This window comes from Hylemonella sp. GW821-FHT10B10, from assembly GCF_059415585.1.
The window spans coordinates 391,433-448,572 of record NZ_JBWKNN010000001.1; the positions used below are offsets into that span (position 1 = coordinate 391,433).

Annotated in this window: 48 protein-coding genes and 1 tRNA gene (2 of these 49 running past the window's edge); 26 read left to right on the forward strand and 23 right to left on the reverse strand. The window is 65.6% G+C overall.

What is annotated here, in order from left to right; genetic code table 11:
• The 7 genes from AC07NT_RS01915 to AC07NT_RS01945 form a co-directional block, all read left to right on the forward strand.
• Window positions 1-868: the 3' portion of a serine/threonine protein kinase gene (locus AC07NT_RS01915; RefSeq protein ID WP_498598119.1), read on the forward strand. It extends 143 nt beyond the left edge of the window; only the last 868 of its 1,011 coding nucleotides appear in the window; the start codon falls outside the window, past its left edge; it ends in the stop codon at window positions 866-868.
• Window positions 865-1,788 carry a PP2C family protein-serine/threonine phosphatase gene (locus tag AC07NT_RS01920; protein ID WP_498598118.1) on the forward strand — a complete coding sequence of 308 codons (924 nt, stop codon included), beginning with the start codon at window positions 865-867 and terminating at the stop codon, window positions 1,786-1,788. The genes AC07NT_RS01915 and AC07NT_RS01920 overlap by 4 nt, the downstream gene beginning before the upstream one ends.
• 46 nt (window positions 1,789-1,834) lie before the next feature.
• Entirely contained in the window at window positions 1,835-2,563 is a 729-nt protein-coding gene (rph, locus tag AC07NT_RS01925) for a ribonuclease PH (RefSeq protein ID WP_498598117.1), read from the forward strand.
• Window positions 2,563-3,165, forward strand: coding sequence for an RdgB/HAM1 family non-canonical purine NTP pyrophosphatase (rdgB, locus tag AC07NT_RS01930; RefSeq protein WP_498598116.1), 603 nt, complete (start codon window positions 2,563-2,565; stop codon window positions 3,163-3,165). Before rph ends, rdgB begins: the two co-directional genes overlap by 1 nt.
• 2 nt (window positions 3,166-3,167) lie before the next feature.
• Window positions 3,168-4,361: a radical SAM family heme chaperone HemW gene (gene hemW / locus AC07NT_RS01935; RefSeq protein ID WP_498598115.1), complete on the forward strand. Its 1,194-nt coding sequence runs from the start codon at window positions 3,168-3,170 to the stop codon at window positions 4,359-4,361.
• 57 nt (window positions 4,362-4,418) lie between these two features.
• Complete coding sequence (locus AC07NT_RS01940) at window positions 4,419-5,087, forward strand: CBS domain-containing protein (RefSeq protein WP_498598114.1); 669 nt, start codon at window positions 4,419-4,421, stop codon at window positions 5,085-5,087.
• A 120-nt stretch (window positions 5,088-5,207) separates the two neighbouring features.
• Entirely contained in the window at window positions 5,208-7,712 is a 2,505-nt protein-coding gene (locus AC07NT_RS01945; protein ID WP_498598113.1) for a bifunctional diguanylate cyclase/phosphodiesterase, read from the forward strand.
• A gap of 16 nt (window positions 7,713-7,728) precedes the next feature.
• On the opposite strand, the gene AC07NT_RS01950 is transcribed toward AC07NT_RS01945, so the two are convergent.
• From AC07NT_RS01950 to gcl, 5 genes are all read right to left on the reverse strand, one after another.
• A tRNA-Ser gene (locus tag AC07NT_RS01950) sits at window positions 7,729-7,816 on the reverse strand.
• Between the two features lie 28 nt (window positions 7,817-7,844).
• On the reverse strand, window positions 7,845-9,563 hold the full coding sequence (locus AC07NT_RS01955; protein WP_498598112.1) for a response regulator: 1,719 nt from the start codon (window positions 9,561-9,563) through the stop codon (window positions 7,845-7,847).
• A 120-nt stretch (window positions 9,564-9,683) separates the two neighbouring features.
• Entirely contained in the window at window positions 9,684-10,592 is a 909-nt protein-coding gene (glxR, locus tag AC07NT_RS01960) for a 2-hydroxy-3-oxopropionate reductase (RefSeq protein ID WP_498598111.1), read from the reverse strand.
• A 24-nt stretch (window positions 10,593-10,616) separates the two neighbouring features.
• Window positions 10,617-11,396 carry a hydroxypyruvate isomerase gene (gene hyi / locus AC07NT_RS01965; RefSeq protein WP_498598110.1) on the reverse strand — a complete coding sequence of 260 codons (780 nt, stop codon included), beginning with the start codon at window positions 11,394-11,396 and terminating at the stop codon, window positions 10,617-10,619.
• A 28-nt stretch (window positions 11,397-11,424) separates the two neighbouring features.
• Window positions 11,425-13,200, reverse strand: coding sequence for a glyoxylate carboligase (gene gcl / locus AC07NT_RS01970; RefSeq protein WP_498598109.1), 1,776 nt, complete (start codon window positions 13,198-13,200; stop codon window positions 11,425-11,427).
• Window positions 13,201-13,326: 126 nt separating this feature from the next.
• On the opposite strand from gcl, the gene AC07NT_RS01975 reads away from it, so the two are divergent.
• A complete protein-coding gene (locus tag AC07NT_RS01975; protein ID WP_498598108.1) occupies window positions 13,327-14,241 on the forward strand; it encodes a LysR family transcriptional regulator in 915 nt (304 codons plus the stop codon).
• 16 nt (window positions 14,242-14,257) lie between these two features.
• Here AC07NT_RS01975 and AC07NT_RS01980 read toward each other — a convergent pair whose 3' ends face one another.
• Both AC07NT_RS01980 and AC07NT_RS01985 read right to left on the reverse strand, forming a co-directional pair.
• Complete coding sequence (locus AC07NT_RS01980; RefSeq protein ID WP_498598107.1) at window positions 14,258-14,848, reverse strand: hypothetical protein; 591 nt, start codon at window positions 14,846-14,848, stop codon at window positions 14,258-14,260.
• Between the two features lie 171 nt (window positions 14,849-15,019).
• A complete protein-coding gene (locus tag AC07NT_RS01985; protein WP_498598106.1) occupies window positions 15,020-15,955 on the reverse strand; it encodes a LysR family transcriptional regulator in 936 nt (311 codons plus the stop codon).
• Between the two features lie 121 nt (window positions 15,956-16,076).
• On the opposite strand from AC07NT_RS01985, the gene AC07NT_RS01990 reads away from it, so the two are divergent.
• The 4 genes from AC07NT_RS01990 (at window position 16,077) to AC07NT_RS02005 (ending at window position 20,265) form a co-directional block, all read left to right on the forward strand.
• The gene (locus AC07NT_RS01990) at window positions 16,077-17,153 is read left to right on the forward strand and encodes a tartrate dehydrogenase (RefSeq protein ID WP_498598105.1); all 1,077 of its coding nucleotides are present in this window, start codon (window positions 16,077-16,079) and stop codon (window positions 17,151-17,153) included.
• A 101-nt stretch (window positions 17,154-17,254) separates the two neighbouring features.
• Window positions 17,255-18,190: a Bug family tripartite tricarboxylate transporter substrate binding protein gene (locus AC07NT_RS01995; RefSeq protein ID WP_498598513.1), complete on the forward strand. Its 936-nt coding sequence runs from the start codon at window positions 17,255-17,257 to the stop codon at window positions 18,188-18,190.
• A gap of 56 nt (window positions 18,191-18,246) precedes the next feature.
• Window positions 18,247-19,563 (forward strand): glycerate kinase type-2 family protein, encoded by a 1,317-nt coding sequence (locus tag AC07NT_RS02000; protein WP_498598104.1) that lies wholly within the window; start codon window positions 18,247-18,249, stop codon window positions 19,561-19,563.
• A 78-nt stretch (window positions 19,564-19,641) separates the two neighbouring features.
• Window positions 19,642-20,265 (forward strand): Crp/Fnr family transcriptional regulator, encoded by a 624-nt coding sequence (locus tag AC07NT_RS02005; RefSeq protein ID WP_498598103.1) that lies wholly within the window; start codon window positions 19,642-19,644, stop codon window positions 20,263-20,265.
• Between the two features lie 45 nt (window positions 20,266-20,310).
• Here AC07NT_RS02005 and AC07NT_RS02010 read toward each other — a convergent pair whose 3' ends face one another.
• From AC07NT_RS02010 to AC07NT_RS02040, 7 genes are all read right to left on the reverse strand, one after another.
• Window positions 20,311-20,757, reverse strand: coding sequence for an acyl-CoA thioesterase (locus AC07NT_RS02010; protein ID WP_498598102.1), 447 nt, complete (start codon window positions 20,755-20,757; stop codon window positions 20,311-20,313).
• Window positions 20,758-20,808: 51 nt separating this feature from the next.
• Window positions 20,809-21,801, reverse strand: a complete 993-nt coding sequence (locus tag AC07NT_RS02015) for a Bug family tripartite tricarboxylate transporter substrate binding protein (RefSeq protein ID WP_498598101.1) — start codon at window positions 21,799-21,801, stop codon at window positions 20,809-20,811.
• A 61-nt stretch (window positions 21,802-21,862) separates the two neighbouring features.
• The gene (locus AC07NT_RS02020; protein WP_498598100.1) at window positions 21,863-23,164 is read right to left on the reverse strand and encodes a TRAP transporter large permease; all 1,302 of its coding nucleotides are present in this window, start codon (window positions 23,162-23,164) and stop codon (window positions 21,863-21,865) included.
• Between the two features lie 10 nt (window positions 23,165-23,174).
• On the reverse strand, window positions 23,175-23,687 hold the full coding sequence (locus AC07NT_RS02025) for a TRAP transporter small permease (RefSeq protein ID WP_498598099.1): 513 nt from the start codon (window positions 23,685-23,687) through the stop codon (window positions 23,175-23,177).
• Between the two features lie 63 nt (window positions 23,688-23,750).
• A complete protein-coding gene (locus tag AC07NT_RS02030; RefSeq protein ID WP_498598098.1) occupies window positions 23,751-24,797 on the reverse strand; it encodes a TRAP transporter substrate-binding protein in 1,047 nt (348 codons plus the stop codon).
• 95 nt (window positions 24,798-24,892) lie between these two features.
• Entirely contained in the window at window positions 24,893-26,491 is a 1,599-nt protein-coding gene (locus tag AC07NT_RS02035) for an indolepyruvate oxidoreductase subunit beta family protein (RefSeq protein WP_498598097.1), read from the reverse strand.
• Window positions 26,488-28,641, reverse strand: coding sequence for a thiamine pyrophosphate-dependent enzyme (locus tag AC07NT_RS02040; RefSeq protein WP_498598096.1), 2,154 nt, complete (start codon window positions 28,639-28,641; stop codon window positions 26,488-26,490). Before AC07NT_RS02040 ends, AC07NT_RS02035 begins: the two co-directional genes overlap by 4 nt.
• Window positions 28,642-28,736: 95 nt before the next feature.
• On the opposite strand from AC07NT_RS02040, the gene AC07NT_RS02045 reads away from it, so the two are divergent.
• Complete coding sequence (locus AC07NT_RS02045) at window positions 28,737-29,645, forward strand: LysR family transcriptional regulator (protein ID WP_498598095.1); 909 nt, start codon at window positions 28,737-28,739, stop codon at window positions 29,643-29,645.
• A 42-nt stretch (window positions 29,646-29,687) separates the two neighbouring features.
• Entirely contained in the window at window positions 29,688-30,263 is a 576-nt protein-coding gene (gene dcd / locus AC07NT_RS02050) for a dCTP deaminase (protein WP_493032952.1), read from the forward strand.
• A 53-nt stretch (window positions 30,264-30,316) separates the two neighbouring features.
• Here the strand turns inward: dcd and AC07NT_RS02055 are convergent, their stop codons facing one another.
• Complete coding sequence (locus AC07NT_RS02055) at window positions 30,317-32,047, reverse strand: GGDEF domain-containing protein (protein WP_498598094.1); 1,731 nt, start codon at window positions 32,045-32,047, stop codon at window positions 30,317-30,319.
• A 197-nt stretch (window positions 32,048-32,244) separates the two neighbouring features.
• Here AC07NT_RS02055 and AC07NT_RS02060 point away from each other — a divergent pair, with 197 nt between their 5' ends.
• Complete coding sequence (locus AC07NT_RS02060; RefSeq protein ID WP_498598093.1) at window positions 32,245-33,729, forward strand: DEAD/DEAH box helicase; 1,485 nt, start codon at window positions 32,245-32,247, stop codon at window positions 33,727-33,729.
• On the opposite strand, the gene AC07NT_RS02065 is transcribed toward AC07NT_RS02060, so the two are convergent.
• Window positions 33,726-34,577 (reverse strand): symmetrical bis(5'-nucleosyl)-tetraphosphatase, encoded by an 852-nt coding sequence (locus AC07NT_RS02065; protein ID WP_498598092.1) that lies wholly within the window; start codon window positions 34,575-34,577, stop codon window positions 33,726-33,728. The genes AC07NT_RS02060 and AC07NT_RS02065 overlap by 4 nt on opposite strands.
• A 129-nt stretch (window positions 34,578-34,706) precedes the next feature.
• On the opposite strand from AC07NT_RS02065, the gene AC07NT_RS02070 reads away from it, so the two are divergent.
• Both AC07NT_RS02070 and AC07NT_RS02075 read left to right on the forward strand, forming a co-directional pair.
• Window positions 34,707-37,337: a CHASE2 domain-containing serine/threonine-protein kinase gene (locus AC07NT_RS02070; protein WP_498598091.1), complete on the forward strand. Its 2,631-nt coding sequence runs from the start codon at window positions 34,707-34,709 to the stop codon at window positions 37,335-37,337.
• A gap of 22 nt (window positions 37,338-37,359) precedes the next feature.
• Window positions 37,360-38,667: a hemolysin family protein gene (locus AC07NT_RS02075; RefSeq protein WP_498598090.1), complete on the forward strand. Its 1,308-nt coding sequence runs from the start codon at window positions 37,360-37,362 to the stop codon at window positions 38,665-38,667.
• 8 nt (window positions 38,668-38,675) lie between these two features.
• Here the strand turns inward: AC07NT_RS02075 and AC07NT_RS02080 are convergent, their stop codons facing one another.
• Together AC07NT_RS02080 and AC07NT_RS02085 are read right to left on the reverse strand one after the other, a co-directional pair.
• The gene (locus tag AC07NT_RS02080; protein ID WP_498598089.1) at window positions 38,676-40,280 is read right to left on the reverse strand and encodes a GGDEF domain-containing protein; all 1,605 of its coding nucleotides are present in this window, start codon (window positions 40,278-40,280) and stop codon (window positions 38,676-38,678) included.
• A gap of 113 nt (window positions 40,281-40,393) precedes the next feature.
• Window positions 40,394-41,161 (reverse strand): YdcF family protein, encoded by a 768-nt coding sequence (locus tag AC07NT_RS02085; protein WP_498598088.1) that lies wholly within the window; start codon window positions 41,159-41,161, stop codon window positions 40,394-40,396.
• Between the two features lie 135 nt (window positions 41,162-41,296).
• On the opposite strand from AC07NT_RS02085, the gene chrA reads away from it, so the two are divergent.
• The 6 genes from chrA (at window position 41,297) to AC07NT_RS02115 (ending at window position 47,608) form a co-directional block, all read left to right on the forward strand.
• On the forward strand, window positions 41,297-42,661 hold the full coding sequence (gene chrA, locus AC07NT_RS02090) for a chromate efflux transporter (protein ID WP_498598087.1): 1,365 nt from the start codon (window positions 41,297-41,299) through the stop codon (window positions 42,659-42,661).
• Window positions 42,662-42,758: 97 nt separating this feature from the next.
• Window positions 42,759-43,490, forward strand: a complete 732-nt coding sequence (locus AC07NT_RS02095) for a hypothetical protein (protein ID WP_498598086.1) — start codon at window positions 42,759-42,761, stop codon at window positions 43,488-43,490.
• Window positions 43,491-43,733: 243 nt separating this feature from the next.
• Window positions 43,734-44,297 (forward strand): alkyl hydroperoxide reductase subunit C, encoded by a 564-nt coding sequence (ahpC, locus tag AC07NT_RS02100; RefSeq protein ID WP_174251226.1) that lies wholly within the window; start codon window positions 43,734-43,736, stop codon window positions 44,295-44,297.
• Window positions 44,298-44,396: 99 nt separating this feature from the next.
• A complete protein-coding gene (ahpF, locus tag AC07NT_RS02105; protein ID WP_498598085.1) occupies window positions 44,397-45,974 on the forward strand; it encodes an alkyl hydroperoxide reductase subunit F in 1,578 nt (525 codons plus the stop codon).
• A gap of 123 nt (window positions 45,975-46,097) precedes the next feature.
• Window positions 46,098-46,673, forward strand: a complete 576-nt coding sequence (locus tag AC07NT_RS02110) for a LemA family protein (RefSeq protein ID WP_498598084.1) — start codon at window positions 46,098-46,100, stop codon at window positions 46,671-46,673.
• A gap of 23 nt (window positions 46,674-46,696) precedes the next feature.
• A complete protein-coding gene (locus AC07NT_RS02115; protein ID WP_498598083.1) occupies window positions 46,697-47,608 on the forward strand; it encodes a hypothetical protein in 912 nt (303 codons plus the stop codon).
• On the opposite strand, the gene AC07NT_RS02120 is transcribed toward AC07NT_RS02115, so the two are convergent.
• A complete protein-coding gene (locus AC07NT_RS02120; protein ID WP_498598082.1) occupies window positions 47,605-47,775 on the reverse strand; it encodes a hypothetical protein in 171 nt (56 codons plus the stop codon). The genes AC07NT_RS02115 and AC07NT_RS02120 overlap by 4 nt on opposite strands.
• Before the next feature lie 109 nt (window positions 47,776-47,884).
• On the opposite strand from AC07NT_RS02120, the gene AC07NT_RS02125 reads away from it, so the two are divergent.
• Genes AC07NT_RS02125 through AC07NT_RS02135 form a run of 3 tightly spaced genes read left to right on the forward strand, consistent with a single transcriptional unit; the run spans window position 47,885 to window position 51,574 of the window.
• Window positions 47,885-49,267 (forward strand): phosphomannomutase/phosphoglucomutase, encoded by a 1,383-nt coding sequence (locus tag AC07NT_RS02125; RefSeq protein WP_498598081.1) that lies wholly within the window; start codon window positions 47,885-47,887, stop codon window positions 49,265-49,267.
• 19 nt (window positions 49,268-49,286) lie between these two features.
• Window positions 49,287-50,300, forward strand: coding sequence for a lipopolysaccharide heptosyltransferase I (waaC, locus tag AC07NT_RS02130; RefSeq protein ID WP_498598080.1), 1,014 nt, complete (start codon window positions 49,287-49,289; stop codon window positions 50,298-50,300).
• Window positions 50,300-51,574 carry a 3-deoxy-D-manno-octulosonic acid transferase gene (locus AC07NT_RS02135; protein WP_498598079.1) on the forward strand — a complete coding sequence of 425 codons (1,275 nt, stop codon included), beginning with the start codon at window positions 50,300-50,302 and terminating at the stop codon, window positions 51,572-51,574. The genes waaC and AC07NT_RS02135 overlap by 1 nt, the downstream gene beginning before the upstream one ends.
• On the opposite strand, the gene AC07NT_RS02140 is transcribed toward AC07NT_RS02135, so the two are convergent.
• The 4 genes in view from AC07NT_RS02140 to AC07NT_RS02155 are tightly spaced (at most 53 nt apart) and all read right to left on the reverse strand, a layout consistent with a single transcriptional unit that may run on beyond the window.
• Window positions 51,562-52,944 (reverse strand): TolC family outer membrane protein, encoded by a 1,383-nt coding sequence (locus AC07NT_RS02140; RefSeq protein WP_498598078.1) that lies wholly within the window; start codon window positions 52,942-52,944, stop codon window positions 51,562-51,564. The genes AC07NT_RS02135 and AC07NT_RS02140 overlap by 13 nt on opposite strands.
• Before the next feature lie 53 nt (window positions 52,945-52,997).
• Complete coding sequence (locus AC07NT_RS02145) at window positions 52,998-53,342, reverse strand: rhodanese-like domain-containing protein (protein ID WP_498598077.1); 345 nt, start codon at window positions 53,340-53,342, stop codon at window positions 52,998-53,000.
• A 22-nt stretch (window positions 53,343-53,364) separates the two neighbouring features.
• Window positions 53,365-54,030, reverse strand: coding sequence for a protein-L-isoaspartate O-methyltransferase family protein (locus AC07NT_RS02150; RefSeq protein ID WP_498598076.1), 666 nt, complete (start codon window positions 54,028-54,030; stop codon window positions 53,365-53,367).
• A 53-nt stretch (window positions 54,031-54,083) separates the two neighbouring features.
• Window positions 54,084-57,140, reverse strand: the 3' portion of a protein-coding gene (locus AC07NT_RS02155; protein ID WP_498598075.1) for an efflux RND transporter permease subunit. 78 nt of this gene lie beyond the right edge of the window; the window shows 3,057 of its 3,135 coding nt (coding positions 79-3,135); the start codon falls outside the window, past its right edge — the gene reads right to left on this strand; its stop codon occupies window positions 54,084-54,086.

The window sequence follows — 57,140 nt, forward strand, 5'->3', positions numbered from 1 at the left end:
CCTGCCCGCTTCCCTGGTGGCACGCGCGCCCGGCGAGCTGCTGCCCCAGGTCAGTACCGAAAAACTCTCGCTCTACCGCCTGGGCCTCAAGAGCTTCTTCGAGGAAGGTCGTTCGCTGGCGCAGATTTCCCACCCCTCGGTGGTCAGTGTGCTGAACTTCTTCCGCGAGAACGAGACTGTCTACATGGTGATGAACTACCTGGAGGGGGCTTCCCTGCAGGACTTCATCATCACCGCGCGCGACCAGAAGCAGCAGAAGGTGTTCCGCGAATCCACCATCCGCTCGCTGTTCGACGAGATCCTGCGCGGTCTGCGCATCGTGCACCAGCACAAGATGCTGCACCTGGACATCAAGCCGGCCAATATCTTCATCACCGACGACAACCGCTCGGTGCTGATCGACTTCGGCGCCGCACGTGAGGTGTTGAGCAAGGAAGGCAATTTCATCCGCCCCATGTACACGCCCGGCTTTGCTGCACCCGAGATGTACCGGCGTGACGCCGCCATGGGCCCCTGGACCGACATCTATGCCATCGGCGCCTGTATCTACGCCGCCATGCAGGGCTATCCGCCCAATGAGGCGCCGCAGCGTCTCGAGAAAGACCGCCTGACCACGGCGCTGGCGCGCCTGCGCGGCGTCTATTCCGACAACCTGATCGAGGTGGTGGAATGGACCATGGCACTGGACCCCCTGTCGCGTCCGCAGTCGGTGTTTGCGCTGCAAAAGGAGCTCAGCCGCGAGGGTGAGCGCCGTTACACCAAGCTCAGCATGGCCGAGAAGATGCGCCTGCAGTTCGACACCATGGTGGCGGACACCAAGAAGAGCGTCAAAAGCGTGACCGGCGTGGTCGCCGCCAAACCCAAATGAAATTCTCCGTTTTCCAGGTCAGCCGCAGAGGTGGACGCGGCACCAACGAAGACCGCATGGGCTACTGCTACACGCGCGACGCCGCGCTGTTCCTGCTAGCCGATGGCATGGGTGGGCACCCGGAGGGTGAAGTGGCGGCCCAGCTGGCGCTGCAGGTCGTGTCGGCCGCCTTCCAGCAGGAAACCAAGACCGGCATCAAGGACGCGCGCGCCTTCCTGTCCTCGTCCATCCTGCTGGCGCACCGCCAGATCCTCAGCTACGCCGCCAGCAAGAACATGCTGGACACACCACGCACCACCTTTGTGGCGGCTCTGGTCCAGGGCGACAGCGTGTGCTGGGTGCATTGCGGTGACTCGCGCCTGTACATGGTGCGCGACGGCGAGATGCTGGCGCGCACCCGCGACCATTCCTACGCCGAACAGCGTCAGGACGAGGTGCCGCCCGGCGCCAAGACCGGTGAGAAGACCAACCGCAACGTGCTCTTCACCTGCCTGGGATCGCCCGCCAACCCGGTGTTCGATGTCATGGGGCCGATCAATCTGCAGCAGAGTGACCGCATCCTGCTGTGCTCGGACGGCCTGTGGAGCGCGCTGTCGGACGTCGAAATCACCTACGACCTCGGCCTCAAGCCGGTGGCACGCGCCGTGCCCGACCTGGTCGACAAGGCCTTGGAGAAGGCCGGCACCAACAGCGACAACGTGACCGTGATTGCCATGGAGTGGGAAACCCCCGATGGTTTCGAGGAAACCCGCGGCAGCGTCACCACCGACAGCATCAACGACGGCGTCTTCGCCTCCACCGTGCAGGCTGGTGGCGTGGACGGTGGTCTGGTCGAGGACCTGGACGACGAGGCCATCGAGCGTTCGATCGCCGAAATCAACGAAGCCATCCGTCGCACCGCCGCCCGACGCAACAGCTGAGCGGCCCGGTGCCGACGGCCGCGTCTACTTTTTCCGGATCCGAAACATGAGTACTTATTCCCGTAGCGGCGCGCGCGCCGCCGACCAGCTGCGCCCGGTGCGCATCACGCGCAACTACACCATCCACGCAGAAGGCTCGGTGCTGATCGAGTTCGGCAATACCAGGGTGCTCTGCACCGCTTCGGTGGAAGAACGCGTGCCGCCGCACAAGAAGGGCAGTGGCGAAGGCTGGGTGACGGCCGAATACGGCATGCTGCCGCGTGCCACCCACACCCGCAGCGACCGCGAGGCCGCGCGCGGCAAGCAGACCGGTCGCACGCAGGAAATCCAGCGCCTGATCGGCCGTTCCCTGCGCGCCGTGTTTGACCTGAAGAAGCTGGGCGAGCGCACCATCACACTGGACTGCGATGTGCTGCAGGCCGATGGCGGCACCCGCACCGCGGCCATCACCGGCGCCTTCGTTGCGGCGCAGGACGCGGTGAACAAGCTGATGGCCGCCGGCAAGCTGACCGAGACGCCCATCACCGGCCATGTTGCCGCCATCTCCGTGGGCATCGTGCAGGGCACACCACTGCTGGACCTGGAATACACCGAGGATTCGGCCTGCGACACCGACATGAACGTGGTGATGACGGGCGCCGGTCACTACATCGAGGTGCAGGGCACGGCCGAGGGCGCGGCCTTCAGCCGCCAGGAAATGGACAGCCTGCTGGCCCTGGCCGAGCAGGGCGTGAAGGAACTGGTGCGCCTGCAAGACGAGGCTTTGAAGTCCTGATGAAAAAGATGGTTCTCGCTTCCAACAACGCCGGCAAGCTGCGCGAGCTGCAGGCCATGCTGGCGCCTCTGGGCCTGGAGCTGGTGCGCCAGGGAGAGCTGAACATTCCCGAGGCCGAAGAGCCTTACCGCACCTTCCTGGAAAACGCGCTGACCAAGGCGCGCCATGCAGCGAAGTTGAGCGGCCTGCCGGCCATCGCCGACGACGCGGGCCTGTGCGTGGACGCCTTCGGCGGCCTGCCCGGTGTGGACACGGCGTATTACGCCACACAGCATGGTTACGCCAAGGGCGACGACAACAATGTCACGGCCTTGCTGGAGCAGATGAAGGGCGTGGACAACCGCCGTGCCGCCATGGTCAGCACCCTGGTGGCCCTGCGCTCGGCTGACGATCCGGAGCCTTTGGTAGCGGTCGGTCGCGTGAGCGGCGAGATCGCCCGCGAGCGGCGTGGCACGAACGGCTTCGGTTTCGACCCGGTGATGTACATCCCTGAATTCGGCAAGACCTTTGCCGAGCTGCCTACCGAGGTCAAGAACGCCAACAGCCACCGTGGCCGCGCTGCCCAGGCCATGGTCGAACTGATCCGCGAGCGTTGGCTGTAGCCATGCACGACATCCAGCATTACCTGCGCCCCGGCACGCTGCAACTCAGCAGCCTGCCGCCGCTTTCGCTCTACGTGCACCTGCCCTGGTGCCTGAAGAAGTGTCCCTATTGCGATTTCAATTCGCATGAGATGCGAGCGGCCGACATGCCCGAGCAGCGCTATATCGATGCCCTGGTGGCCGATCTGGAAAGTGCGCTTCCCCTGATCTGGGGCCGCAGCGTGCACAGCATCTTCCTGGGCGGGGGCACGCCTAGCCTGTTCGCGCCCGAGTCCATTTCACGCCTGCTGTCCGACATCCGTGCGCGCCTCAAGCTCGGGGCCGACTGCGAGATCACGCTGGAGGCCAACCCCGGCACTTTCGAGAAGGAGCGTTTCCGTGCCTTCCGCGATGCGGGCGTGACACGCCTGTCGGTGGGTGTGCAGAGCTTCAAGGACGAGCATCTGCAGCGCATCGGGCGTGTGCACGACAGCGCCCAGGCCATGGCCGCGCTGGAGGAAGCCGCCCGCAGCTTCGACACCTGGAACCTGGACCTCATGTACGCGCTGCCTGGCCAGAGCCTGGCCGACCTGCGGCAGGAGATCGACCAGGCCCTGGCCTTCGCGCCGCCGCACCTCTCGATCTACCACCTGACCATCGAGCCCAACACCTATTTCGCCAAGTACCCGCCCGAGGTCCCCGAGGACGACACGGCCTATGCCATGCTGGACCTGATCACCGAGCGCACGGGCCTGGCAGGCCTGCAGCGCTACGAGGTCTCGGCGTACGCGCGGCCCGGCCACCATTGCCGCCACAACCTGAACTACTGGCAGTACGGTGATTACCTGGGCATCGGCGCCGGAGCCCACGGCAAGATCAGCTTTGCGCACCGCATCGTGCGCCAGGTGCGCACGCGCGAGCCGCGCCTGTACATGGAGCGCGCCCTGGCCGGCAACGCCATCTCGCAGGAAGAGGAGATCAAGCGCACCGACCTGCCTTTCGAGTTCATGCTCAACGCCCTGCGCCTGCGCCAGGGTTTTGCCCTGGGTGAATTCAGCGAACGCACCGGCCTGGCCATCACGGCCATCGCGCGCCAACTCGAGGAAGCCGAGCGCAAGGGCTGGATTACCCGTGACCTGCAGCGCGTCTTGCCTACCGATCAGGGTTTCGACTTCCTCAGCGACCTGCAAAGCCTGTTCCTGCCGGATCCGGCCTGATGGTCGTGCGGGCTGTGGCCCGCTATAGTCCGATCAGACAGGAGAGGAGGCTGGCGCATGTTCTCGATCTATGGCGAAAGCGGTCGCATCTTTCGCGGTGCGATGGAAGACCTCTGGCGCGTCGAGGGGCTGCGCTCGGTCATGCGCACGCGCCGCCTGCAGGCCCATGAGCCGGCCACCGGGGTTCAGGCTTCCACCGGACAGGTCGTGCCGCCCGTGTCGGCCCGTAGTTACGCCGCCGGAGCTGCCCTCAGCGCCTATGCCCAGGCCGGCAGCCAGAGCCCCGAACGCCACCCCCTGAGCCGCGTGGCCGATGTCATGAGCCGCCAGGTGACGACGGTCACCCCCGACATGACGGTGTTGCAGGCCTGGCAGCTGCTGGGGCAGCAGGGCATAGGCCAGGCGCCGGTGCTGTCCCAGGCCGGCGAGCTGGTGGGGCTGCTGACCCGCGCCGAACTGCTGAATCTGGAGCGCCTGCCGCAGCCCGACGCGCCCGCCCTGGTGTGGCGCGCCCTGTTGCTGGAGCCGGTCTCGGCGGCGATGCTCAGCCCCGTGCCGGCCGTCAGCGAAGACACCGATCTGCGTCGCGTCGCACGTGTGCTGCTCGACACCCGGCTGCCCGGCTTGCCGGTGGTGAGCGACGAGGGGCAACTCGCCGGTTTCATCTCGCGCAGCGACATCCTGCAGGCCGTGGTGCACGATCCACCGCTCGATCTCTGGAGTTGACGCTGCAGCGAGGGGCGCTTCGGCTTCGATTACCATCCAGATCAGCGCTGCGCTGCGGCTGGGTCCGTGCGAAGCGCCTCAGGACACCTGCATACGAACCATGAGGGGGAGACGCATCCGGTGCTCGCGAAGCTGAATACCTACTGGCGAAGTGACGCCCGGTATTTCCTGCCGGCTGTGCTCGTGTTCCTCGCGGCCATGGCCTTGCCGCCCTTCCCCCTGTTCGACGACAGGGCGGCCAGCATGCTGCAGCTGCACCTCGTGCTGGAGCTCTTTGCCGTTGTGGTGGCCATCCTGATCGTGGTGGTGTCCTGGCATGACCTCAAGCACCAGCTCAAGACCGAGTCCGGCATCCTGCTGGCGGGGTTCACCGTGGTGGCTGTTGTGGACCTGGTGCACGCGCTGACCTATGACGGCATGCCCAGGTTGATCACCGAGAGCTCCACGCCGCGGGCCATCTTCTTCTGGCTGGCCGGCCGCACCATGGTACTTCTGACGCTGCTGCTGGTCGTGCTGCGCCTGCAACTGCGGTTTTCGCGCTACGTCTGGCTGGGCCTGGCGGCCCTGTTGGGTGCCGGCCTGTTCTGGTGGGGTACCTGGGGGCTGGACTGGGTGCCCACCACCTTCATTGCCGGCAGCGGTGTGACGACCTTCAAGCGCAACTATGAATATGGCCTGTGCATTGGCTATGTGCTGCTGGCCCTGGTTTTTATCCATCGGGCGCAGCCGGACAATCGCCAGCGCTCCTTTGCCTTCGCCTCGTCCTGCCTGGTCATGGCCATGGGCGAGGTGGTGTTCTCCAACTACAAGGCCCCATCGGATTTCCTGAACATCTTTGGCCACGTTTTCAAGATCGTGTCCTACGCCTTCCTGTACCACAATGTTTTCGTGGCGGCGATCCGCCAGCCCTACGAGGCCCTGCGCAAGAGCGAGCAGCGTTTCCGCTCCCTGTCCGAGCTTTCGGTGGACGGCTACTGGGAGCAGGACCGGCAATTCCGCTTCACGCGTGTCACGCTGCTGGTCCATGGCTTCCAGGAGAAGAGCGCTCTGGGGCGCACCCGCTGGGAACTGCCCGTGCTCGGCGTGAGCCCCGAGGAATGGCGAGCCCACCGGGCCCAGCTCGAACGCCACGAGCCTTTCCGCGACTTTGTCTTCCAGATGGAGGTCGGGTCGGGCCAGATCCGCACGCTGGCCGCCAGCGGCAGTCCCCTGTTCAGTGACGACGGTGAGTTTCTGGGCTACCAGGGTGTGGGCCGCGACATCACGGACCAGCTGGCCATCGAAAAGCGCCTCGAATTCCTGGCCTATCACGATGCCTTGACGGGCCTGCCCAACCAGCGCCTGCTGGAGCAGCGCTTTGCCCAGCTTCTGCGCCCGGACGGGGCGGAGAAGGGGCGTGCCGCGCTGCTGCAGCTGGATCTGGACAACTTCCGGGGCGTCAACGACAGTCTCGGGCTTGAAGCCGGGGACGCGCTGCTGCGCGAGGTTGCGCATCGTCTGACAAACTGTGTGCGTGACACGGACATGGTGATCCGCCAGGGTGGTGACGAGTTCTACGTGCTCATGCCGGGCCTGCACCAGGCTGACGACATCGCCCTGCAGGCCGGGGCCCTGCAGGAAAGGCTGCAGCAGCAACCCTATCTGCTGAGCGGACAGGAGATCGTGGTGTCCACCTCCATGGGCGTGGCGATCTACCCGGACGACGGGCGGGATCTTGAGGCCCTGCGTCAAAAGGCCGAGGTGGCGATGTACCAGGCCAAGCAGGCCGGGCGCAATACCTACCGTTTTTTCGATGCGACCATGAATGCAGAGGCTGCCGAGCACCTGGGCCTGCGCAGCGGCCTGCACCGCGCTCTCGAGCGCGGAGAACTGGCCCTGCACTACCAGCCGCAGTTCGACCTGGCCAGCGGTGCCGTGACTGGCGTAGAGGCTTTGCTGCGCTGGCGTCACCCCGAGCGCGGCCTGATCCCGCCGGCGCGTTTCATCCCGGTGGCCGAGGACAGCGGCCTGATCGTGCCCATCGGGGTCTGGGTGTTGCAGGAAGCTTGCCGCCAGGCCATGGCCTGGCAACGGGAGGGCCTGGCAGGACTGACTGTGGCCGTGAACCTTTCGGCCGTGCAATTCAAGCGCGGTGACGTTGAACAGTCGGTGTTACGCGCGCTGGAGGAGTCCGGCCTGGCGCCCGGGCTGCTGGAGCTGGAGCTGACCGAATCCATCCTGATCCAGAACGCCGAAGGGGTGCTGGCCAGCCTCAAGCGCCTCAAGCAGATGGGGGTGAAACTGTCCATCGACGACTTCGGCACCGGTTATTCCAGCCTGTCCTATCTCAAGCGTTTCGATATCGACAAGCTCAAGATCGACCAGAGCTTTGTGCGTGGCCTGGGCCAGGACGAGGACGATGCAGCCATCGTGCGCGCGGTCATCCAGATGGCACACAGCCTGAGCCTCAAGACCATCGCAGAGGGTGTGGAAACTGCGGAGATGCTGGCCAGCCTGTGCCGCTACGGTTGCGACGAGGCGCAGGGGTACCACTTCGCCCGGCCCATGCCGGCACCGGAGATGACCGAGTTCTTGCGTCGTGCAGTGGTGGCGCCGGTCTGTACGCCCTGGAATCAGCCGCGCTGACGGTGGGCCACAGGTCTGGCGGAGGCGGTGAGATTCGAACTCACGAACGGTTGCCCGTTGCCGGTTTTCAAGACCGGTGCAATCGACCACTCTGCCACACCTCCGGAACGCCGATTCTAGCGGGTGGCGTTTTCAGCCCGGGTTTTCGGAGCCGGCCTCGCCTTGTGCTTCCTCTGCAGCGGCTGCGGCCGCAAACATGGCGGCCGGTGAGCCATCGGCCTTGCGCCCGGTGCGCAGGCTCAGGCCGCCGGCCGGGCGGCCCTGTTCGCTGAGCGCGGGGCGCAGGCTGGGGTTGCCGTTTTCCTTGCGCCATTGCTGTACCGCGGCTTCCAGTTCCGCGGCGTCGGGGATCTTGCCGGCGTATTTCTGCAGCACCAGGTGCGCGGTCTCGATCAGCTTGGCGTTGAGTGTCTCGATGCCGTGGTTCAGCAGGTTGCGCACGGCGCCGGCCGGGTCGCCGTTGAGGCTCAGGGACACGGCGGTCTCGGCCAGCTTGAGCACCTGGGCGCTGGTCGAGCGCAGGCGCTCGGCATAGGCGGGGTGCACGCCGGCGGCGCCCGCGAGCAGCTCGCTCATGGAGCGGCCGGTGGAAAAGCGCATGCCCATGGCGTCCACCGCAGGTTCCACGTCGTCGAGCTGGATGGCCTTGTTGGCCAGCTGGGCCATCAGGGCCAGCAGATTGGTGGCCGACTCGAAATCGAAGGCCGGGTCCTTGACCTTGCCGGCCTGTGCGCGCACGGCTTCCACGGCGCGGGCGAACTGGCGGTCCATGATGAGGATGAGCGCATCGACGATGGCGGCCTGACGCTGCAGGCGCGGGTTCTTTTCGTCGCGATCGATCAGCTTGACGAAGTCGTCGCGGCAATGCTGCAGGCCCTTGCGGTCGGAACATTCCAGCCGCGCGAAGGCCAGCAGCACCAGGGTCTGGCAGTCGAACATCTTGGAGTCCAGGCCCAGGCGCGCGCACTGGCCCAGGATCTTCTCGGCCTCCACGCGGTCGCCGCTGTAATACATCATCAGGCCCAGGTTCTGCAGGCGTGTGATGGAAAAGGGCGTGACCGCGCAGGCCATGCGGTAGGCGGCCAGGGTCTGTTCATGGTTGCCCAGCTCGAACTGGGCGCGGCCCAGCACATCGTAGGCGTCGGCGTAGCGAGGGTCTTCGCTGGTCAGGTTTTCCAGCGTGCTGATCGCACGGGTAGGTTCGCCCCGGTCCAGCTGGGCGCGCGCCACACCCAGCTTGGCCCAGGGCATGGTCTTGGCGGCGATCACAGCTTCGTACAGCTTCTGGGCCTGGGCATAGTCGTCGATGCGCATCAGCAACTCGGCGCCGATGCGCGCGGCGTAAAGCCAGTAGGCGCCACGCTCCTCGAAACGCTGCAGGCACAGGCGCGCGCCCAGGGCAAAGTCTTCGGTTTCGATGGCGGCAAAGATGTCGGCCAGCGCGGCCTTGCGCTGGCGTGCCTGGTAGAGGCGCTCGGCCAGGCGGGTGGCTGTGTGCGGCTTGATCAGGTAACCGTCCAGGGCCGACTCGGCGGCTTCGGCCACCTTGGCGTAGGTGGCCTCGCCCGTGACCATGATGAAGACCGTGGCGAAAGGCAGGAGCTGGTTGCGGCGCAGGTCGTCCAGCAGGTCCTGGCCCGTGGGTGTGCCGGGCTGGAAATACTGCTCGCACAAGACGATGTCGAAGCTCTTGAGCTCCAGCACCTTGCGTGCGTCGATGGAGCGCGTGGCCTGTTCCACCGTGCCCACGCCAAAATCGCGCAGCTGGTTGACCAGGATGGCGCGCGAGGTGGGGTTGCCGTCGACGACCAGCGCCCGGGTGTTGGAAAGATCGTCGTCGTACAGCGCCATGCGCGGGCCGGTCTCGGTTGAAGAATGCGGGGATGATAGCCCCGATACCCCCAAGCAACCAGCCCCGGCACACTCGCGTGTGCCGGGGCTGGCAGGGGGACGTCGGGACTGGCCTGTGCGTCAGGCGTCGGGCATGACCTTGTGGTTGGCCAGGGCCTCGATGGCCTTCACCAGAGCCGAGTGGTCGGCCTGGTCGTGGCCCAGGGCAGCACAGGCCTGCATGAGCTGGGCGGCGCTGGCGGTCTGCGGCAGGGCCATCTTGAGCGCCTTGGCGCCTTGCAGGGCCAGGTTCAGGTCCTTCTGGTGCAGCGAGATGCGGAAGCCCGGGTTGAAGGTGCGCTTGACCATGCGCTCGCCGTGCACTTCGAGGATGCGCGAGGACGCGAAGCCGCCCATGAGGGCAGCGCGTACTTTGGCGGGGTCGGCGCCGGCCTTGGAGGCGAACACCAGGGCTTCGCTGACGGCGGCGATGTTGAGCGCCACGATGATCTGGTTGGCCACCTTGCAGGTCTGGCCGTCACCGTTGCCGCCGATCAGGGTGATGTTCTTGCCCATGAGTTCGAACAGGGGCTTGACGGTATCGAACGTGGCCTGGGAACCGCCGACCATGATGGTCAGCGAGGCGGCCTTGGCACCGACTTCACCGCCGGAGACCGGGGCGTCGAGGTATTCGGCGCCCAGTTCATTGATGCGCTTGGCGAAACCCTTGGTAGCGATCGGGTCGATGGAGCTCATGTCCACCACGATCTTGCCCTTGGAGCCCTTGAGGCCCTGGGCCACGCCGTTTTCGGTGAACAGCACCTTCTCGACGTCGGGGGTGTCGGGCACCATGACGAAGATGATGTCGGCGCGCTCGGCTACACCCGCACCCGAGGTGCACACGGTGGCACCCGCGTCCACCACTTCCTTGGGCGCGGCGCCCACGGTGTTGACGAACAGCACGTGACCTGCGTTGATCAGGTGCATGGCCATGGGCGTGCCCATGATGCCCAGGCCGATAAAGCCGATTTTTTGTCCGGATTTGGTCATGTTGTCTTCTCTTTCAGCGATGCTTTATTTTGTGAGGGTCTTGATCCAGCCCAGGCCTTCGACCGTTTTGGTCTTGGGCTTGTACTCGCAGCCGATCCAGCCGGTGTAGCCGATGGCATCAAGGTGGCGGAACAGGAAAGGATAGTTGATTTCGCCGGTGCCCGGCTCGTTGCGGCCCGGGTTGTCGGCCAGCTGGATGTGGCCGATGCGCGGCAGATAGGCCTGTGCCGTGGCTGCCAGCTCACCTTCCATGCGCTGGGCGTGGTAGATGTCGTACTGGATGTACAGGTTGTCGCTGCCCACCGCGTCCAGCACGGCCGCGGCCTGGGCCGTGGTGTTCAGGAAGAAGCCGGGGATGTCGTAGCTGTTGATCGGCTCGATCAGCAGGCGCAGGCCGGTGGCCTTGAGCTTGTCGGCGGCGAACTTGAGGTTGGCCACGAAGGTGGCCTGTGCCTGGTCGCGGCTCACGCCCACGGGCAGCTTGCCGGCCAGGCAGTTGACCTGGGGGCAGCCCAGGGCCTGGGCGTACGCTATCGCCTGGTCCACACCCTTGCGGAATTCCTCCACACGGTCCGGGTGGCAGGCGATACCGCGCTCGCCGCCGTCCCAGTTGCCGGCCGGCAGGTTGTGCAGCACCTGCTTGAGGCCGTGGGTCTTGAGCAGACCCGCGAGTTCGTTCTTGTCATAGGCATAGGGGAAAAGGTATTCCACCGCCTCGAAGCCGGCCGCCTTGGCTGCGGCGAAGCGCTCCAGGAAGGGCACTTCGTTGAACAGCATGGTCAGGTTGGCTGCAAATTTGGGCATCTGTCGTGTCTCCGTCATCGTCGTTGCTTCAGGCCACGGCTGCGGGCGCGTCGGCGCGCTTCTCGGCCAGGTCTTCGAACTCGATGATATTGTCAATTTCAGTACCCATGGCGATATTCGTCACACGCTCGAGGATGACTTCGATCACCACCGGCACGCTGAACTGGGCCATGAGTTCCTCGGCCTTGGCGATGGCGGGCTTGAGCTCGCTGGGGCTGTGCACACGGATGGCCTTGCAGCCCAGGCCTTCGACCACCTTGACGTGGTCCACGCCGTAGCCCTGGGCCACCGGGTCGCCCTGGGTGTTGATGTTCTCGAAGGCCAGCTGCACGCAGTAGTCCATCTCGAAACCGCGCTGGGCCTGGCGGATCAGGCCGAGGTAGGAGTTGTTCACCACGATGTGGATGTAAGGCAGCTTGAACTGCGCGCCCACGGCCAGCTCCTCGATCATGAACTGGAAGTCGTAGTCACCCGAGAGGGCCACGATCTTGCGGCCCGGGTCGGCGGCACGCACGCCCAGGGCGGCAGGCACGGTCCAGCCCAGGGGGCCGGCCTGGCCGCAGTTGATCCAGTGGCGGGGCTTGTAGACGTGCAGCATCTGCGCGCCGGCGATCTGCGACAGGCCGATGGTGCTGACGTAGCAGACGTCCTGGCCGAAGGCTTCCACCATGTCCTGGTAGACGCGCTGGGGCTTCATGGGCACGTTGTCGAAATTGGTCTTGCGGTGCAGGGTGTTCTTGCGCTCCAGGCACTCGCCGGCCCAGGCCTTGCGGTCAGCCAGCTTGCCGGCGGCCTTCCACTCCTTGGCGACCTGCACAAAGAGTTCGAGCGCGGCCTTGGCGTCCGAGACGATGCCGTAGTCGGGCGAGAAGACGCGGCCGATCTGGGTGGGCTCGATGTCTACGTGCACGAACTTGCGGCCCTTGGTGTAGACCTCGACCGAGCCCGTGTGGCGGTTGGCCCAGCGGTTGCCCACGCCCAGCACGAAATCGGAGGCCAGCATGGTGGCATTGCCGTAGCGGTGGCTGGTCTGCAGGCCGCACATGCCGGCCATCAGCGGGTGGTTGTCGGGGATGGTGCCCCAGCCCATCAGGGTGGGGATGACCGGCACGCCGGTGATCTCGGCGAACTGCACCAGCAGATCGGAGGCGTCGGCGTTGATGATGCCGCCACCGGCAACGATCAGCGGACGCGCCGATTCGTTAAGCATGCTCAGGGCCTTCTCGGCCTGGGCGCGCGTGGCGGACGGCTTGTAGGCGGGCAGGGAGGAATAGGTCTCGGGATCGAACTCGATCTCGGCCATCTGCACGTCGAAGGGCAGGTCGATCAGGACCGGGCCCGGGCGGCCCGAGCGCATCAGGTGGAAGGCCTGCTGGAAAGCGCGCGGCACCTGGGCCGGCTCGCGCACGGTGACGGACCACTTGGTCACGGGCTTGGAGATGGACTCAATGTCCACCGCCTGGAAGTCTTCCTTGTACAGACGGGCGCGCGGGGCCTGGCCGGTGATGCACAGGATCGGGATGGAATCGGCCTGGGCCGAGTACAGGCCGGTGATCATGTCGGTGCCGGCCGGGCCGGAGGTGCCGATGCACACGCCGATGTTGCCGGCGTTGGCGCGGGTGTAGCCTTCGGCCATGTGCGAGGCGCCTTCCACGTGGCGCGCCAGGATGTGGCTGATGGTGCCCTGCTTGCGCAGCGCGGCGTACAGCGGGTTGATGGCGGCGCCAGGAACGCCGAAGGCTTGCGTGACGCCTTCTTTTTCCATCACCCAGACGGCGGCTTCGATTGCTTTCATTTTGGCCATGAGGAGTTCTCCTTGAATATCCGAATATCAAAAACGATGACGGACTGTAAAAATTTCCCGGCACTTGCGGAAGACGGCTGGAGTCCATAACATCTATTCCATATCGGAATAAACAAGGCGAAGACGATGGATCGATTGCAGGCGATGGAGGTGTACGTACGGGTGGTGGAAACCGGCAGCTTTTCCAAGGCGGCCAAGGAGTTTTCGATCACCCAGCCCACGGTGACCAAGCTGGTCGCGGCGATCGAGGAGCGGCTCAAGGTGCGCCTGCTCAACCGCAACACACGCGGTGTCAGCGTCACCGAATCGGGGGCGCTGTATTACGAGAAGTGCAAGGTCATCGTGCGCGAATCGGACGAGGCCGACAACATCGTGCGCCTGCGCCAGACCCAGGCCCAGGGCCTGCTGCGCATCGGCACCTCGGTGGCCTTCGGGCGGCGTGTGGTGACGCCGCTGGCGCTGGAGTTCATGGCCAAGCACCCGCAGGTGCAGATCGACCTGAGCTTCGAGGACCGTTACACCGACCTCGTGGCCAATGGCATCGACCTGGCCATCCGCATGGGCAAGCTGGCCGATTCCACGCTCGGTGCGCGTTTCCTGGGGGTCAACCCCTGGCTCATGGTGGCCTCACCCAAGTACCTGCGCAAGCAGGGGGTGCCCAAGCAGGCCGCCGACCTCAGCCGTCACCCGGCCCTGATCTACAGCAGCGTGCTGGGAGACGACGTCTGGCGCATGACCACGCCCAAGGGGGATGCGGTGACGGTGCCGGTGGCCGGACGCCTGCGCTCCAACAACCTCTCGGCAGTGCTGGCCGCGGCGCGCAATGGCTATGGCATTGCGGCCATGCCGCACTACGTGGCCAGCGACTCGTTGAAGTCGGGCCATGTGGTGGAGGTGCTCCGTGGACACACGCTGGCCGAGCAGGAGATCCACGCCGTGTTTCCCAGCCCGAAGCTGGTGCCGGGCAAGGTGATGGCCTTTATCGCCTATCTGCAGTCGCGTCTGGGCGAGAGGTGGTGGTACAACCTTCCCAAGGCCTAGCCCCGGGGCGGGCGCGTCACTGAGTGTTCGTGCCAGGCATGGCCACCAGCCGCACCGTGTGCGGGTTGGGCGGGATGGCTCGACGCGGCTGGCCCTTGGGGCCCTGGCCTTCGCTGAGGGTGTGCAACTGGAAGTTGCCGCTGACGTCCCACAGCCAGGTTTCGATGTAGGTCGCCTGACCCAGGCGTACGGGCGCCGGGAAGGGCGCGGCCTGGCGTACGGTTCGTTCAATCTCGGCGATGACCTCGGGGGCATGGTCGGGCGCGCGCATCCAGTTCAGCGACTGCAGGTTGCCGCGGCGGTCCACCTGGATCTCCAGCACGCCGATGGCGTAGAGAAAGTGCGGCATCACGCCCTTGAAGATGCGTGTGTTGTTCTTGTCGTAGAGGTGGTAGGCCGCGTCCAGCCGGTAGTCGATGGGGGTGTCGGCCGTGGAAACCGGTCCCATGGGCAGGGCAGGCTGCATCGGCTGTGCAGTCACTGGGGCAGCGGGGGGTGGCAGGCTGGCCGTGGGGGCCGGAGCCGTGACGCAGCCGGCCAGCAGGGCCGTGAGCAACAGGGCGCCCAGGGTGGGCAGAAGGGTGCGCGTGGAGCAGATCATTTTCATGGGCGAGAGGCTGGCCGGGCCCGTGTACCCACGGAAGTCGGCCTGCAGGAAGAATGGCGTCTACTTTGCCACAAATGTCAGCATCTGTAACAGGGCCGACCCATCTGGCCCGGGATCGCGTCACGCAAGCCCCCGATGTGTGCTTGCCATGCAACACCGGGGCCCCGGGGTTCACCAGTCGCTGACGAGGCCTGCCGCGCGGGTGGATGACTTCTCGAAGTGTCGGGCCAGGAAGTCCACGAAGGCGCGCACCCGGGCCGCCAACTGGTGCCGCTGCGGGTAGACCACATGGATGTCGGCTGGGGGTGTCTGCCACTGTTCCAGCACCAGACGCAGCCGGCCGCTGCGCAGGTATTTGGCGATGTCCCACTCGGCACGCATCAGGATGCCGTGGCCATCCAGGGCCCAGTTCACCGCGATCTCCCCGTCGCTGGTGCTCAGATTGCCGCGCACCTTGACGGTCTCGGTCTGCTTGCCAGAGCTCAGGCGCCAGATGCCGTACCCCTCGCTGCCCTGACGGATGCCGATGCAGTTGTGCCGTGTCAGGTCATGCGGCACCTTGGGTGTGCCGTGCTGGGCCAGGTAGGCAGGCGACGCACACAACAGCCGGCGGTTGGGAGCGAGCTGGCGGGCCATGACCCGTGCATCGGGCGGCTCGCCGAAGCGGATGCAGACGTCGAAAGCGTCTTCGCTCAACGGCGGTGGATTGACGGTGAGCTGCAGTTCCACCTGGACCTCCGGGTGCTGCTTGACGAAACGCGAGATCAGCGGGGCGATGTGGCTGCGGCCAAAGCCCAGGGTGGCGTTGACACGCAGCAGCCCTTGCGGCGCGGCCACCGCGCTGCCGACGAGTCGCTCCATGTCGTCGATGTCCACGAGGATGCGGCGGGCGTACTGCAGGTAGATCTCGCCTTCCTGCGTCAGGCTCACGCGGCGGGTGGTGCGGTTCAGCAGCTGCACGCCCAGGCGCGACTCCATCTGGGCCAGTCGTTTGCTGACCGCTGCGGTGGAAAGGTTCAGCTCGCGCGCGGCGCCCGAGAAGCTACCGCAGCGGGCCAGCAGGCTGAAGAACGCCATCTCGGTCGGGGGTGAAGTGCTGGCTGTCATTGTTAACCTGAAGTAAACAGTGACATAACTCTAGACCATTTCATTGAGGCTGCACAGCCCTACAGTGCCAGGCAGCACGAGGCGCGCAAAGGGTGCGCCAAACCCACGGAAAGGAAACCCGATGAAGACATACAAGATTGCCTGCATACCCGGCGACGGCATAGGCAAGGAAGTGATCCCGGCCGGCCAGAAGGTGCTGGATGTTCTGGCGGCCCACTTGAAGCAATTCAAGTTCGATTTCACCTCCTTCGACTGGGGCGGTGACTATTACCGCCAGCATGGCGTGATGATGCCGGCCGACGGCCTGGACGATTTGCGTGACAAGGACGCCATGCTGTTCGGCTCCGCGGGTGATCCGCACATTCCCGACCACATCACCCTGTGGGGTCTGCGCCTGAAGATCTGCCAGGGGTTTGACCAGTACGCCAATGTGCGTCCGACCCGGATCCTGCCCGGGATCGACGCCCCGCTCAAGCGTTGCAAGCCGCAGGACCTGAACTGGGTGATCGTGCGCGAGAACTCGGAGGGTGAATACGCCGGCGTCGGTGGCCGCGCCCACCAGGGGCACCCGATCGAAGTGGCGACCGATGTCTCCATCCTCACGCGCGCCGGTGTCGAGCGCATCATGCGCTTCGCCTTCAAGCTGGCGCAATCGCGTCCGCGCAAACAGCTCACCGTGGTGACCAAGTCCAACGCCCAGCGCCATGGCATGGTGATGTGGGACGAGATCGCCCTGCAGATCAGCCAGGAGTTCCCGGACGTGAAGTGGGACAAGGAGCTGGTCGACGCCATGACGGCGCGCATGGTGAACAAACCGGCCTCCATCGACACGGTGGTGGCCACCAATCTGCACGCCGACGTGCTGAGCGATCTGGCCGCCGCGCTGGCCGGCAGCCTCGGCATCGCGCCGACCGGCAACATCGATCCCGAGCGTCGTTACCCCTCGATGTTCGAGCCCATCCACGGCTCGGCCTTCGACATCATGGGCAAGGGTCTGGCCAACCCGGTGGGCACCTTCTGGTCCTGCGTGATGCTGTTGGAGCATCTGGGTGAGATGTCAGCGGCACGCCTGCTGATGAACGTGATCGAGCAGGTCACGGCCAATACCGCGCTGCACACCGGCGACCTGGGAGGCAAGGCCACCACGGTCGAAGTGACCCAGGCTGTCTGTGAACTGATCCGCAAAGCGTCCGTCTGAGACGCGCTCATCTGGCAAAAACACAACGAGGAGACGGTATGAAACTTGAAACGCAGAAGATCCGCGCAGCAGGCCGACAGCACGTCCTGCGTGCCGTGGTGATGGCGCTGGGCCTGTTCGGTGCCGCAGCCATGGCCCAGACCTATCCGGTGCGACCCATCAGCCTCATCGTGCCCTTTCCCGCGGGCGGTACCACCGATGTACTGGCGCGCGCCGTGGGGCAGGAGCTGAGCAAGAGCCTGGGCCAGCCGGTGGTGGTCGAAAGCAAACCCGGCGCCGGCGCCACACTGGGCGCGGACTTCGTGGCCAAAGCCAAACCGGATGGTTACACCCTGCTCATGGGCGCGGTGCACCACACCATCGCCACCAGTGTGTACAGAAAGCTGCCCTACGATTTCCAGAAGGACCTGGTGCCGGTCACGACGGTGGCCCTGGTGCCCAATGTATTGGTGGTGAACCCAGGGGTGCCGGCCAAGTCGGTGGTTGAACTGCTCGCGTTGGCCAAGGCGGCGCCCGGCAAGTACACCTACGGCTCCAACGGCAACGGGACCGGCCAGCACCTGATCGGGGCCCAGTTCGAGGGCATGGCAGGTGTGCAGCTGCTGCACGTGCCCTACAAGGGCAGCGGGCCGTTGACCACCGACCTGCTGGGTGGCCAGATCACCATGTCCTTCGACACTATCACGCCGGTGCTGCCGCACATCAAGGCCGGCAAGCTGCGCGCCCTGGCGGTAACCACCAGCAAGCGCTCGGGCGCCTTGCCGGATGTGCCGACACTGGATGAAGCCGGCCTGCCGGGCTTCAATCTCGGGACCTGGTTTGGCGTGCTGGCACCGGCCGGAACGCCCCGGGACATCGTGGTGCGGCTCAACACGGAGATCGTGAAGCTCATCAACTCGCCAGACTTCAGAAAGCGCATGGAAGATATCGGCGCGGAGCCCGTGGGCAATACATCCGAGCAGATGGCGCAGCAGATCCGTGACGACACCGAGCGTTTTGCCGACCTGGTCAGAAAAGCCAAGGTCAGCATCGATTGAGGTCCGGGGCGGGTTACGGCCGGGTTACGGCGTCACAATGGTGGCTGGAGACAAGAATGAGCCACCCCGATCCCCGCACCCAGCCCCGTGAATTTCTCACGCACCTGTACCAGGCCGCCGTACGGCGCGCCCTGCCGCTGCACAACACAGCCGCCTTCCTGCCTCCACCGCCCAAGGGGCGCACTGTTGTCATCGGCGCGGGCAAGGCGGGGGGCGCCATGGCCCAGGCCGTCGAAGCCCTGTGGCCGGCCGGGGCCCCGCTGTCGGGCCTGGTGGTCACGCGTTACCACCACATACCACCGCGCCCGGCGGGTTTGAAGGAACGCATCGAGGTGATCGAGGCCTCACATCCGGTGCCTGACGCGGCTGGCCTGGTCGCTTCGCAGCGCATCCTGCAGCTTGTGCAGGGCCTGACAAAAGATGACCTTGTGCTGTGCCTGATCTCGGGTGGCGGCTCGGCGCTGCTGACGCTGCCGGCCGAGGGGCTGACGCTCGAAGACAAACAACGTATCAACAAGGCGCTGTTGGCCAGCGGCGCCAATATCGGCGAGATGAACTGCGTGCGCAAGCACCTCTCGCGCATCAAGGGTGGGCGCCTGGCCGCAGCCTGCGCGCCGGCCCAGGTGGTGACGCTGACCATCAGCGACGTACCGGGCGACGACCCTTCCGTCATCGCCAGCGGCCCCACCGTGCCCGACGCCACCACCTGCGCCGATGCATTGGCCATCCTGAAGCGCTACCAGATCGAAGTACCCGCGCCTGTGCAGGTGGCGCTGGAACAGGGCGCGCTGGAAACGCCCAAGCCCGGCAGCCCGATTTTCAAAGACCAACCCGTGCACATGATCGCCACGCCCCAGCAGTCGCTCGAAGCCGCGGCCGAGGCGGCGCGCGCAGCGGGTTTGAACGCCTACATCCTGAGCGACGAACTTGAAGGCGAGTCGCGCGAGGTCGGCAAGGTGCACGCGGCCCTGGCGCGTGCGGTGGCCCACCGGGGCCAGCCCTTTGCCAAACCCTGTGTCATCCTCAGCGGCGGCGAGACCACGGTGACGGTGCGCCCGGTGCCGGAGGGTGAAAAGCGCGGCAAGGGTGGCCGTGCCGGCGAGTTTTGCCTGGGCCTGGCCCTGGCCCTGCAGGGCCAGGCCGGGGTCTGGGCCCTGGCGGCCGATACCGACGGCATCGACGGGATGGAAGAGAACGCCGGCGCCTGGGTCGAACCCCGCACGCTGGCACGTGCCCAGGCGCAGGGCATGAAGGTGGAGCGCTACCTGGACCGCAACGATGCCTACGGCTATTTCCAGGCACTGGGCGACCTGGTCGTGACCGGGCCCACCCACACCAATGTGAACGATTTCCGGGCCCTGCTGGTTTTGTAGACCCCGGCGACCGGCTTTCGTGCTTGGTCTTTGACATGGCTCAAGGCCCAGGCTGCCTGGGGGCGGCACAGTGGTGCCATGCTTTCCCTGGAATTCATGTCTACCAGTGCCGAGCGCCGTCACGCAGCGGCGGGCACCGTGCTGCTCAAGCGCGGCAGCACGCCCTCGACGGTGTATTACGTGGAGTCCGGACGCGTGGCCCTGGGGGTGCTCGACGGCGACGCCCTGGCGCATCAGCTGGGAGAGATCCAGGGCCCGTTCTGGCTGGAAGCCACGGGGGCTGTGCTGGGGCTACCCTGTGTCGTCGACGCGGTCGCGGAAACCGATGTGGAATTGCGGCGCATCCCTCTGGCGCGTTTCCGGCAGGCGCTGGCGGCCATGCCGGCCGCCGCGCGCACCGTGCTGCACGATGTGGCTACCGCCCATCGCCGTCAGACCGAGCTGGCCGTAAGTCGCCTGGCCAAGGACGCCGAAGCACGCTGCGCCGAATGGCTGCTGCGCCATGCCCAGCCCGGCGAGCGGGGCGCGCTGGCCGTGCCGCTGGAACAGCGCAAGCGCTTGATCGCCGCACAACTTGGCATTGCACCGGAGACCTTGTCGCGCGTGCTGCGGCATCTGCGCGAGCGCAGCCTGATCAGCGGCACCGGTCGTGTACTCAATGTGTTGGACCCGGGCGGGCTGCGCGTGCTGGCCGGGGTCTGACCCGGCACCATGAAGAAAGCCGCCTGAACAGGCGGCTTTCTTGTTTCAGGCGCACATCGCCTTGATGTCGGCCGGGATCGGGATCGCGCGTATGCCTTTGCCGTTTTCGCGGTGCGCGGCAAAGATGCGTACCTCGTCGCATTCCATGATCAGGTCCACCGAGCCGTCGGGGTTTTCGCGTTTGATCTGGTAACGCTGCACGAAACTCTTTTCGCGCCACTCGGCCACCTGGGTGTGGATCTGCAAGGTGTCGCCATAACTCGCGGTCTTGACGAAACGCGCGTGCGTGTCCACCAGAGGTGTGCCGATCAGCCCACTGCTCTTCTCGGTCTCGTGCCAGGGCGGTACGCCGCACTGCAGGAAGAAGTGGCGCGAAGCTGCGTCGATCCAGCGGAAGAAATTGGGAAACCAGACGATGCGTGCAGGGTCGCAGTCGCCGAACTCGACGTGCTGGGTGTAGACGATGGTGCGGGGGGAGGGGATGTCGGTCATGGCGGGGAATCAAAAAGCCCCTCCGCTTGGGAAGGGGCAGGTCGGAGGGGCTCAGTCGCCCGTGATCTTGCGTTCGCGGATCAGGGCGCCGAAGCGCTTGGAGTCGTCGGCGGCTTTGGCAGCAAAAGCCTGAGGGCTCATGGGGGCGGCTTCGCCACCCAGGCCGGCAATGCGCTCCCTGGTGGCCGGGGTGTTGAGGATCTTGTTGATCTCGGTGTTCAGGCGCGTGACGATGGCCGCCGGCGTGCCGGCCGGGGCGTAGAAGCCGAAATAGGTATCGGCGTCGAAGCCCTTGAGGCCGGCTTCCTCGACGGTCGGGGTGTCCGGGAACATGGGCGAACGCTTGGGGCTGCCCACGGCCAGCAGCTTGAGGCGACCGGCGCGCACATGCGAGAGACCGATGCCCGGGTCGAAGGCAAAATCGATCTGCCCGGCCAGCAGGTCGTTGAGGGCCGGCGCTGCGCCCCGGTAGGGCACGTGCACGGCAAAGGTGCCGGTCATGCTCTTGAACATTTCTCCCGCCAGATGCGGCGAGCTGCCGTTGCCCGGTGAACCGTAGGAGAGCCTGCCCGGATTGGCCTTGAGGTAGCTCACGAACTCCTTGGCATTGGCCACCGGCAGGTTGGACTTGGCCAGCAGGAAAACGGCCACGCGCGCGACCGAGGCCACGGGCACGATGTCCTTGTTCGGGTCAAAGGGCATCTTGGGATAGATGTGCGGGTTCACCGAGACGGTGCCGCCCGAACTCATGAGCAGGGTGTAACCGTCGGCCGGGGACTTGGCAACCGCATCGGCGCCGATATTGCCACCCGAACCCGCGCGGTTTTCCACTACCACGGGCTGGCCCAGCACGTCCTGCAGGGGGGCTGCCACCATGCGAGCCAGCACGTCGGCCACACCGCCGGGCGGGAAGCTCACGATCACCTTGACCGGTTTGATCGGGTAGCTCTGCGCCTGGGCCATCGGGAGGGCGCCGGCCGTGGCCAGCAATGCCGTCAGCAGGGTGCGCAGGCCCAGGCCGGGAAGTGAAGGGAAACGATGCATGTTGTTGTGCTCCTTGTGGATTGCGTGAATCCTGAAGATGATCGAATGGAACAGGGCGGACTCAGCCCATGCGGCCGGGAAGCCAGAGGGCAATGGCCGGGAAGGCAATGAGGATTAACAGGCGGACCAGGTCGCTGCCGATGAAGGGCAGCACGCCACGGAAGATCTGGGTGAAGGTTACGTCCTGCACGACGCTCTTGATGACGAACACGTTCATGCCCACCGGCGGGTGGATCAGCCCCAACTCCACCGTCATCACGATGATGACGCCGAACCAGATCGGGTCGAAGCCGAGCTGGACGATCAGCGGGTAGATGATGGGGACGGTCAGGATGATCATGGCCATGGCATCCATGAGGCAACCCAGCACCAGGTACATGCCCATGATGATGGCCAGCAGGGCATAACGCCCCAGGCCCAGACCGGTGAGGAATTCGGTGACCTTCTGCGGTGTCTGCGTGATGGTCAGGAAGTAACCGAACAGCAGCGCGCCGATCAGCACTGTGAAGACGGCTGCCGAGGTGCGCGTGGCTTCCAGCAGGGCTTCGCGGATCTGCGCGCGGCTAAGCTTGCGGCGCAGTATGCCCAGGATGAAAGCGCCGACCGCTCCCATGCCACCTGCCTCCGAGGGCGTGAAGAGGCCGCCATAGAGACCGCCGATCACGAAGACGAAGAGGGCCAGTGGCGCCCACACGTCCTTGAGCGCCACCAGGCGTTCGCGCCAGGACTTGCGTTCGCCGGCGGGCAGGAAGCCCGGCTTGGCCATGACGATCAGCGAGATGGTGAGGATGTACAGCAGGATGGCCAGCAGGCCGGGCACGACACCAGCCATGAAGAGCTTGCCGATGTCCTGCTGGGTCAGGATGGCGTAGACCGCGAGCACGGTGGAGGGCGGGATCATGATGCCCAGCGTGCCACCGGCGGCGATCACGCCGGTTGCGAATGACTTAGGGTAGTTGTAGCGGCGCATTTCCGGGTAAGCCACCTTGGAGAAGGTGGCTGCGGTGGCAACCGAGGAGCCGCAAATGGCAGCAAAACCGCCGCAGGCCAGCACCGTGGCCACGCCCAGGCCGCCGCGCAGGTGGCCCATGAAGGCATTGGCGGCGCGGAACAGCTCGCGGCTAACGCCGGAGACGGAAACGAAAGCGCCCATGAGCATGAACATGGGGATGACCGCAAAATTCTGGTCGGTGACCGTGCGCATGGTGGTCTGCCCGACCATCTTGAGGGCGGGTTCCATGCCCACCAGATAGCCATAGCCGGTGACACCCACCAGGCCCATGGCCATGCCCACGGGCACGCGCAGCAGCATGAGGACGAAGAGAACGACAAAGCCGATGCCGGCCACGAGATCGGTATTCAAGACGGGAGCCTCATTCGCTGGTGTGTTGTTCGGGATGTTCTTCGATCAGCTCGGGCTGGAACATCAGGCGCCAGGTTCGGATGGCGATCAGGAGGACGGCCGCAATGTCGCCCAGCCAGGCCACGGCAAAGAAGGGCCAGGTCGGCAGGTGCAGGTCGTAGGTGAGCACGTTGTCGCGCCAGGTGACGAGCACTTTGTCGAACAGGGTGTAGGTTTGCACCACCACGACGAAGAGCAGCACCAGCGTGGCAAAGATGTCGATCCAGCGCTTCGTGCGCCGGCTGCCGGCGCTCCACAGCAGATCCACCGTGATGTGGGTGCCGCGGTAGCTGGTGGCGGCGATGCCCCAGAAGATCAGGATGCCCAACAGCAGAGAGCCGAAGTCGTAGGCATCCGGGATGGACGTGTCGAAGAACTTGCGCAGCATCACTGCGAGGAAGATGTTCAGGGCGACGATACCGACGAAGATCGCGGCCAACCACTCGATCGTGTCGATGACACGATCCATAGAATTGCGTTTCACGCAGGACTCCAGTAACGGGAAAAGCGAAGACCGGGCGATGCCTTGCGGCACCGCCCGCGTCGATTACATACCGGCCTTGTACTTGACGAGTTGCTGCTTCAGGCCGTCGAGCACGGCCTTGGGGTCCTGGCCAGTCTTGTCCTTCAGATCCTTGGCCCATTCGGCTTCCACCGGGGACACCGCCTTGCGCCAAGCGTCCAGCTGCTCTGGGGTCAGCTTGTAGACCTCATGGTCCGGCAGTGCGCCGAGTTTGGCATGGCCGCCGTATTCGAAATCGGCCCAGTCGCTCGCGACTTTCTCTGCCCATTCGGTGGTGCAGTGGTCATCGACGACCTTCTTCTGCGCCGCGGAGAGCGAGTTGTACTTGCCCTGGTTCATGACCCAGACGAAAGGCGTGACATAGAGCGGCACATCCATGTGGTACTTGACCACTTTGTCGATGCCGAACAGCGGGATCGAACCCCAGGGGAAGGTCACCGCGTCAGCCACGCCGCGCTCGATGATCTCGCGTACTTCTGGTGCGGAGGACTGCACATTGGTTCCACCCAACAGGGTGACCATGCGACCGATACCTTCGTGTGCAGGGCGGATCTTCATGCCCTTGATGTCGGTCGGCAGCACGATCTTCTTACGCGAGTGGAAGGTTCCGGGGTCATGCACGAAAGCAAAGCAGAACTTCACGTCCTTCATTTCCTTGGCCGCATAGTTGCGGTACCAGGCGTCGACGGCGGCCGAGCCGCCCTTGCCGTTGGCGATGATGAAGGGCAGGGATGAGGCGGCGAAGACGGGGAATCGGCCCGGCTGATAGCCCGGGTTCACGTAGGAGAAATCGGCGATGCCGTCACGTGCCATGTCGTAGTGATCAAAGGCCTTGCCCAGCTGCTGGGCCGGGAACATGGTCGCGCTGAGCGTGCCTCCGGAAGCCTTCTTCATGCTCTCGCCCCAGGCGACCAGGGACGGGTTGAGCGGGTGTTGGGCCGGTACCCAGCTGGAGAAACGGAACATGACCGGCTTGTCCTGGGCTTGCGCCGGTGAGGCGGCGCAGAACAGGACGGCGGCGCAGGCTGCCGCCAGGCGGGTCAGGGATTTGAGTGCTTGGTGTTGACGCATAGTCTCCTCTTTATGGTGGTTGAAATCATGCGGGACGGGTCACTCTACTGTGAGCGTGTCGCCCTGTATATGCGCGTAATTACTGCCCCGGCCCCTCAGGTCTGGCCTGGCCGGCGCCGCATCCAGCGGACTGGTTGTTCCCTGACGGGGCGGGCCGGCGCGCCATGTTGCAGCAGGGTACGGTCGAGGGCTTTGCCTGCGTCGTCGGCCAGAGCCGCCTCGCGGACGGTTGCAATGGCGCTGGCGCGTGCGTCGTCGCTCGCAAAGTGGCCGGCCGTGGCCAGGTGCTGAACCACATGCAGCAGGTTGTCCTTGCCGCGTTCGTTGGTGCTGCCATAACCCTTGATCAGGCGGCCGCACTGGGCCACTTCATGGCCACTGGCCCAGTGGCGCTGCGTGCTGCTGACCACGGCGGTCAGCCACTGCTCGATCAGCGCCTGTTCGGTGACATAGCGGCTGCCCAGGGGGCGCAGCGCGCGCAGCACGGCCAAGCCGCGCAGGGCCAGCATGCCGAAGACCGAGTGCGTGCCGATCTTCAGCGGCAGGGCCCATGGTGTCTTGCCTGCCAGCACGCGCCGACGATCCCAGGCCAGCACGCGTTGCGCCAGGCCCGTGGGCAGCAGGGCGGCGAACTCGGGCGCGCCGGGTTTGAAGTGGTCGTAGAGCTTGAGCAGGTCGGCTTTACCGGCCTTCACCTCGCCCTGCACACGCGACCAGCGGCTGGCGCGGCTCTTGAGGTCGGCCACGCGGATGATGTCGTCAAAGGCCATCCACAACGCGAGCCAGCGCGCCATCTCGCGCGTGATCGCCCAGCCGCGGGTGCCCTGCGGGTCGCTGGTGCGCTCGGCGGCCAGCACCTGCTGCAGGCGCTCGACGTAACGCCGGGCATAGGCCTGGTTCTGGTACTCGACCAGGCGCGCATGGCCCAAGGCGATGATTTCGTGCAGTACACCGGGAAAAAGCGCGGCCAAGTTGGCAGGCAGGGCGGGCACGGCAGCGGACGGGGCCACCGGAGCAAGCGGCTTGGGGGCCAGCACCTGTTCGATGTACTGCGCCTGGGTGCGCTGGGCCTGCACGGCGTCAAAGCCCAGGGCGAAACCGCGCAGGCTGGCCTGGGCGCTGCCACCACTGTCTTTCAGGATCACTTCGTAATCGGCACGGGCCATGGGCAGCAGGCCGCTGGCGGCGATGCAGCCCAGCATCACGGCGCTGACCACGGTACCGGCCTGGCGCGTGAGTTCGGCCATGTCCAGCACGTGGTGGGCGCGGCTGTGGGTGGTGATGAGCTGGAGCAGGCCCTGCGCGTCGCGCCGGCCGTCGCCCATCTGCATTTTTTCCATGGTCGTCAGCGCGCGGGCCGTGGAACTCAGCACCAGGGTGCGGTCGCCGCTGGCATGGCCCAGGCTGATCTGACGCACGGTTTCCAGCAGTTCGCTGGAGACCAGGCCATCGAGTCGCCCCGGCATAGGGTAGAGGCCCAGCACAGGGCGCTGGCCGCCCAGCTGGTCCATCGGCACGGGGAAAACTTCGAGGTAGTAGGTGGTGGCGCCGGTGCGCTGCGCGACGCCGGGGATGGAGGTGGCTTGCACGGGATAGCCGGCATGGCGGGCGGTCTCGACCAGCCATTCGGTCAGCACGCCGCCGCCTTCGCCACCGAGGGCGCAGAGCAGCAGGGAAATGGGATGTTGGTTCATGCGGGTTGCAGCATCTTGACGAAGGACTGGCGCAGGCCGGCCAGCAGGCGTTCATGCCAGCTCGGGTTCTGCACGACTTCGGCGCGGTAAAAGGAGGGGCACAGCGTGGCCGCGTGCGCGTTGGCGCCGCACAGGCCGCAGCCCACGCAGCCGTCGATCACGGTGGCCACCGGGTCCACCTTGAGTGGATCAGGGTTGTCCTTGAGCGTGAGCGTGGGGCAGCCCGATAGGCGGATGCAGGCGTGGTCGCCGTTGCAGACGTCTTCGTCCACGCCGTACTTGACGCGTTCGACGCGCTTGCCCTTTTTCAGCAGGCTGGCCAGCCAGGGCTTGATGCGGCGCTGGCGTTCCAGCTGACACTCGCCCTCGGCAATGATGACCTTGAGGCCATTGAAATCGGAGGTGAAGGCGTCGATCAACGTGCGGCGCACGTTCTCCACCTCGTAGGTGGTCACGGTGCGCAGCCACTGCACACCCAGGCCCTTGAGCGTGGTCTCGATGGTCTGGTTGGTGTGCACCACGCTGTCGCGCTTGTCGACGGCGGCATCCTTGGCCTCCTCGCCTGGTGTGGAAATGATGTCCTGCGTGCCGGTGGCCGAGGTGTAGCCGTTCTTGAAAATCAGCAGCACGGCGTCGTCGCCGTTGAACAGCGCACTCTGCACACCGGTCAGCAGGCCGTTGTGCCAGAAGCCACCGTCGCCCATGACCGAGAGCACACGCCGGTTCATCATGGGCGAGACACCGGCGCGGCTGGCCAGGGACATGCCGTAACCGAGGATGGAGTGACCGAAGGAGAAGGGCTCGAAGGTGGCGAGGGCGTGGCAGCCGATGTCACCCGCGACGTGCACGTCGCCCACCTGTTGTTGCGCCAGCTTGAGTGCAGAGAACACCGGCCGCTCCGGGCAGCCTATGCACATGCCCGGCGGGCGAGCCGGCAGGGGCGAGCCCAGGTCCTTGGCAATGGTGGCGCGGCGATCGCGGTTGCTTTGCAGCCATTGGGGCACGGTGGTCGGCAGCAGCTCGGAGCGATAGTGGCGCAGGAATTTCTCCAGGCCGCCGGCCATGACCTCGGCCGAATACTCACCTGCCATAGCCAGCATGTCCTTGCCGTGCAAGGGTGTCTGGATGTCGGCGCGACGCAACATCGTGGCGAGTTCCTGCTCGATGTACTCGGGCTGGCCCTCTTCCACCATGAGCACGGCGCGCTTGCCGATGCAGAACTCGCTGAGCTCCTCGGGCACCAGCGGATAGGTCACGTTGAGGACCAGCAGCGGGATGTCGGCGTTGCCGAAGGCATCGGCCAGGCCGAACTGCTGCAGGGTGCGGATCAGGGTGTTGTACAGGCCGCCCTGTACCACGATGCCCAGGTCGCTGTGCTTGCCGGCGAACAATTCGTTGAGCTTGTGTTCGCGGATGTACTGGCGCGCGGCCGGCACACGTTGTTCGCTCTTGAGCTTCTCGTGGCGGAAGGTCACGGGCGGGTGGGCCAGGCGCTCGTAGTTGAAGCTGGCCGGTTCTTCCATCAGATGGCGGGTGGACACCTTGGAGATGCGGTTGTCCTTGGCCTGGAAGCTGCCGCGCACATGGCAGGCGCGGATGCGCAGCTCCAGGATGGCTGGCATGTTGGAGGCCTCGGACAGGGCAAAGCCGTGCTCCACCATGTCGACCATGCGCCCCAGATCGGGTCGTGGGTCGAGCAGCACCATGCCGGACTTGAGTGCGTAGGCGTGAGTGCGTTCCTGGATCACGCTGGCGCCCTCGCCGTAGTCCTCACCCACGACGATGAGCACACCGCCCGTGACACCGGGCGAAGCCAGGTTGGACAGCGCGTCGGCCGCGACGTTGGTGCCGACGATGGACTTCCAGGTCACGGCGCCGCGCAGCGGGTAGTGGATGGAGGCGCCCAGCATGGCGGCGGCCGAGGCCTCGTTGGAACAGGCCTCGACGTGTACGCCGAGTTCGTCCATATAGGGCTTGGCCTGCACCATGACGTCCAGCAGGTGCGAGACCGGGGCGCCCTGGTAACCGCCCACATAGGCCACGCCGGACTGCAGCAGGCCCTTGGTGATGGCCAGGATGCCTTCCCCATGAAAGGTCTGGCCCTGGCCCAGCGCCAGCGACTTGATTTCCTGGCTGAATGAAACTTCCACGTGTCTTCCTCGGTGTTTTTTAGGGGCAGCCCGCAAGTGTCCACGCCCGGGCTTCATTAATCAATAAAATAACGTGACTATCGATTATTCGAAATATGCATATCAAGGACCTGGATCTCAACCTCTTGCGCGTGTTCGACGCGGTCTACCGCGCGCGCAAGGTCGGCCGGGCTGCCGAGATGCTGGACCTGACCCAGCCCGCCGTGAGCCAGGGCCTGACCCGTTTGCGCCTCCTGTTGCAGGACCCGCTGTTCATGCGCGTGGGCGGTGGCGTGCAGCCCACACCGCGCGCCGCGCGTCTGGCGCCGGCCGTGCGCAGTGCCTTGAACCTGCTGGAGCAGGCCCTGGGCGAGGCCGCGCAGTTCGACCCGCTGCGCTCGAACAAGACCTTCCGCATCCACATGAGCGACATTGGTGAGGGCCGTTTTCTGCCCGACCTCATGGTGGCCCTGCGCGAGCGCGCGCCCGGTGTGCGCATCGAGACCCTGCCCGTGCCCGCGGCCAGCATGGCCGACGCGCTGGACAGCGGGCAGGTGGACTTCGCCTTCGGTTTCCTGCCCACTGTGAAGGACACGCAGCGTGTGCAGCTGCTCAAGGACCGTTACATCGTCATGCTGCGCGCCGGCCATCCCTTTGCGGCGGCCACACGCCGGCGCAAGGGGGCGGGCCTGCTGGCTGCCCTGCACGAACTGGAGTTCGTGGCCGGGCGCACGCATTCGGACACCTTGCGCATCCTGCAGCTGCTCAAGCTTGAAGACCGCGTGCGCCTGACGGCCGAGCACTTCATGGTGCTGCCGGCCATCGTGGGCGCCACCGATCTGGCCGTGGTGATGCCACGCAACATCGCCCAGGGGTTTGCGGCCAGCGGGGCCTACACCCTGATCGAGCCGCCCTTTCCCCTGCGTGACTTCACGGTCTCGCTGCACTGGAGCCGCCGTTTCGAGACCGACCCGGCCAATCGCTGGCTGCGCGAGACCCTGGTCGAGCTGTTTTCCAGCCCCTGAACTGACTCCCTACAATCCCCGCATTCCCAGGAAATACCCACCATGAGCATCAAGAGCGACAAATGGATCCGCCGCATGGCCGAGCAGCACGGCATGATCGAGCCCTTCGAGCCGGGCCAGATCCGGCAGGACGCCGCCGGGCACAAGATCGTGAGCTACGGCACCAGCAGCTACGGCTACGACATCCGCTGCGCGCCCGAGTTCAAGGTCTTCACCAACATCTACAGCACGGTGGTCGATCCGAAGAACTTCGACGAGAAGAGCTTTGTGGACATCGAGAGCGACGTCTGCGTCATCCCACCCAACAGCTTCGCGCTGGCGCGCACCATGGAGTACTTCCGCATCCCGCGCAATGTGCTGACCATCTGCCTGGGCAAGAGCACCTACGCGCGCTGCGGCATCATCGTCAATGTCACGCCCTTCGAACCCGAGTGGGAAGGTTACGTGACGCTGGAGTTTTCCAACACCACACCGCTGCCGGCCAAGATCTACGCCGGCGAGGGCTGCGCCCAGGTGCTGTTCTTCGAAAGCGACAAGGACGATGTCTGCGAGACCAGCTACAAGGACCGCGGCGGCAAGTACCAGGGTCAGCGCGGCGTGACGCTGCCAAAGACCTGATCGCAGCTCGGCACGCCGGTCTTGTGCCAGGCGGCATGAAGACCGGAACAGATTCAGGCCGACGGAGGCAGCGAGGCCGGGTCCAGGCAGACCCGGTTGCGGCCCTGGCCCTTGGCTTCATAGAGGGCGGCGTCGGCGCGGCGCTGCAGGTCGTCTAGGTCGGGTTCGGTGCCCAGCACCGTGGCCACGCCGGCGCTGACGGTGATGCGACCGTAGGGCTCATGCGATTCCTGCGCGATGCCGCGCACCAGGGCTTCCGCGATGGCGCGCCCGCCCTGCAGGTCGGTGTCGGGCAGCAGGGCGATGAATTCTTCGCCGCCATGACGTGCCAGCACGTCCGATCCGCGCAGACGCTGGCGCAGGCTGCCGGCGAGTCGCTTGAGCACCAGATCCCCCACGTCATGGCCCAGCGTGTCGTTGATGCGCTTGAAGTGGTCCACGTCGAACATGAGCAGGCACATCGGTAGCCGGCTGCGCCGCGCGGCCGCCACCACCTGTCGCGCCTGGTCTTCGAAGCCGCGCCGGTTGAGCAGGCCGGTGAGCACATCGGTACGGGCCTGCTGGGCGAGCGCGTAGTTGGCCGCCTCGAGCTCGCTGGTGCGCAGCCGTATGGTGGCCTCCATGTCCTCGCGTACGCTGAGCAGCTTGCCCAGCATGGTGTGGAGCGAGGTGGACAGGACCCGCACCTCGGCGCTGCTGTCCAGCCGGGGGATGCTGTTTTCGGTCTGCTGGACGCGCACAGCCTGCACCGCGTCTGTCATGCAGCGCAGGTCGGCGCTGATGCGGCCGGAGGCGAACCAGGTCATGAGGCCCCCCAGCAGCGCGATACCCAGGCCCAAGCCCAGGGACTGGAGCTGGGCGGCGCGGGCATCGGCGTAGGCCACGTCTTCCGGCAGGCGGGCCACGACGTGCCAGCCCAGGTCGCTGGCGGCGTTGAGGGCCTGCAGCCGGGTCACCGTGGTGAGGTAGGCCTGGCCGTCCTGCCAGGCCACGACACGCGCTGCAAGGCCCTGGTCCCGACCCCGGGGGCCGTAGTTCTCGTCCGTGTTGTTGGGGGCGAAAGGCAGGCGCTGGCCCAGGGCGCGCAGCTTGGACGCCAGGCCGTTGGGTGCGTAGATCAGCTCACCCTGCCGGTCGAAGACGAAGAAGCTCAGCTGGAAGCTGGCCGATTGCGGCGGTTGCAGCACGTCGATGACCTGGCGCAGCCAGTCCCAGCGCGCATGCACACCAAGCACACCCAGCATGCGCTCGCCGCTGCGAATGGGGGCGGAAAAATCGAGGTAGCGCGGGGGCTCGCTGCTGGCCGGCGCAGGTACGCGACTGCTGATCGCGGGGATTTCACGGACGTTGCCTACGTAGAGTCCCTTGCTGCCTTCGCGGAACCAGGCCTCCCGGCTCATGTCCTGCCCCTGCAGCAGGCCGTCATTGGCCTTGCGTACGATGCCATGCGTGTCGGCCGCTCCCACCCACGCGAAATCCGGACGCATGGCCTGCAGGCGTCCCACCGTCAACTGGCTGCGCTCCGAGTTCAGGCCGTCGACCCACAGTGCGGAGGCGTCGGCGATGACCAGCACCTCGGTGCTGATCTGGTGCAGGTCGTTGGCGACGATGCGCGCCAGGTTGTCCGTCATGACAAACAGGGTCAGGCTGGCATCGGCTTCGATGCGCTTGCGGGTGCGCTCGCCCAGCAGCAGGGACAACAGGACGGCCGTGGTGACCAGCAGGACCGTGAACACGGCAGCGATCTGGGTCCGCAGACTGAGCGTGGCCATCGGGTTGCGCATGGTGGAACCATACTATGGAGCCTGTCTTCTGCCTAGACTAGCCGGGGCTGATCAGTGTGGCCTTCGCCTTCAGTATCCTGCCAAGGCCCTGGATATCAGGGATAATACGGGTCTGCCCAAATTTTGGGCACAAGAGCCGGTTCAGAGCGGGCTCGAACGCAGGCCGTCGCGTCGACGGCAATCTTTCCCGAGACCCGATGACTCCTGATTCCCCCGAAGCCGTACCCCAGCGTTATGCCGATCTGACCCTGGCCGAGCCCTTGCGGCGTGCCGTGGCCGACATGGGCTACGAGTTCATGACCCCGATCCAGGCCCAGGCCATTCCCGTGGTGCTGGAAGGCCGTGACGTCATGGGCGCCGCCCAGACCGGCACCGGCAAGACCGCCGCCTTCTCCCTGCCTCTGCTGCAGCGCCTGCTCAAGCACGAAAACAGCTCCACCTCCCCGGCCCGCCACCCCGTGCGTGCCCTGGTGCTGCTGCCCACGCGCGAATTGGCCGACCAGGTGGCCCAGCAGGTCAAGATGTACGCCAAGTACACCAATCTGCGCAGCACCGTCGTCTTCGGCGGCATGGACATGAAGCCCCAGACCCTGGAGCTCAAGAAGGGTGTCGAAGTGCTGGTGGCCACGCCGGGCCGCCTGCTGGACCACATCGAGGCCAAGAACGCCGTGCTCAACCAGGTCGAGTACGTGGTGCTGGACGAGGCTGACCGCATGCTGGACATCGGCTTCCTGCCGGACCTGCAGCGCATCCTGTCCTATCTGCCCAAACAGCGCACCACGCTGCTGTTCTCGGCCACCTTTTCGCCCGAAATCAAGCGCCTGGCCGGCAGCTACCTGCAGGATCCGGTGACCATCGAGGTCGCCCGTTCGAACGCCACGGCCTCCACCGTGGAACAGCATTTCTACAGCGTGGGCGAGGACGACAAGCGCCACGCTCTGCACCAGATCCTGCGCCAGCGCGGCATGAAGCAGGCCTTTGTGTTCGTGAACAGCAAGCTGGGCTGCGCCCGCCTGGCTCGCTCGCTGGAGCGCGAAGGGCTCAAGACCACCGCCCTGCACGGCGACAAGAGCCAGGACGAGCGCCTCAAGGCGCTGGAGTCCTTCAAAAAGGGTGAGGTCGACCTGCTGGTGTGCACCGATGTGGCCGCGCGCGGCCTGGACATCAAGGACGTGCCGGCGGTGTTCAACTTCGACGTGCCCTTCAACGCCGAAGACTATGTGCACCGCATCGGCCGCACCGGTCGTGCCGGCGCTTCGGGCCTGGCGGTGAGTTTTGTCTCACCCAAGGACGCCCGGCTGGTGGCCGACATCGAAAAGCTGATCAAGACCAAGATCGAGCTGGAACCCGTCGAATACGACGAAGACAAACCCGACATCCGTCGCCAGGGCCGCTTCAACGAAGGCCGCCGTCTGTACGAGCAGGGCGAGGAGCGCAGTGAACCGCGCGGCGAGCGCCGTTCCGCTCCTCGTGAAGCAAACCGCCGTCCGGCTGCGCCCCCGCAGGATCCCTTCTTCAACAAGCCCTACGAAAGCACGGAGGCTGCGGCCGAGCCGGCGCCGTGGGAGGCCGTCGCCAAGCCGGCCGGCCGCGTGGTGTCGGCCAATATCCGGCCCAAGCGCAAGGTGGCTGCCCTGTTCAACCGGGCCGAAGAAACGAAGTCCGAAGAGGCTTCGAGCTAATTGCCCCTCAGGCCGGGCGCTTGCGCGGCCTCGCAAGGCAATTGGATCAGTTCGTGCGCGCGGGCCGGGCCCAGGCGCAGGGCGCTCAGGGCACCACCCCAGACGCAGCCCGTGTCCATGGCCAGCACATCGGGCCGGTCCAGCCAGCCCAGCCTGGACCAGTGGCCGAAGGCCACGGTGACGCCTGCCGTTTGCCGCCCCGGTACTTCGAACCAGGGCATGTAACCCGGCGGTGCACCTGCGGCGCCTTCTGTGGTGGCGAACTCCATCTCCCCGTCCGCCGTGCAGAAGCGCAGGCGCGTCAGCGCATTGACGATCACGCGCAGTCGCGCGTCGCCCTGCAGGCTGTCGTCCCAGCGCGCCGGTTCGTTGCCGTACATGCGACGCAGGAAATCTGGCAGGTCAGGGCCGCGCAGCACGGTTTCGAGTTCGCCGGCAAGCGCTATTGTTTTGATAGCATTCCACGACGGCAAAACGCCGGCATGCACCATCAGGATATTTTCGCCCTGGTAGGTTTCCAGCAGTGCCAGGTGTTGGCGCCGCAGCCAGTCCAGCAGCGCGGGGCGGTCCGTTGCCTGCAGCACGTCGGTGATCGTATCGTTGCGGTGCGGGGGCCGTACGCCGTGGGCGATGGCCAGCAGGTGCAGGTCGTGGTTGCCCAGCAGGCAACGGGCCGACGCACCGTAGCCCATGAGCCGGCGCAGCACACCGACCGAATCCGGCCCGCGGTTGACCAGGTCACCCAGCAGGTAGAGGGTGTCGCGGCTGGGCGAGAAGGCGATGGTGTCGAGCAGGCGCTGCAGTGCGGCGTCGCAGCCCTGCACGTCGCCGATCAGGTAATGGGCCATGGGGTGTTTTCAAGGAGTTACAAGAATTCTCGCATTCCGTGTGCCTGCCCTGTGCAGGGTCACGCGACTGCATTAGACTGACCTGTGCTTGCACGCCGTTGTGGCGGTGGCTCTGACCCGAGGATGACGATGAAACGTATCGCGTTTTGGCAGAAGGACTGGCTGGTGGGCCTGTCGGTGGCCGTGGTGCTGTTCCTGGCCTCCGGTAGCGACCTGATGGAGAGCCTGGAGCGCAAGGCCTACGATCTGGGCGTGCGGGCCACGTCACGCGCGCCCAGCGACAAGATCGCCATCATTGCCATCGACGACGAAAGCGTTGCCAACCTGGGGCGCCTGCCCTGGCCGCGCGAGATCCATGCGCGTCTGATCGACAAGCTGGCCGAAGGCCAGGCCAAAGTGGTGGGCCACACCGTGCTGTTCTTCGAGCCGCAGGTGGATGCGGGGCTGGATTACATCCGCCAGGTCCGGGCCTGGCTGGACGAATCGGGCATACGCCGCAGCGGCAAGCCCGCCGAGCTGGAGAAGCTCGAGGCCCTGCTCAATGAGGCGGCACAGAATCTGGACAACGACCGCAAGCTGGCCGACAGCCTGGCCCGGGCGCGCAATGTGGCGCTGTCCCTGTACTTCGAGTCCGGCGAACCCCAGGGCAAGCCCGACAAGCCGCTGCCGGAGTACGTGCAACGTAACCGCCTGGGTGGCGTACAGGCGGACACACCCGGACTGCAGCCCGACCTGTCGCGGGGGGTGTTCATGCCCATTCCGGCGTTGGGCAGCCAGGCACGTGCCCTGGGCCACCTGAATTTCTCGCGCGACATGGATGGCGCGGTGCGCAGCGAGTCGCTGGCCATGGACTACCACGGCGAGCTTTACCCCTCCCTCTCGCTCATGCTGGCCGCGCGCAGCCTGAACCTGGACACGGGCGACATCCGTGTGGTGCCCGGTGAGGGGGTGGAGCTGGGCAAGCTGCGCATCCGTACGGACAGTTCGCTGCGCATGCTGGCCTATTTCTACCCGGACAGCCAGGGTCGGCCGGCTTTTCCGGTCGATTCCTTCTACGACGTGCTCAGCGGCAAGATCCCGGCCACCAAGTACCGCGACAAGATTGTGCTGATCGGGACGACGGCCGAGGGGGCGGGCACCTTGCAGGTCACCCCCGTGTCGTCCAAGATGCAGTCGGTCGTGACGCTGGCGAACATGGTGTCCAGCATCCTGCAGGGCCACTTTTTCGTCTCGCCCTTCTGGACCGGCTTGGCGCAGCTGGGCATCTTTCTCCTGGTGGCGCTTTATCTGATGCTGGTGCTGCCGCGCCTGCGTGCGGCCACGGGCGCCCTGGTCACTGCGGGCCTTTTCGTCGTGCTGGTCGGTGCGCACTTCCTGCTCATGAGCAGCCAGTCCCTGTGGCTGCCGCTGATGCTGCCCATGACCTTGCTGCTGCTGGGCCACCTGCTGCTGACGACCAAGCGTTTCCTCGTGACCGAGGAGCGCAAGGACAAGTCCGAGGCCGAATCGGCCGAGAGCAACCGCATGCTGGGCCTGGCCTTCCAGGGCCAGGGTGCGCTGGACATGGCCTTCGAAAAATTCCGCAAGGCGCCCATGGACGAGGGCCTGATGGAGCTCATGTACAACCTGGCGCTGGATTTCGAGCGCAAGCGCCAGTTCAACAAGGCCGAGTCGGTGTTCCGCTACATGGCCGATTACGACCGCAAGTTCCGCGACCTCGAGGCGCGTCTGGCGCAGAACAAGGCCATGTCCGAAACCGTGATCCTGGGAGGTACGGCGCGCGGCAACGACAGCACCCTGGTGTTGGATCGCCCCGGCGTGGCCAAGCCCATGCTGGGGCGCTACGAGGTGGAGAAGGAGCTGGGCAAGGGCGCCATGGGCGTGGTCTACCTGGGCAAGGACCCGAAGATCGGTCGCCTGGTGGCGATCAAGACCCTGGCCCTGGCCCAGGAGTTCGACGCGGACGTGCTGCAGGACGTCAAGAAGCGTTTCTTCAGCGAGGCGGAGTCCGCCGGGCGCCTCAGCCACCCGAACATCGTCACCATGTACGACGCCGGTGAGGAACACGACCTGGCCTACATTGCCATGGAGTACCTCAAGGGCAAGGACCTGGTGGGCTACATCAAGCCCGGGGCCCTGCTGCCCCTGCCGGTGGTCATGGGCATTGTGGCGCGCGTGGCCGACGCGCTGGACTACGCGCACAAGCAGAACGTGGTGCACCGGGACATCAAACCCGGCAACATCATGTACGACCCTGAGACGGACACGGTCAAGGTGGCCGATTTCGGCATCGCGCGCATCACCGATTCGAGCAAGACCCGCACCGGCATGGTCATGGGCACGCCCTCCTATATGTCGCCCGAGCAGCTGGCCGGGCACAAGGTGAGCGGGGCCTCCGATCTCTTCTCGCTGGGCGTCACGCTGTACCAACTGGCCAGCGGTCACCTGCCCTTTGACGGTGATTCGATGGCGCAGCTGATGTACCGCATCGCCAACGAGGCGCCGGTGGATATCCTCACGGTGCGCCCCGATCTGCCGCCCTGCCTGGTGGCCATCCTGGGCAAAACCCTCGCCAAGACGCCCGAGGGGCGCTACGCCAGCGGGGCTGCGCTGGCCGAGGCGCTGCGGCAATGTGCGGCGGGGCTGCCCAAACAAACCTGGGAGGCGACGGTACCGGTGACCCCGGGCGCGGGGCCGGCCTGGTCGGAAACGGTGCCGGGGGCGCCCGATCTGGACCTCGGGGAGGATAAAGTCCAGTGATCTCCACTTCGTGACGGGATCCATGGACTTCCTGCTGATCGCCCTGCTGATCTTTCTCAACGGCCTGTTCGCCATGTCGGAGCTGGCGCTGGCCGCCAGCCGCAAGGCGCGCCTGCTGGCCATGGCCGAAGCCGGCGATGGCGGCGCCCAGAAAGCCCTGGAACTGCTGGACAACCCCAACCAGTTCCTCTCCACCGTGCAGGTGGGCATCACCTCCATCGGCGTGCTCAATGGCATCGTCGGTGAAGCCGCATTCAGCATCGACCTGGCCGTCTGGCTGGAGGAGTTGGGGATGACCGAGCGCGCCTCCGGCATCACGGCCACGGCGCTGGTGGTGGCCATCATCACCTTTCTCACCATCATCTTCGGCGAGCTGGTGCCCAAGCGCATTGGCCAACTCTATCCCGAGATGGTCGCGCGCTGGATGTCGCGCCCCATGCACTGGCTGGCGATCGCCGCCAAGCCCTTTGTCAAGCTGCTGGCGGCCTGCACCCAGGGCGTGCTCACGCTGCTGCGCATTCCTACCGACGTCACGCGCAGCATGACCGAGGAGGAGATCCGCCACAGCCTGGAGGAGGGTGTGGATGCCGGGGTGATCGAGCAGCAGGAACACCAGATGGTGCGCAATGTCTTTCGCCTCGACGACCGGCCGCTGACGTCGCTGATGGTGCCGCGCGCCGACATCGACTGGCTGGACGCCGGCCTGAGTGTGGCGCAGTGCCTGCAGCACGTGGGCGCGGCGGGCCAGACCGGCGCCCATTCCTGGTACCCGGTGTGCCGCGGCTCGCTCGAGGACGTGGTGGGTGTGGTCAGCGTGGGCCAGCTGCTGGCCTTGAGGCTGACGACGGAGGGGGCCATCGAGCCCCATGCCCTGCCGGCGGTTTTTGTGCCCGAGACACTCTCGGGCATGGAACTGCTGGAGCAGTTCCGTGCGCGCTCGGGTCGCATGGTCTTTGTGGTCGACGAGTACGGCGTGGTGCAGGGCCTGCTCACGCCGGGTGACCTGCTGGAGGCGATCACGGGCGAGTTGCAGCCGGTGGCACAGATCGATGCCTGGGCCACCGAACGGGACGATGGCAGCTGGTTGCTCGACGGCATGATCCCGGTGGACGAGCTCAAGAGCCGTCTGGACATCCGCGAGCTGCCGGACGAGGAGCGCGGGCGCTACAACACCGTGGCCGGGCTCTTGCTGGCCGTCAGTGGCCACCTGCCCAAGGTGGGGGAGCGCATCGTGTGCGTCGGTTGGGAGTTCGAGGTGGTGGACCTGGACGGCTGGCGCATCGACAAGGTGCTGGCCCGTGCCCTGCCACCGGCACTGGCTGGTTTATGAGCCGGTGCTCACTGCCAGCTGACGATGCGGTTGCGCCCGGCGCGTTTGGCTGAGTAGAGCGCTTCGTCGGCCTGCTTGATCAGCGCCTGCGCATCGTCGGTCTCGTTCAACTGGGTGACGCCGATGGACAGCATGGCCGTGCACCAGGTTTCATTGAAGGGGTGTTTGATCTGGCCGAAGTCATGGCGGATGCGGTCCAGCACCTCCACGGCGCGCACGGCATCCGCCGCGGGCAGCACCACCAGGAATTCCTCGCCGCCGTAGCGGCCGATGATGTCGCTCTTGCGCAAGCGCTGGCGCAGAAACCAGGCCAGGCTGCGGATCACCTGGTCGCCCATGGGGTGGCCGTAGCTGTCGTTGATCTTCTTGAAATGGTCGATGTCGACCATCGCCACTGCCAGGGGCTGCTGTTCGGCCCGGGCCTGGCGCATGGCGGCGGCCAGCCGCTCCTTGGAGGTGTTGTGGTTGAGCAAGCCAGTCAGGCTGTCGTGCAGCATGGCGCGGCGCAGGGCGCGATAGCGCTCGATCTTGCTCTGCACGATGGCATTGAGCACCACCGGGTTGTAGGGCTTGGTGAGGAAGTGATCCCCCCCGAGCCGCAAGGCCTCGACCTGCAAAGGCACGTTGGTGTCCCCGGACAGGTAGACGATGGGGATGGAGAGGAACTCCGGGTGCTGGCGTATCACCCGGGCCGCCTCGACACCGGTGCACCCCGGCATGAACATGTCCATGAGGATCAGGTCGGGCTGGAACTGCGCTAGGCATTCCAGCACTTCATGCGGCTTGGTGATGGCGTGGGTCTCGATGTCGCACATGGCCAGAGTGCGCTGGATGGACTTGCTGGCCGTGATGGAATCCTCCACGATCAGCGCCCGGTAGGGGGCCTCCTGCGTGCCGCTGCACAGTTCGATGAGCTTGGCCATGATGAGCGGCTGGGCCGTACCTGCCGGAAAACAGAAATCGCTGCCTGCCGACAGTGTGGTGCGCAGGCTGTCGAAATCGCCCGAGATCTCGTGGACCAGCAGGGTGCTGGCGGCAAACCGCCCCCGCAGCAGCTGGACTTGCTCGACCGTCTGCCGGCTGTTCAGGCCACTGGCGCTGAGCAGGACGATGGCCGGTTCGTCGCCCTGGCCAGGCAGGTTGCGCATCTGGTGGAATTCGGCGTCGATATTGAAGTAGCCCAGCTGCAGCACGAGCTCCTGCCAGGCCGCACCGCTGCTGCCGACCAGCCAGACGCGATGGCGCGGCATGACGTCCAGCACGGACACGTCGACATTGCGGGCGCGACGCTCCATCACCGGATGGCGCTGACCGTCGATGAAGTCTGTCACTCGCGTCCCCAGATCCTGCACGCGCTGGTCCAGTTCAGCCAGGACCGCCGGTGCGACGGGTGCCTCGGCACCGCCATCGAGCAGGGCGAGTGCCTGCTGCTCCAGGCCACGCGAGATCTGGTTCAGCCCCGAGAGCCCCTTGCCGTGCAGGAATTCGGTGAAGCTGGAGAGCGAGACGGCAAATTCAAGCAGGGGATCGGTGCCCGGCGCGGCCAGAAAAGTCTGCCATTTGGCAGCCAAGGCTGCGCTGCGCTTTTGCAATTCCTCTGCCGAACACGTCATGATGAACCGTACTCAGTGCACGCGCTGCGGCTGATGTGCCCGGGCCTGAGTGCAGCGTGCAGCTGTGCAGGGCATGGAGTTTTGCGGCATAGGCCAAAGTATAGGCGCGGGTGCTATGCCCTGCCGGTCAGGCGGTAGATCCAAAGGCCCAGCACTTCGTGCAGGGCGACGTGCCACTTGGAGGCTCCTGCGGCCAGTGAGAAATGGTGCCAAGGCGTGGCCAGGCCGCTGCGGTAATCGGCGGGCCAGGGTGTCACGTTCCAGCCGGCTTTCTCGAAGGTGGCCATGGAACGCGGCATGTGCCAGGCCGAGGTCAGCAGCAACCAGGGCCGGGTCTTGTCCACACCGGGCAGTGCGGCGCTGAGCAAGGCGTTCTCGTAGGTGGTGCGCGAGGCCGACTCGAAGATCAGCCGCTGCGGGTCCACGCCCATGCTGGCGTAGAAGCGGCGGGCACGCTCGGCTTCGGTCCATGCACCGGCCACCAGTTCGCCTTCACCGCCCGTGAACAGAAGCTTGAGTTGCGGCGCGCGCTGCAGCAGGGGCAGGGCGGCTGTCATGCGTTCGGCCGCTTCATTGAGCGCAGGTTGCTCGTGGCCCTGCCACACATAGGACGACTCGGTGGCGCCGCCCAGCACGATCACACCGGCGTAGCGCTGCAGGTCGATCTGCGCCGGCGCTGGATGTTGCGCTTCCAGGCGGCGCAGCAGCGCCTCGGGCAGCGGCTCCCAGCCCTGCAGCAGCAGCAGGGCCAGGGCACTCCAGAGCAGGGCCGTGCCCGAGCGGCGCCAGCGTCCTTGCAGGAGCAGACCCAGCGTGAGCAGGACGACGACCCAGGCCAGGGGCTGGGTGATGAATTGCAGGAGTTTGGCGAGGACGAACATGGGCAGATTGTCGCCGGGGCGCGTGTACACTCGGCGCCGTGATACACCGGGGATTTCGCAGCCTCCCCGTTTCAGACGCCTGCGTCCAAGGACTGCTCTGATCTTGGGTGTCTCGCACCCCGAAGAGGAGTTTTCATGGGCGATCACCGCGTCAGCGATACCGCGCAGCCGGAATCTGCTCCCGCTTCCATCTCTTTCCGCCAAGCCTTGGGTTTCTGGTTCAAGCTGGGCTTCATCAGCTTTGGCGGGCCGGCCGGGCAGATCGCCATCATGCACGAGGAGCTGGTCGAGCGACGGCGCTGGATCTCGGAGCGTCGGTTCCTGCACGCCCTGAACTACTGCATGGTTCTGCCCGGCCCCGAAGCCCAGCAGCTGGCCACCTACATCGGCTGGCTCATGCACCGCACCTGGGGCGGCATCGTGGCCGGTGTGCTGTTCGTGCTGCCCTCGCTCTTCATCCTCATCGCCCTGTCCTGGCTTTACATCGCCTACGGTGAAACACCGTTGATCTCTGGCCTGTTCTACGGCATCAAGCCGGCGGTCACGGCCATCGTCGTGCAAGCGGCCTGGCGCATCGGCTCGCGCGCCCTCAAGAACAGCGCTTTGTGGGCCATCGCGGCGGCGTCCTTTGTGGCCATCTTTGCCTTGAATGTGCCTTTCCCCCTCATCGTGGGCGCTGCCGCCCTGGTGGGTTACCTGGGTGGGCGCATGGCGCCGGCGCGTTTCGCCACGGGCGGCGGTCATGGCGGCCAGCGGAAGTCCTATGGCGCTGCGCTGATCGATGACCACACACCTACGCCCGCGCATGCCCGGTTCAGCGTGTCGCATCTGGTGCGCGTGTTGCTGGCCGGTGCCCTGCTGTGGACCCTGCCCATGGCCCTGCTGATCGCAGGCTACGGCTGGGCGCACGACTATACGCAGATGGGCTGGTTCTTTACCAAGGCAGCGCTGCTGACCTTCGGTGGGGCCTATGCCGTGCTGCCCTATGTCTACCAGGGTGCAGTGGGCCATTACGGCTGGCTCTCGCCAGAGCAGATGATCGACGGGCTGGCCCTGGGCGAGACCACCCCCGGGCCGCTGATCATGGTGGTGGCTTTTGTCGGTTTTGTCGGCGCCTACGGCCGTGCCCTGCTGGGCCCCGACGCGCTCTTTCTGGCCGGTGCCCTGGCCGCCACGCTGGTGACCTGGTTCACTTTCCTGCCGTCTTTCCTCTTCATCCTGGCCGGCGGGCCGCTGGTGGAGTCTACGCACAATGACCTCAAGTTCACGGCGCCGCTGACGGCCATCACGGCGGCCGTGGTGGGGGTGATCCTGAACCTCGCGCTCTTCTTCGGCTACCACGTGCTGTGGCCGCAGGGCTGGGGCGGGCGCTTCGACTTGGCTTCGGCGCTGATCGCCTTGGCCGCGGCGGTGGCCCTCTTGCGTTACAAGCGCAATGTCATGCATGTCATCGGTGTCTGTGCTCTGCTGGGTCTGGCGCTCAAAAGCGCAGGGCTGTGAGTCGGCACCCGTTCGACGCCAGACGGGCTTGCCTGTCACGCGCGGTCTGAGGGATGATGCGAGCGAGGCGCCCGCAGGAGAGCGCCAGGAGTTCATCATGCGGACAAGAGCTGCGCTGATCTTGTGGCTGGCCCTGGGGGGCATCGCCTGGGATGTCCAGGCGCAGGGCAGGGTGAGCGAGCAGCTCATCACGTCGGCCCATTACCCCGGCGGCGAGACCGTGCCCTATCTGCTCACGGGCCAGGACGCGGTCGTTCCCAGATACGTGGTGATCCTGATGCCGGGCGGCTCAGGGCGGCTGGAGCCGGAGATGCGCGACGGCAAGGTGGTCTTCAAGGCCCAGGGCAATTTCCTGATCCGCTCCAGGGCGCTGTTCACGGATGTCGACATGGTCGCCATCGCTACCGACAGCACCGGTAGCCCCGAACGCATGGGTGCCATCACGGACGACGTCGCCATACGCTTCCCGGGCGCCAGGGTCTATGTGATCGGTACCAGCCGCAGTACCCAGTCCACCATGCAGCTGGCCGAGCGCATGGACGGCAAGGTGGCCGGCTTTGTCCACACCTCGTCAATGAACGGTATCGCCCGCTTTGACACCCGATCCCTGAAGAGCCGGCAACTGATCGTTCACCACAAGAACGACGCCTGTTCTGTCACGGGCTATGGCACGGCCCTCTACAACCATGAGCAGTTCGGAACCGCCTTCATCAGCATGGAGGGAGGCGTTTCGCAAGGCGACGCCTGCGAAGCTTTTGCCTACCACGGCTATCGCGGCATCGAAAAGGAAACCGTCGCCAAGATCAAAGCCTGGATCAGGCAAGACTGATCTGCCCCGGTCCAAGCAGGGCCCCTGCGCCCTGCCGCGCAAGCGCGCCCTTCCCACGACACCCGATCTTCCCCTGCCAGCGTTGAACGGCAGCTTTTGTGCGGCGCAATAAATCCTTTCTATCGATAGCATTGTTAAAGCAAAGTTAAAAAGTAATAGTCAAGACCTATAATTCATCCGTCGACTTCATCAGGTCGGTCAGTTTTCATTAATCCCCTTTATCAATCCAACAGGAGTTAATACATGTCCTTGATCAACACCCAAGTCCAGCCCTTCAAGGCCGAAGCTTTCCACAATGGCCGTTTCGTCCAGGTAAGCAATGAGACGCTCAAGGGCGAGTGGTCCGTGCTGATCTTCATGCCGGCTGCTTTCACCTTCAATTGCCCGACCGAAGTGGAAGACGCTGCCGACAACTACGCCGAGTTCCAGAAGGCCGGTGCCGAGGTCTACATCGTTACCACCGACACCCATTTCGCCCACAAGGTGTGGCACGAGACATCCCCCGCCGTGGGCAAGGCCAAGTTCCCCCTGGTTGGTGACCCGACCCACCAGCTGACCCGCGCTTTCGGCGTGCACATTGAAGAAGAAGGCCTGGCCCTGCGCGGCACCTTCATCATCAACCCCGAAGGCCAGATCAAGACCGCCGAAGTGCATGACAACGCCATCGCCCGCGACGTCAAGGAAACCCTGCGCAAGCTCAAGGCCGCCCAGTACGTGGCCAAGAACCCCGGCCAGGTCTGCCCCGCCAAGTGGAACGAAGGCGCCAAGACCCTGACCCCCTCGCTGGACCTGGTCGGCAAGATCTAAATCCCCACCAGTACCGCAGCCCGATGGGCCGCGGTCCCTCCCGGGATCGCAGCCCATCCATCGGCGGCACTGACCGCAGCAACATCCCCAGGAGTACCCATGCTCGACGACACCATGAAACAACAGTTGCAGGCCTATCTGGGCAAGCTGCAGCGCCCCATCCGCCTGATCGCCTCGCTGGACGATGGCGCCAGTTCGGCTGAACTGCGCGCGCTCCTGCAGGACATCGCCGGCCTGTCGGACCAGGTGAGCTACGACGAGAGCGGCAGCGATGCGCGCAAGCCTTCCTTCGTGATCGCTCGTGAAGGTGAGACCTCAGGCGTGCGTTTCGCCGGTATTCCGCTGGGCCACGAGTTCACCTCCCTCGTGCTGGCCCTGCTGTGGACCGGCGGCCATCCGCCCAAGGTGGAGGCCGAGGTGATCGAGCAGATCAAGGCACTGGACGGCGACTACAGCTTCGAGGTCTACATGTCCCTGAGCTGCCACAACTGCCCGGACGTGGTGCAGGCCACCAGCCTCATGGCCATTCTGAACCCGCGCATCAAGACCACGGTCATCGAAGGCGGCCTCTTCCAGGCCGAGGTCGACGCGCGCCAGATCATGGCGGTGCCCATGACCTACCTGAACGGCCAGGTCTTTGCCTCCGGCCGCATGACGGTGGAAGAGATCGTGGCCAAGCTCGACGTCAAGTCCGAAGAGCGCGAAGCGGCCAAGCTGTCGGCCAAGGACCCTTATGACGTGCTCATCGTCGGCGGCGGCCCGGCCGGTGCGGCCGCGGCCGTGTACGCCGCGCGCAAGGGCATACGCGTGGGCGTGGCGGCCGAGCGTTTCGGCGGCCAGGTCAACGACACCATGGCCATCGAGAACTACATCTCGGTGCTGGAGACCGACGGGCCGAAGTTTGCCGCGGCGCTGGAAGCCCAGGTGCGCCACTACGAGGTGGACATCATGAACCTGCAGCGCGCCGACAAGCTGGTGCCAGCGGGCGAACCCGGCGGCCTGACCGAGGTGCACATGGCCAATGGCGGCGTGCTCAAGGCCAAGAGTGTCATCCTGTCCACCGGCGCGCGCTGGCGCAATGTCAACGTGCCTGGCGAGCAGGAGTACAAGAACAAGGGCGTGGCCTACTGTCCGCACTGCGACGGCCCGCTTTTCAAGGGCAAACGGGTAGCCGTGATCGGTGGCGGCAACTCGGGTGTGGAAGCAGCAATCGATCTGGCTGGCATCGTGCAACACGTGACACTGATCGAGTTTGCCGATCAGCTCAAGGCCGACGCCGTGCTCGTGAGCAAGCTCAAGAGCCTGCCCAACGTGAGCATCCACCTGAGCGCCCAGACCACCGAGATCACGGGCGATGGCAGCAAGGTCAACGGCCTGCGCTACAAGGACCGTGTGAGCGGCGCCGAACAGCTCGTGGCGCTGGAAGGTGTGTTCGTGCAGATCGGCCTGGTGCCCAACACCGAATGGCTCAAGGGCACACTGGAGCTCAGCCGCTACGGCGAGATCGTGGTGGATGCCAAGGGGCATACCAATGTGGCGGGCGTCTTCGCCGCCGGCGACTGCACGACCGTGCCCTACAAGCAGATCGTGATTGCCGCGGGTGATGGCGCCAAGGCCGCGTTGAGCGCGTTCGATCATCTGATCCGCACGCCGGTGGCCGAGGCCGTGGCCGCCTGATTTCCGGGCCACGTTGCCAGAAAGGGACAGCGCCGCCAGGCCTGTCCCTTTTTTCATGGACGCCAGCCCAGGTGCTGGCGGCTGCTCTTATGATGGCCTGCCAACAAAAGTGGAGGGCAGTTCATGTCTATCGGTTCCGCGATCTTCTGGGGTCTGGTGGCGGTTATCGCCGTGTACGTTGTCATGCTCTACAACGGCCTGGTGCAGCTCAAGCACAACGTGGCCAAGGCCTGGGCCAATATCGACGTGGCCCTCAAGCAGCGCCATGACGAACTGCCCAAGCTGGTCGAGGTCTGCAAGCAATACAAGCAGTTCGAACAGGCCACCTTGCAGTCCGTGATCGAGGCGCGCAGCCGCGTGCAGACGGCGCGCGAAGCGCACGATGTGCCTGCGCTCAGCCGGGCCGAAGGAGCGTTGCGCACGGGTCTGGGTCAGATCTACGCCGTGGCCGAGGCCTATCCCGAGCTCAAGGCCAACGAGCAGTTCATGCAGCTGCAGCAGCGCATCAGCTCGCTGGAGAGCCTCATCTCCGACCGGCGCGAGCTCTACAACGAGACCGTCAACCTGAACAACGTGCGCGTCGACTCCTTCCCCGACGCGCTGATCGCGCGTATCTTCCGCTTCCAGCACCAGCCCCTGCTCGAATTCGCCGACCACGAAAAGGCCGACGTGGACGTGCGCCAGCTGTTCAACAGCTGATTCCGCGCTTCGCAGGCTCTGCCATGGTCGTGTCGACGTCCTTCGGCATGTTCGGGTCCTCGCTGCACGCCGGGGCCGCGGCGCTGCAGTTTTTCCTGCTGGCACTGGCTTTCCAGGTCGGGCGGCGTGAAGTCTGGCTGATGTGCCTGGTTGGCATCGCTCTGCTGGCCTTTCTGTCCTGGGCCACAGCCTTGCGGCGCCGCCGCGCCATGGCCAGCATGCCTACCTCGCGCATCGCCAGCGCCGCCCAGGGTTATGTGGAATTGCAGGGCCGTGGCATGCCGCTGGACATGAACCCCTTGCTTTCACCCTTGAGCGGCATGACCTGTCTCTGGTACAGCTACCAGGTCGAGGAGAAAAACAGCGACGACAAATGGGAGGTGCTGGAACGGGCCAAGAGCGACACCAGCTTCGTGCTGGACGACGGCAGCGGCCGCTGCCTGGTGGATCCCGAGGGGGCCGAGATCCTGACGCGGCATTGCAGGCGCTGGAACGACGGCAACCGCCGCTATATGGAGTGGACCCTGCTGCAGCAGGACCGCATCTATGTGCTGGGCAATTTCCTGACCCGGCATCCTGATCATGGCCTGGATGCCTGTGCCGATGTGCGGGATCAGCTGGCCGAATGGAAGCGGGACCAGGCCGGCTTGCTGCGCCGCTTTGATCTGAATCACGACGGCCAGCTCGATGAGCGCGAGTGGGCGCTCGCCCGACGCCTGGCTCAGCGCAGCATCGAGAAAAAACACCGGGAACTGCGCCAGCAACCCGAGCTGCACCTGGTGCAGGATGCACCCTCTCAGTTGTTCCTGATCAGCAACCACGAGCCGGACAAGCTGCTGCGCCGTTTCCTGTGGGTGGCGGGCGGGCAGCTGGTGGTGTTTCTCACCGCCCTGGGCTTTCTGGGTGCGTGGTGGCGCCAGGGCCCGGGCGGCTAGTCCCGGGCGTGTGCCAGTTCGCGGCGCAAGGTGCGTTGCTGATCCTGGCGCTGTGCTTTGCGCGATGGATGGTGTGAGCCGGCCTTGCGCTGCAGGGCCGGCGCCACCAGCGGGTTGCGCGGCTTGTGCTGTTTGAGTTTGAGTTTGGTTTTGCGGGCGGAATTCATGGTCAACCCCGGTCAGGGCCAGACACATTATCCGCCCCTCCCGCCTCTACAATGGGCCACCGCCGCTGGCATCCGCGCCTGTCGGTTCGATTACCGGTACCCATACACCATGCAAGTTTCCACCTCGATCTTCAAGGCCTATGACATCCGCGGCATCGTGCCGTCCACCCTCGACGAAAGTGTGGCCGAAGCGCTGGGACGCGCTTTTGGCAGCGCCGCGCGCCAGGCCGGCGAGAAGAGCGTCGCCGTGGGGCGCGACGGGCGCCTCAGCGGCCCGGCCCTGAGTGCCGCGCTGATCCGCGGCCTGGTGGCCACCGGCATCGAGGTCATCGACGTGGGCATGGTCACCACGCCCATGCTCTACTTCGCAGCCAGCACCGTGTGCAGCAGCGGCATCCAGGTCACCGGCAGTCACAACCCGGCCGACTACAACGGCTTCAAGATGGTGCTGGCCGGTCGTGCCATCTATGGTGAGGAAATCCAGGGCCTGCGCCGCACGATGGAAGCGGAGTCCTGGACCTTGCAGCCCGGTGGCACCGTGCGCAACCTCAATGTCTATGCGCCCTACCGCGACCGCATCGTGGGCGACATCAAGCTCGCGCGTCCCATGAAGATCGTGGTCGACTCGGGCAACGGTGTGGCCGGTGCTTCGGCCCCGGCCATCCTGCGTGCCATCGGTTGCGAGGTGACCGAACTGCACAGCGCCGTGGACGGCACTTTCCCGAACCACCATCCGGATCCGAGCAAACCCGAGAACCTGCGCGATGTGATTGCCGCGCTCAAGAGCGGCGATGCCGAACTGGGCCTGGCTTTCGACGGTGATGGCGACCGCCTGGGCATCGTGACCAAAGAAGGCACCAACATCTTCCCCGACCGCCAGATGATGCTGTTTGCGCGGGACGTTCTCTCTCGCGTGCCCGGTGGCACCATCGTCTTCGATGTCAAGTGCTCGCAGCGCCTGGCGCCGGCCATCACCGGCGCGGGCGGCCAGCCCCTGATGTTCAAGACCGGCCATTCGCTGATCAAGGCCAAGATGAAGGAAATCGATTCACCGCTGGGCGGCGAGATGAGCGGGCACATCTTCTTCAAGGAGCGCTGGTTCGGCTTCGACGACGGTACCTACGCGGCTTGCCGCCTGCTCGAGATCCTGAGTCGTTCGCCGGACGCCAGCGCCGTGCTCAACGCCCTGCCCACCAGCCACTCCACGCCCGAGCTCAATGTGAAGTGCGCCGAGGGCGAACCGCACCGGCTGGTGGCCGAGCTGGTGCAGAAGGCATCGTTTGCTGCACCGGCCCAGGTCAACACCATCGACGGCGTGCGCGTGGACTGGCCCGATGGTTTCGGTCTGATCCGCGCCTCCAACACCACGCCGGTGCTGGTGCTGCGTTTCGAGGGGCATACCTCCGCAGCGCTGCAGCGCATCGAAGGTGAGATGCTGACTCTGCTGCGCAGCGTCAAGCCCGATGCTTCCTTTGCCGAAGCTGCACATTGAGCGGACCAAGGTCAAACGCTTGAAAATCCTCATCGTCAAGCTGTCCTCGCTGGGCGACGTGGTGCACACCATGCCGGCGGTGCAGGACATCCGGCGCGCCCTGCCGCAGGCACAGATCGACTGGGTGGTGGAGAAGGGCTTCGCGCCGCTGGTGCAGCGTTGTGCGGGTGTGCGTCGTGTGATTCCCTGCGAGCTGCGGCGCTGGCGCAAGGCGCCTTTCGCGGCGCAGACACGTGCGGAATGGGCAGTTTTCAAGAGGGAACTGCAGTGCGAGACCTATGACGCCGTGATCGATCTGCAGGGCCTGAGCAAGTCGGCCCTGGTGGCCTGGCTGGCGCGGCTGGCACCTGGCGGTCGGCGTTATGCCCTGGCCAACCGGACCGATGGTTCAGGCTACGAGGCGCCGACGCGCTGGGCGGCGCACCGGGCGATCCATATCGAGCCCCATGTGCACGCGGTCCGGCGCTCGCGCGAGCTGTGCGCCCGGGCCCTGGGTTATGCCGTGCCATCCGATGAGATCTTTGGCCTGCAACCGCATCTGGGGCAGGATGAAATTGCTCCTGAAAAGATAGCGATTGGCATGCTGTCGGCGCGTCCCTGTGTGGCCCTGGTGCACGGCAGTTCGCGCGCTGACAAGCAGTGGCCGGCCTCGCATTGGCTGGCGCTCGCACACAAGCTCGATGCTGCCGGTTTTGATGTGGCCCTGCTGCACGGGACCGACGATGAACAAGGGCGCAGCGAGGCCCTGGCCCGTGAGATGCCCCATGCGGTGGTCTGGCCCCGCCTGGCGCTCGATGCGTTGACCGATGCCCTGGCCAGTTGCGCCGGTGTCATCGGCGTGGACAGCGGTCTGAGCCACATCGCCGTGGCGCTCGATCTGCCGCACGTGCAGATCTACAACTTCGACACCGCCTGGCGCACCGGGCCTGTTCAGCGTGTGCGTCAGCGCAGCGTGTACGCGCAGCCCGTGCCCTCGGTTGACGTCGTATGGCAGGCCTGGTCGCAGGTGCAGCCGGGCGACGGAGTAGCCTGATGGTGCGCCAGCTCTATTCCCTGCTGGCCTGGCTGGTCCAGCCTCTGGTGCGCCGCAAGCTGGTGCGCCGCGGTCGTCAGGAGCCTGGTTATCTGGTGGCCGTGGAAGAGCGTTTCGGCACGTATGCGATGCCAGCGCCGCCGCACGATGGCCGTACGCTGTGGGTGCATGCCGTGTCGCTGGGTGAGACGCGTGCCGCTGCGGTACTGCTGGCGGCCTTGCGTTCCCAGTGGCCCGATTACCGCCTGCTGCTCACGCATGGCACGGCCACCGGCCGGGCCGAAGGCGCCAGCCTGTTGCGCGAGGGGGATTTGCAGGTCTGGCAACCCTGGGACACGCCCCAGGCGGTGCAGGCCTTCCTGGACCATTTTCATCCGCGCATCGGCATCCTGCTCGAGACCGAAGTCTGGCCCAACCTGGCCGCAGGCTGTGCACGCGCTGGTGTACCCCTGGTGCTGGCCAATGCCCGCCTGAGCGAAAAATCGTTGCACCAGGCACAGAGACTGGCCTGGCTCTCCGTGCCTACCTACCGCAGCCTGGCAGGGGTGTGGGCACAGACACAAGACGATGCCACGCGGCTGAGCGCCATCGGTGCGCCGGTGCGCGGTGTGTTCGGCAACCTCAAGTTCGATGCCACGCCCGATGCCGAGCAGGTGGCACGTGGCCAGGCCTGGCGCACGGCTCTGGGTCGTCCGGTCGTCATGTTTGCCAGTTCGCGCGAAGGCGAGGAGGCCGAGCTGCTGGCTTGCCTGCGTCAGGCCGGGGACGTGGTGCGTGGTATCCAGTGGCTGATCGTGCCGCGCCATCCGCAACGTTTTGACGAGGTGGCGGAGCTGATCACCCGCCAGGGCTACAGCCTGGCACGACGCAGCCAATGGGGCAGTGCGCCCACGCTGGTCGAGATGTCGGCTGATGTGTGGTTGGGGGACAGCCTGGGCGAGATGGCCCTGTACTACGGGCTGAGCGACGCGGCCCTGCTGGGCGGCAGCTTCGCACGCCTGGGTGGGCAGAACCTGATCGAAGCCGCGGCCTGCGCCTGTCCTGTATTCATGGGGCCGCACACTTTCAATTTCGACGAGGCGGCGAGCCTGGCGCAGGATGCCGGGGCGGCCCAGCGCTGCACGGACTTGGCTACTGCCGTTGCCGCGGCACAGCGTCTGGTGCAGCAGCCACTGCGCCAGCAGGCCATGGCCCGTGAGGCCAGCCGTTTTGCCAAGGCGCACCGCGGCGCGGCGCAACGCACGCGCGAGGCGCTGGCGGCTTATCTGGACTGAGCCGGGGCCGTCACCGGTGTCGTGATGGCGGCCGGTGCGGCCGAAGGCGCCAGCAGGCTGTTCACGCCTTGCAAGTCATCACTCTTGAGCGTGCCATTGGCCTGGCGCAGCTTGAGGCCGCCCACCAGGACGTCGTAGCGCGCCTTGGCCAGATCGCGCTTGGTTTGGTAGAGCTGGCTCTGTGAGTTCAGCACGTCGATGTTGATGCGCACGCCCACCTGGTAACCCAGCTTGTTGGCGTCCAAGGCGCTTTGGCTGGAAGCTTCGGCCGCTTCCAACGCTTTGACCTGCCCTAGGCCCGAGACCACGCCGAAGTAGGCGGTGCGCGTGGCCTGCCCCACGGTGCGCTGGGCAGCGTCGAGGTCGGCACGGGCCTTGTCTTCCAGGGCCAGCGTTTCACGCAGACGGTTCTGCGTGGCGAAACCGGCGAACAGGGGCATGACGAACTGCACGCCCACGGTGGTCGAGGTGGTGCGGGAATCCACCGACGACACGGTCGTCCCGTTGATGTTGCGGTTCACGCCCACGCTGCCCGTGAGGTCCAGCGTGGGCTTGTGGCCTGCCGTGGCCTTCTCGGTTTCGAGCGTGGCCACCTCCAGGGCGGTGCGCGCCTGGCGGATCGCCGGGTGCTGCTCCTGGCCCTGTTGCACCCAGGTGTTGATGTCTTCGGGCAGCAAGGCCGGCAGGGTGGTGGCCGGGGCCAGCGGGTGCGGCGCCGTGCTGTCCTTGCCGACCAGCAGGTTCAGGGCCAGCTTCTTGACGCGCAGGTCGTTGTCGGCGGCAATTTCCTGGGCAATGACCAGGTCGTAGCGGGCCTGCGCCTCACGTGTGTCGGTGATGGTGGCGGTGCCGACCTCGAAATTGCGGCGGGCCGAGGCCAGTTGCTCGGCCACCGCGGTCTTCTGGGCCTGCACGAAAGTCAGGCTGTCTTGAGAGGCCAGCACGTCGAAATAGGCCTGGCTGACCCGCACGATCAGATCCTGCTCGGCGGCCAGCAGCTGGGCTTCGGCCAGGTCGGTCTGGCGTGTGCCCTGCTGGTAGGTGGCCAGATTGCCGGGGCGGTACAGCGGCTGGGTGGCGTTCACGCTGGCACTCTGGGTGTCGAAGCCGCGGTCGCTGGTGGTACCACCGGCTTCTGTGCGCAGCTGGGTGTTGGAGGCGCTGGCGTTGAGGGTGACCGTGGGCAGCAGTGCGGCCTTGGCCTGGTCGGCCTTGTACAGATTGGCTTCGTACTGCGACTTGGCGGACTGGTAGGCCGCATCATGGCCGCGTGCCGCGTCATAGAGCTCCAGCAGGCTCTGGGCGCGCACGGGCAGGGCCAGCGCGGCGCCGATGGCCAGGCTCAGGGGCAGAAGACGGAAGGTTTTCATGGGGCGGTTACTCCGGGGATATGGGCGGAAAATGCGGGTCGTCTCGTCAAGTCTCAGTAGCGCGGCACGGTCGGGTCGACCTGCAGGGACCAGGCGTTGATGCCGCCGCTGATATTGGCCAGGTGCTGGAAGCCCTGGTGTTCCAGGAACTGGGCCACACGCATGCTGCGTGCGCCGTGGTGGCACAGACAGGCCACCGGGCGCGCGGGATCGAGTTCGCCCAGGCGTGGCGGGATCACGCCCATGGGGATGTGCACCAGGTCGTAGCCGGCCGCGGGTGGTAGGCTGGCTTGCTGCAGTTCCGACGCTTCGCGCACATCCAGAACGAGGGGGCGGCCGTGGGCCTTGACCTTCTCGATCCAGTCCTTGAGATCGCCGGGATGGACGTGCTCGATCATGGGGATGTTGTCCTCGGGGCGCTCAGAAGCTGAAGCGGGAATGCTCGGGGAAGTTCAGCAGGCGCGGCGCGACGGTGTCCCAGCCCTGGCTGGTCAGGTATTCCACCTCGCTGGTGCGCGTGATCAAGGTGGCCCGCATCACAGGCACCTCGCCCACGATGGCCATCAGCCGGCCGCCGGTCTTGAGCTGTTCCAGCAGCTTGTGCGGCACTTCGGCCACCGAGCCGCTGAGCACGATCACGTCGAAGGGGCCGTCCACCGGCACGCCCTTGGCGCCATCGGCCTGGCGCACTTCCACATTGGAGACACCGGCCTTCTGCAGGTTGGCCCGGGCCAGCGTGACGAGTTCGGGAACGATCTCCAGCGAGATCACGCGCTGGGCGCGCTGGGCCAGCAGGGCGGCCATGTAGCCGGAACCGGTGCCGATCTCCAGCACCTTTTCGTGTTTCTGCACGGCCAGGTCCTGCAGCATGCGGGCTTCGACCTTGGGTGCCAGCATGCACTGGCCTGCCTCGCCACCGGCGCGCAGCGGCAGCTCCATGTCGGCGAAGGCCAGGGACTTGTGGGCGGCGGGCACGAAGTCTTCGCGGCGCACCACGGAGAGCAGATCCAGCACGGCGGCGTCGAGCACGTTCCAGGGGCGGATCTGCTGCTCGATCATGTTGAAGCGGGCTTGTTCGACGTTCATTTCATATACTCCACGGGGTATTGTAAGGATTCCTGGAAAATTTTACTTGGCGCTCACTTTTCACCGCGCCAGCGCCGTACCAGCCATTGGCTGAGGTCGTCCATATAGCAGTAGACCACAGGCACTACGACCAGCGTCAGCAGGGAAGAGGTGATAACCCCGCCGATCACGGCCTGGCCCATGGGCGCGCGCTGCTCCGATCCTTCGGTCAGTGCAAAAGCCAGCGGCACCATGCCGAAGATCATCGCCAGCGTGGTCATCAGGATGGGGCGCAGCCGGACCTTGGCGGCCATCAGCAAGGCGGCGCTGCGCTCCATGCCTTCTTCCCGCGCACGGATGGCGAAGTCCACCAGCAGGATGGCGTTCTTGGTCACCAGGCCCATGAGCATGACCACGCCGATGATGGAGAACATCGACAGGGTGGAGCGGAACATCAGCAGAGCCAGCACCACGCCGATCAGCGTCAGCGGCAGCGAGGTCATCAGCGCCAGCGGCTGGAAGAAGCTCTTGAACTGGCTGGCCAGGATCATGTAGATGAAGATGATGGCCATGGCCAGCGCCGAGACGGCGTAACCGAAGGATTCCTGCATGTTCTTGGTCGAGCCGCCGAACTGGTAGCGGTAGCCCGGCGGGAAGGTGATGCCGTCCAGCGCCTTGCGGATGTCGGCCGAGATCTCACCGGCCGAGCGGTTGTAGACGTTGGCGTTGATGGCCACCTCGCGCATCAGGTCGCGCCGGTTGATCTGGTTGGAGCCGGTGTCCGCGGCCAGCGCGGCCACCTGGTTCAGGCGCACCACGCGCGAGCTGCCGTCGCTGTTGCTGCCCATGGCGAAGGGCAGGCGTTCCAGGTCGGACAGGGCGTTGCGTGCGTCCGGCGCCAGGCGCACGTTCACGTCATAGGTCTGGTCGTCACTGGCGCGCCAGTTGCCCACGGTCTGGCCTGCCACCAAAGTGCGCAGTGCGCTGGCAATCTGGTTCACGTTCAGACCCAGGTCGGAGGCGGCCTCACGCCGTACCTGCACGGCGATGGTGGGCTTGCCCGGCTTGACGCTGGAATCCAGATCCACCAGACCTGGGATGTCACGGATCTTTTCCGTCACCTGCAGGCTCAGGCGCTCCAGCTCCTGCAGGTCGCTGCCCTGCAGGGAAAACTCGATCTGCTTCTGACCACCCACGGCGTCGAGCAGGCCAGCGTGCGTGACCGTGATGCCCGGTACCCGCTTGAGGCGCTCGCGCAGCAGGGCCGAGATCTGGTCCACATTGCGCGTGCGTTCCTTGCGGTCGATCAGGCGCACATAGACGCTGGCGTAGTTCTTGCCGAGTGCATTGCCTGTGTTGATCGTGGCCAGCGAGTAGCGCACCTCGGGGAACTCGCGCAGGATCTCTTGCACCTGGCGGGCTTTGGTCTCGGTGACCTCGATGGACGAGCCCACCGGTGTGTAGAAGCTGACCGTGGTTTCGGAGAAGTCGGCCTTGGGCACGAATTCGGTCCCCAGCAGCGGCACCATGAAGATGCTCAGCACGAAGATGGCAAAGGCCAGGCCCAGCGTGGCGAGCTTGTGCACCAGCGCCCAGCGCAGGATGCTCTGGTAGCTCCCGGCCAGGTTCTCGGTGGCGCGGTCAAACCAGCCGGTAACACGGCCTATGGTCTTGTCGTAGAAGGTCACGGGCTCGCGGTGCTTGCCGTGATCGTCGATGCTCGGGTCGTGCCAGAGCGAGGACAGCATGGGGTCGAGCGTGAAGCTCACGAACATCGAGATCAGCACCGCTGCCACGATGGTGATGCCGAATTCGTGGAAGAACTTGCCGATGATGCCGCCCATGAAGCCGATGGGCATGAACACCGCGACGATGGAGAAAGTGGTGGCCAGCACGGCCAGGCCGATCTCCTGCGTACCGTCCAGCGAGGCCTCGTAGGGCGCCTTGCCCATCTGCACGTGGCGCACGATGTTCTCGCGCACCACGATGGCGTCGTCGATCAGCAGGCCCACGCAGAGCGACAGCGCCATCAGCGTGATCATGTTGATGGTGAAGCCGAACCAGTACATGAAGAGGAAGGTGCCGATCAGCGCAATCGGCAGCGTCAGGCCCGTGATGACAGTAGAGCGCCAGGAGTTCAGGAACAGGAAGACGATCAGCACCGTCAACAGGGCGCCTTCGATCAGGGTGCGGCGCACGTTGTCCACCGCCACGCGAATCGGGCGCGAGCCATCCTGGATGGGCTCCAGGCGCACGCCCGGCGGCAGCTGGCTTTTCATCTCGGCCACGGTACGGGTCAGACCATCAATCACGGCGATGGTGTTCTCGTCCTGCGCCTTCTGCACCGACATCAGCAGGGTACGCTGGCCGTTGTGCAGGGCCAACGTGTCGATTTCCTGGGGGCCGTCCTGGATGGTGGCCAACTGTGCCAGGCGGATCGGCGTGCTGCCCTTGCGGGCGACGATGATGCGGCCGAAGTCCTCGGGGCGCTGCATGCGGGCGTCGATCTGTACCGCCAGTTCCTGCGTGCTGGAGCGCACGGCGCCCACGGGCAGTTCCTGGTTTTCACTCTTCACGGCGGCCACCACCTGGTCAGGCGTGATGCCGTAGGCTTCGAGCGCCTCGGGGCGCATGTAGATGTTGATCTCGCGCTTGGTCGCGCCCACCAGGGTCACGGCACCGACGCCGCGCACGTTCTCCAGCCGCTTCTTGAGCACCTGGTCGGCCCAGCTCGTGAGCTCCACGGCGCTGGGGGCCTTGGGGGCCTGGGCGTCGGGCAGCACGGCCAGGGACCAGATGGCGCGGCTGGCCGGGTCGAAACGCAGCACCCGCGGCTCCTTGACCTCGGTGCGCAGGTTCGGTCGGATCGAGGCCACCTTCTCGCGCACGTCCTCGGCGGCCTTGCGGCCATCGATGTGCAGCTGGAATTCGATGATCACCACCGACTGGTTCTCATAGCTGCGCGAGGTCAGGGCATTGATGCCGGCGATGGAGTTGACGCCTTCCTCGATCTTCTTGGTGACTTCGCTCTCGACGATCTCGGGCGCGGCACCGGGGTATTCGGTGCTGACCACCACCACAGGGAAGTCTACGTTCGGGAACTGGTCGACCTGCAGGCGCTGGTAGGAAAA

Excerpts from the sequence above, each read along its gene's own strand:
- hemW (WP_498598115.1), top strand. The coding sequence starts at position 3,168 with ATGCACGACATCCAGCATTACCTGCGCCCCGGCACGCTGCAACTCAGC.
- AC07NT_RS02005 (WP_498598103.1), top strand. The coding sequence starts at position 19,642 with ATGCTTTCCCTGGAATTCATGTCTACCAGTGCCGAGCGCCGTCACGCA.
- AC07NT_RS02070 (WP_498598091.1), top strand. The coding sequence starts at position 34,707 with ATGAAACGTATCGCGTTTTGGCAGAAGGACTGGCTGGTGGGCCTGTCG.
- AC07NT_RS02065 (WP_498598092.1), bottom strand. The coding sequence starts at position 34,577 with ATGGCCCATTACCTGATCGGCGACGTGCAGGGCTGCGACGCCGCACTG.
- AC07NT_RS02140 (WP_498598078.1), bottom strand. The coding sequence starts at position 52,944 with ATGAAAACCTTCCGTCTTCTGCCCCTGAGCCTGGCCATCGGCGCCGCG.
- AC07NT_RS02150 (WP_498598076.1), bottom strand. The coding sequence starts at position 54,030 with ATGAACGTCGAACAAGCCCGCTTCAACATGATCGAGCAGCAGATCCGC.
- AC07NT_RS02145 (WP_498598077.1), bottom strand. The coding sequence starts at position 53,342 with ATGATCGAGCACGTCCATCCCGGCGATCTCAAGGACTGGATCGAGAAG.
- rph (WP_498598117.1), top strand. The coding sequence starts at position 1,835 with ATGAGTACTTATTCCCGTAGCGGCGCGCGCGCCGCCGACCAGCTGCGC.
- AC07NT_RS01955 (WP_498598112.1), bottom strand. The coding sequence starts at position 9,563 with ATGGCGCTGTACGACGACGATCTTTCCAACACCCGGGCGCTGGTCGTC.
- AC07NT_RS02035 (WP_498598097.1), bottom strand. The coding sequence starts at position 26,491 with ATGAACCAACATCCCATTTCCCTGCTGCTCTGCGCCCTCGGTGGCGAA.
- AC07NT_RS02030 (WP_498598098.1), bottom strand. The coding sequence starts at position 24,797 with ATGCGTCAACACCAAGCACTCAAATCCCTGACCCGCCTGGCGGCAGCC.
- AC07NT_RS02115 (WP_498598083.1), top strand. The coding sequence starts at position 46,697 with ATGGTCGTGTCGACGTCCTTCGGCATGTTCGGGTCCTCGCTGCACGCC.
- AC07NT_RS01990 (WP_498598105.1), top strand. The coding sequence starts at position 16,077 with ATGAAGACATACAAGATTGCCTGCATACCCGGCGACGGCATAGGCAAG.
- AC07NT_RS01920 (WP_498598118.1), top strand. The coding sequence starts at position 865 with ATGAAATTCTCCGTTTTCCAGGTCAGCCGCAGAGGTGGACGCGGCACC.
- AC07NT_RS02080 (WP_498598089.1), bottom strand. The coding sequence starts at position 40,280 with ATGACGTGTTCGGCAGAGGAATTGCAAAAGCGCAGCGCAGCCTTGGCT.
- AC07NT_RS01995 (WP_498598513.1), top strand. The coding sequence starts at position 17,255 with ATGGCGCTGGGCCTGTTCGGTGCCGCAGCCATGGCCCAGACCTATCCG.
- AC07NT_RS01980 (WP_498598107.1), bottom strand. The coding sequence starts at position 14,848 with ATGAAAATGATCTGCTCCACGCGCACCCTTCTGCCCACCCTGGGCGCC.
- AC07NT_RS02110 (WP_498598084.1), top strand. The coding sequence starts at position 46,098 with ATGTCTATCGGTTCCGCGATCTTCTGGGGTCTGGTGGCGGTTATCGCC.
- rdgB (WP_498598116.1), top strand. The coding sequence starts at position 2,563 with ATGAAAAAGATGGTTCTCGCTTCCAACAACGCCGGCAAGCTGCGCGAG.
- AC07NT_RS02125 (WP_498598081.1), top strand. The coding sequence starts at position 47,885 with ATGCAAGTTTCCACCTCGATCTTCAAGGCCTATGACATCCGCGGCATC.
- AC07NT_RS02120 (WP_498598082.1), bottom strand. The coding sequence starts at position 47,775 with ATGAATTCCGCCCGCAAAACCAAACTCAAACTCAAACAGCACAAGCCG.
- AC07NT_RS02010 (WP_498598102.1), bottom strand. The coding sequence starts at position 20,757 with ATGACCGACATCCCCTCCCCCCGCACCATCGTCTACACCCAGCACGTC.
- AC07NT_RS02015 (WP_498598101.1), bottom strand. The coding sequence starts at position 21,801 with ATGCATCGTTTCCCTTCACTTCCCGGCCTGGGCCTGCGCACCCTGCTG.
- gcl (WP_498598109.1), bottom strand. The coding sequence starts at position 13,200 with ATGGCCAAAATGAAAGCAATCGAAGCCGCCGTCTGGGTGATGGAAAAA.
- AC07NT_RS02055 (WP_498598094.1), bottom strand. The coding sequence starts at position 32,047 with ATGCGCAACCCGATGGCCACGCTCAGTCTGCGGACCCAGATCGCTGCC.
- AC07NT_RS02075 (WP_498598090.1), top strand. The coding sequence starts at position 37,360 with ATGGACTTCCTGCTGATCGCCCTGCTGATCTTTCTCAACGGCCTGTTC.
- AC07NT_RS01940 (WP_498598114.1), top strand. The coding sequence starts at position 4,419 with ATGTTCTCGATCTATGGCGAAAGCGGTCGCATCTTTCGCGGTGCGATG.
- ahpF (WP_498598085.1), top strand. The coding sequence starts at position 44,397 with ATGCTCGACGACACCATGAAACAACAGTTGCAGGCCTATCTGGGCAAG.
- AC07NT_RS02095 (WP_498598086.1), top strand. The coding sequence starts at position 42,759 with ATGCGGACAAGAGCTGCGCTGATCTTGTGGCTGGCCCTGGGGGGCATC.
- AC07NT_RS01985 (WP_498598106.1), bottom strand. The coding sequence starts at position 15,955 with ATGACAGCCAGCACTTCACCCCCGACCGAGATGGCGTTCTTCAGCCTG.
- chrA (WP_498598087.1), top strand. The coding sequence starts at position 41,297 with ATGGGCGATCACCGCGTCAGCGATACCGCGCAGCCGGAATCTGCTCCC.
- AC07NT_RS02045 (WP_498598095.1), top strand. The coding sequence starts at position 28,737 with ATGCATATCAAGGACCTGGATCTCAACCTCTTGCGCGTGTTCGACGCG.
- AC07NT_RS02060 (WP_498598093.1), top strand. The coding sequence starts at position 32,245 with ATGACTCCTGATTCCCCCGAAGCCGTACCCCAGCGTTATGCCGATCTG.
- hyi (WP_498598110.1), bottom strand. The coding sequence starts at position 11,396 with ATGCCCAAATTTGCAGCCAACCTGACCATGCTGTTCAACGAAGTGCCC.
- glxR (WP_498598111.1), bottom strand. The coding sequence starts at position 10,592 with ATGACCAAATCCGGACAAAAAATCGGCTTTATCGGCCTGGGCATCATG.
- AC07NT_RS01975 (WP_498598108.1), top strand. The coding sequence starts at position 13,327 with ATGGATCGATTGCAGGCGATGGAGGTGTACGTACGGGTGGTGGAAACC.
- AC07NT_RS02000 (WP_498598104.1), top strand. The coding sequence starts at position 18,247 with ATGAGCCACCCCGATCCCCGCACCCAGCCCCGTGAATTTCTCACGCAC.
- AC07NT_RS02085 (WP_498598088.1), bottom strand. The coding sequence starts at position 41,161 with ATGTTCGTCCTCGCCAAACTCCTGCAATTCATCACCCAGCCCCTGGCC.
- dcd (WP_493032952.1), top strand. The coding sequence starts at position 29,688 with ATGAGCATCAAGAGCGACAAATGGATCCGCCGCATGGCCGAGCAGCAC.
- ahpC (WP_174251226.1), top strand. The coding sequence starts at position 43,734 with ATGTCCTTGATCAACACCCAAGTCCAGCCCTTCAAGGCCGAAGCTTTC.
- AC07NT_RS02135 (WP_498598079.1), top strand. The coding sequence starts at position 50,300 with ATGGTGCGCCAGCTCTATTCCCTGCTGGCCTGGCTGGTCCAGCCTCTG.